The 57063-nt window shown below is 69.1% G+C and carries 51 protein-coding genes and 3 pseudogenes; 27 read left to right on the forward strand and 27 right to left on the reverse strand.

The genetic code is table 11. The features are described 5' to 3' along the window. Positions 1 to 134: 134 nt before the first annotated feature. Positions 135 to 1184: a cyclase family protein gene (locus ACFVT5_RS42145; protein WP_389899481.1), complete on the reverse strand. Its 1050-nt coding sequence runs from the start codon at positions 1182 to 1184 to the stop codon at positions 135 to 137. 179 nt (positions 1185 to 1363) lie between these two features. Here ACFVT5_RS42145 and ACFVT5_RS42150 point away from each other — a divergent pair, with 179 nt between their 5' ends. Further along, complete coding sequence (locus tag ACFVT5_RS42150) at positions 1364 to 1762, forward strand: nuclear transport factor 2 family protein (RefSeq protein WP_389899482.1); 399 nt, start codon at positions 1364 to 1366, stop codon at positions 1760 to 1762. Between the two features lie 72 nt (positions 1763 to 1834). Continuing rightward, complete coding sequence (locus tag ACFVT5_RS42155) at positions 1835 to 2245, forward strand: nuclear transport factor 2 family protein (RefSeq protein ID WP_389899484.1); 411 nt, start codon at positions 1835 to 1837, stop codon at positions 2243 to 2245. Positions 2246 to 2331: 86 nt separating this feature from the next. Here the strand turns inward: ACFVT5_RS42155 and ACFVT5_RS42160 are convergent, their stop codons facing one another. Then, complete coding sequence (locus ACFVT5_RS42160) at positions 2332 to 4011, reverse strand: flavin-containing monooxygenase (RefSeq protein ID WP_389899485.1); 1680 nt, start codon at positions 4009 to 4011, stop codon at positions 2332 to 2334. A gap of 310 nt (positions 4012 to 4321) precedes the next feature. Between ACFVT5_RS42160 and ACFVT5_RS42165 the strand changes: the two genes are divergently transcribed. The 5 genes from ACFVT5_RS42165 (at position 4322) to ACFVT5_RS42185 (ending at position 8285) form a co-directional block, all read left to right on the forward strand. Continuing rightward, on the forward strand, positions 4322 to 4774 hold the full coding sequence (locus ACFVT5_RS42165; RefSeq protein ID WP_389899487.1) for a carboxymuconolactone decarboxylase family protein: 453 nt from the start codon (positions 4322 to 4324) through the stop codon (positions 4772 to 4774). 119 nt (positions 4775 to 4893) lie between these two features. Continuing rightward, positions 4894 to 5634: an SDR family NAD(P)-dependent oxidoreductase gene (locus ACFVT5_RS42170; RefSeq protein WP_389899489.1), complete on the forward strand. Its 741-nt coding sequence runs from the start codon at positions 4894 to 4896 to the stop codon at positions 5632 to 5634. Between the two features lie 106 nt (positions 5635 to 5740). Beyond that, positions 5741 to 7015, forward strand: a complete 1275-nt coding sequence (locus ACFVT5_RS42175; RefSeq protein ID WP_389899490.1) for an NAD(P)/FAD-dependent oxidoreductase — start codon at positions 5741 to 5743, stop codon at positions 7013 to 7015. An 18-nt stretch (positions 7016 to 7033) separates the two neighbouring features. Further along, on the forward strand, positions 7034 to 7228 hold the full coding sequence (locus ACFVT5_RS42180) for a ferredoxin (protein WP_389899491.1): 195 nt from the start codon (positions 7034 to 7036) through the stop codon (positions 7226 to 7228). Positions 7229 to 7346: 118 nt separating this feature from the next. After that, positions 7347 to 8285 (forward strand): SDR family NAD(P)-dependent oxidoreductase, encoded by a 939-nt coding sequence (locus ACFVT5_RS42185; protein ID WP_389899492.1) that lies wholly within the window; start codon positions 7347 to 7349, stop codon positions 8283 to 8285. Positions 8286 to 8399: 114 nt separating this feature from the next. Here the strand turns inward: ACFVT5_RS42185 and ACFVT5_RS42190 are convergent, their stop codons facing one another. Continuing rightward, on the reverse strand, positions 8400 to 9641 hold the full coding sequence (locus ACFVT5_RS42190; protein WP_389899493.1) for a cytochrome P450: 1242 nt from the start codon (positions 9639 to 9641) through the stop codon (positions 8400 to 8402). A gap of 331 nt (positions 9642 to 9972) precedes the next feature. Here ACFVT5_RS42190 and ACFVT5_RS42195 point away from each other — a divergent pair, with 331 nt between their 5' ends. The 4 genes from ACFVT5_RS42195 (at position 9973) to ACFVT5_RS42210 (ending at position 15855) form a co-directional block, all read left to right on the forward strand. Beyond that, positions 9973 to 11427, forward strand: coding sequence for an MFS transporter (locus ACFVT5_RS42195; protein WP_389899495.1), 1455 nt, complete (start codon positions 9973 to 9975; stop codon positions 11425 to 11427). Between the two features lie 243 nt (positions 11428 to 11670). Further along, a complete protein-coding gene (locus ACFVT5_RS42200) occupies positions 11671 to 13887 on the forward strand; it encodes an MMPL family transporter (protein ID WP_389899496.1) in 2217 nt (738 codons plus the stop codon). Between the two features lie 97 nt (positions 13888 to 13984). After that, positions 13985 to 15163: a sensor histidine kinase gene (locus ACFVT5_RS42205; RefSeq protein WP_389899497.1), complete on the forward strand. Its 1179-nt coding sequence runs from the start codon at positions 13985 to 13987 to the stop codon at positions 15161 to 15163. Between the two features lie 8 nt (positions 15164 to 15171). Beyond that, positions 15172 to 15855 (forward strand): response regulator, encoded by a 684-nt coding sequence (locus ACFVT5_RS42210; RefSeq protein WP_389899498.1) that lies wholly within the window; start codon positions 15172 to 15174, stop codon positions 15853 to 15855. A gap of 135 nt (positions 15856 to 15990) precedes the next feature. Here the strand turns inward: ACFVT5_RS42210 and ACFVT5_RS42215 are convergent, their stop codons facing one another. Then, positions 15991 to 16587 (reverse strand): hypothetical protein, encoded by a 597-nt coding sequence (locus ACFVT5_RS42215; RefSeq protein ID WP_389899500.1) that lies wholly within the window; start codon positions 16585 to 16587, stop codon positions 15991 to 15993. A gap of 163 nt (positions 16588 to 16750) precedes the next feature. Here ACFVT5_RS42215 and ACFVT5_RS42220 point away from each other — a divergent pair, with 163 nt between their 5' ends. After that, positions 16751 to 17428 (forward strand): SMI1/KNR4 family protein, encoded by a 678-nt coding sequence (locus tag ACFVT5_RS42220; RefSeq protein WP_389899502.1) that lies wholly within the window; start codon positions 16751 to 16753, stop codon positions 17426 to 17428. 315 nt (positions 17429 to 17743) lie between these two features. Here ACFVT5_RS42220 and ACFVT5_RS42225 read toward each other — a convergent pair whose 3' ends face one another. After that, complete coding sequence (locus tag ACFVT5_RS42225; RefSeq protein ID WP_389899503.1) at positions 17744 to 18196, reverse strand: winged helix-turn-helix transcriptional regulator; 453 nt, start codon at positions 18194 to 18196, stop codon at positions 17744 to 17746. A 103-nt stretch (positions 18197 to 18299) separates the two neighbouring features. On the opposite strand from ACFVT5_RS42225, the gene ACFVT5_RS42230 reads away from it, so the two are divergent. Next, a complete protein-coding gene (locus tag ACFVT5_RS42230; protein ID WP_389899505.1) occupies positions 18300 to 19580 on the forward strand; it encodes an MFS transporter in 1281 nt (426 codons plus the stop codon). Here ACFVT5_RS42230 and ACFVT5_RS42235 read toward each other — a convergent pair. The 4 genes from ACFVT5_RS42235 to ACFVT5_RS42250 all read right to left on the reverse strand — a co-directional run bounded on the left by ACFVT5_RS42235 (position 19550) and on the right by ACFVT5_RS42250 (position 23670). Further along, on the reverse strand, positions 19550 to 20272 hold the full coding sequence (locus ACFVT5_RS42235; RefSeq protein WP_389899506.1) for a VOC family protein: 723 nt from the start codon (positions 20270 to 20272) through the stop codon (positions 19550 to 19552). The two genes, ACFVT5_RS42230 and ACFVT5_RS42235, sit on opposite strands and share 31 nt — an antisense overlap. Before the next feature lie 134 nt (positions 20273 to 20406). Continuing rightward, a complete protein-coding gene (locus tag ACFVT5_RS42240; RefSeq protein ID WP_389899507.1) occupies positions 20407 to 21024 on the reverse strand; it encodes a TOPRIM nucleotidyl transferase/hydrolase domain-containing protein in 618 nt (205 codons plus the stop codon). Positions 21025 to 21081: 57 nt separating this feature from the next. Next, positions 21082 to 22476, reverse strand: coding sequence for a Mucin-2 (locus ACFVT5_RS42245; RefSeq protein WP_389899508.1), 1395 nt, complete (start codon positions 22474 to 22476; stop codon positions 21082 to 21084). Positions 22477 to 22668: 192 nt separating this feature from the next. Continuing rightward, the gene (locus ACFVT5_RS42250; protein WP_389899509.1) at positions 22669 to 23670 is read right to left on the reverse strand and encodes a LacI family DNA-binding transcriptional regulator; all 1002 of its coding nucleotides are present in this window, start codon (positions 23668 to 23670) and stop codon (positions 22669 to 22671) included. A 319-nt stretch (positions 23671 to 23989) separates the two neighbouring features. On the opposite strand from ACFVT5_RS42250, the gene ACFVT5_RS42255 reads away from it, so the two are divergent. From ACFVT5_RS42255 to ACFVT5_RS42275, 5 genes are all read left to right on the forward strand, one after another. Next, positions 23990 to 25318 (forward strand): ABC transporter substrate-binding protein, encoded by a 1329-nt coding sequence (locus ACFVT5_RS42255; protein ID WP_389899510.1) that lies wholly within the window; start codon positions 23990 to 23992, stop codon positions 25316 to 25318. Positions 25319 to 25325: 7 nt separating this feature from the next. After that, on the forward strand, positions 25326 to 26279 hold the full coding sequence (locus tag ACFVT5_RS42260; protein ID WP_389899512.1) for a carbohydrate ABC transporter permease: 954 nt from the start codon (positions 25326 to 25328) through the stop codon (positions 26277 to 26279). 65 nt (positions 26280 to 26344) lie between these two features. After that, positions 26345 to 27151, forward strand: a complete 807-nt coding sequence (locus ACFVT5_RS42265; protein ID WP_389899554.1) for a carbohydrate ABC transporter permease — start codon at positions 26345 to 26347, stop codon at positions 27149 to 27151. 53 nt (positions 27152 to 27204) lie between these two features. Next, a complete protein-coding gene (locus tag ACFVT5_RS42270; protein WP_389899514.1) occupies positions 27205 to 29955 on the forward strand; it encodes an alpha-mannosidase in 2751 nt (916 codons plus the stop codon). Between the two features lie 57 nt (positions 29956 to 30012). After that, on the forward strand, positions 30013 to 32994 hold the full coding sequence (locus ACFVT5_RS42275; RefSeq protein WP_389899516.1) for a glycoside hydrolase family 2 TIM barrel-domain containing protein: 2982 nt from the start codon (positions 30013 to 30015) through the stop codon (positions 32992 to 32994). Positions 32995 to 33105: 111 nt separating this feature from the next. Here the strand turns inward: ACFVT5_RS42275 and ACFVT5_RS42280 are convergent, their stop codons facing one another. Then, a complete protein-coding gene (locus tag ACFVT5_RS42280; protein WP_389899518.1) occupies positions 33106 to 35289 on the reverse strand; it encodes a glycoside hydrolase family 6 protein in 2184 nt (727 codons plus the stop codon). 421 nt (positions 35290 to 35710) lie between these two features. Further along, positions 35711 to 36448, reverse strand: a complete 738-nt coding sequence (locus ACFVT5_RS42285; RefSeq protein ID WP_389899520.1) for an oxygenase MpaB family protein — start codon at positions 36446 to 36448, stop codon at positions 35711 to 35713. 381 nt (positions 36449 to 36829) lie between these two features. Here ACFVT5_RS42285 and ACFVT5_RS42290 point away from each other — a divergent pair, with 381 nt between their 5' ends. Next, positions 36830 to 38203 (forward strand): sensor histidine kinase, encoded by a 1374-nt coding sequence (locus tag ACFVT5_RS42290; protein ID WP_389899522.1) that lies wholly within the window; start codon positions 36830 to 36832, stop codon positions 38201 to 38203. Here the strand turns inward: ACFVT5_RS42290 and ACFVT5_RS42295 are convergent. The 3 genes from ACFVT5_RS42295 to ACFVT5_RS42305 all read right to left on the reverse strand — a co-directional run bounded on the left by ACFVT5_RS42295 (position 38200) and on the right by ACFVT5_RS42305 (position 40753). After that, a complete protein-coding gene (locus tag ACFVT5_RS42295) occupies positions 38200 to 38763 on the reverse strand; it encodes a dihydrofolate reductase family protein (protein ID WP_389899523.1) in 564 nt (187 codons plus the stop codon). The two genes, ACFVT5_RS42290 and ACFVT5_RS42295, sit on opposite strands and share 4 nt — an antisense overlap. Positions 38764 to 38906: 143 nt before the next feature. Then, on the reverse strand, positions 38907 to 40091 hold the full coding sequence (locus tag ACFVT5_RS42300) for a sensor histidine kinase (RefSeq protein ID WP_389899524.1): 1185 nt from the start codon (positions 40089 to 40091) through the stop codon (positions 38907 to 38909). Further along, positions 40088 to 40753 carry a response regulator transcription factor gene (locus ACFVT5_RS42305; RefSeq protein WP_389899526.1) on the reverse strand — a complete coding sequence of 222 codons (666 nt, stop codon included), beginning with the start codon at positions 40751 to 40753 and terminating at the stop codon, positions 40088 to 40090. Before ACFVT5_RS42305 ends, ACFVT5_RS42300 begins: the two co-directional genes overlap by 4 nt. A gap of 127 nt (positions 40754 to 40880) precedes the next feature. On the opposite strand from ACFVT5_RS42305, the gene ACFVT5_RS42310 reads away from it, so the two are divergent. From ACFVT5_RS42310 to ACFVT5_RS42330, 5 genes are all read left to right on the forward strand, one after another. Beyond that, positions 40881 to 41444 (forward strand): hypothetical protein, encoded by a 564-nt coding sequence (locus ACFVT5_RS42310; protein ID WP_389899528.1) that lies wholly within the window; start codon positions 40881 to 40883, stop codon positions 41442 to 41444. Then, positions 41441 to 42490, forward strand: a complete 1050-nt coding sequence (locus tag ACFVT5_RS42315; protein ID WP_389899529.1) for a peptidoglycan-binding protein — start codon at positions 41441 to 41443, stop codon at positions 42488 to 42490. The genes ACFVT5_RS42310 and ACFVT5_RS42315 overlap by 4 nt, the downstream gene beginning before the upstream one ends. Then, a complete protein-coding gene (locus ACFVT5_RS42320) occupies positions 42487 to 43341 on the forward strand; it encodes an ABC transporter ATP-binding protein (RefSeq protein WP_389899530.1) in 855 nt (284 codons plus the stop codon). Before ACFVT5_RS42315 ends, ACFVT5_RS42320 begins: the two co-directional genes overlap by 4 nt. Beyond that, positions 43341 to 44555, forward strand: a complete 1215-nt coding sequence (locus ACFVT5_RS42325) for an ABC transporter permease (RefSeq protein WP_389899532.1) — start codon at positions 43341 to 43343, stop codon at positions 44553 to 44555. The genes ACFVT5_RS42320 and ACFVT5_RS42325 overlap by 1 nt, the downstream gene beginning before the upstream one ends. Before the next feature lie 149 nt (positions 44556 to 44704). After that, complete coding sequence (locus ACFVT5_RS42330; protein ID WP_389899533.1) at positions 44705 to 45088, forward strand: VOC family protein; 384 nt, start codon at positions 44705 to 44707, stop codon at positions 45086 to 45088. Between the two features lie 184 nt (positions 45089 to 45272). On the opposite strand, the gene ACFVT5_RS42335 is transcribed toward ACFVT5_RS42330, so the two are convergent. The 3 genes and pseudogenes from ACFVT5_RS42335 to ACFVT5_RS42345 all read right to left on the reverse strand — a co-directional run. Further along, positions 45273 to 45494, reverse strand: coding sequence for a hypothetical protein (locus ACFVT5_RS42335; protein ID WP_389899535.1), 222 nt, complete (start codon positions 45492 to 45494; stop codon positions 45273 to 45275). A 623-nt stretch (positions 45495 to 46117) separates the two neighbouring features. Next, entirely contained in the window at positions 46118 to 46579 is a 462-nt protein-coding gene (locus ACFVT5_RS42340) for a pyridoxamine 5'-phosphate oxidase family protein (protein WP_389899536.1), read from the reverse strand. A 246-nt stretch (positions 46580 to 46825) separates the two neighbouring features. Then, positions 46826 to 47308 (reverse strand): annotated as a pseudogene (locus tag ACFVT5_RS42345) (IS701 family transposase); the annotation flags it as partial. Between ACFVT5_RS42345 and ACFVT5_RS42350 the strand changes: the two are divergent. Continuing rightward, a pseudogene (locus tag ACFVT5_RS42350) lies at positions 47279 to 47500 on the forward strand (ATP-binding protein); the annotation flags it as partial. The pseudogenes ACFVT5_RS42345 and ACFVT5_RS42350 overlap by 30 nt on opposite strands. On the opposite strand, the gene ACFVT5_RS42355 reads toward ACFVT5_RS42350, so the two are convergent. Next, positions 47484 to 47870 (reverse strand): hypothetical protein, encoded by a 387-nt coding sequence (locus tag ACFVT5_RS42355; protein ID WP_389899537.1) that lies wholly within the window; start codon positions 47868 to 47870, stop codon positions 47484 to 47486. The pseudogene ACFVT5_RS42350 and the gene ACFVT5_RS42355 sit on opposite strands and share 17 nt — an antisense overlap. A gap of 617 nt (positions 47871 to 48487) precedes the next feature. On the opposite strand from ACFVT5_RS42355, the gene ACFVT5_RS42360 reads away from it, so the two are divergent. Beyond that, entirely contained in the window at positions 48488 to 48784 is a 297-nt protein-coding gene (locus ACFVT5_RS42360; RefSeq protein WP_389899539.1) for a small secreted hydrophilic protein, read from the forward strand. Beyond that, a pseudogene (locus ACFVT5_RS42365) lies at positions 48726 to 49787 on the forward strand (histidine kinase dimerization/phospho-acceptor domain-containing protein); the annotation flags it as partial. The gene ACFVT5_RS42360 and the pseudogene ACFVT5_RS42365, both read left to right, overlap by 59 nt. A gap of 55 nt (positions 49788 to 49842) precedes the next feature. Here ACFVT5_RS42365 and ACFVT5_RS42370 read toward each other — a convergent pair. The 9 genes from ACFVT5_RS42370 to ACFVT5_RS42410 form a co-directional block, all read right to left on the reverse strand. Continuing rightward, complete coding sequence (locus ACFVT5_RS42370; RefSeq protein ID WP_389899555.1) at positions 49843 to 50376, reverse strand: DUF4232 domain-containing protein; 534 nt, start codon at positions 50374 to 50376, stop codon at positions 49843 to 49845. Positions 50377 to 50643: 267 nt separating this feature from the next. Continuing rightward, positions 50644 to 51546, reverse strand: a complete 903-nt coding sequence (locus tag ACFVT5_RS42375) for a MauE/DoxX family redox-associated membrane protein (RefSeq protein WP_389899540.1) — start codon at positions 51544 to 51546, stop codon at positions 50644 to 50646. Between the two features lie 31 nt (positions 51547 to 51577). Next, a complete protein-coding gene (locus tag ACFVT5_RS42380; RefSeq protein WP_389899541.1) occupies positions 51578 to 52195 on the reverse strand; it encodes a cell wall protein in 618 nt (205 codons plus the stop codon). A gap of 14 nt (positions 52196 to 52209) precedes the next feature. Continuing rightward, complete coding sequence (locus ACFVT5_RS42385) at positions 52210 to 52380, reverse strand: hypothetical protein (RefSeq protein ID WP_389899542.1); 171 nt, start codon at positions 52378 to 52380, stop codon at positions 52210 to 52212. A gap of 493 nt (positions 52381 to 52873) precedes the next feature. Next, on the reverse strand, positions 52874 to 53449 hold the full coding sequence (locus ACFVT5_RS42390; RefSeq protein ID WP_389899543.1) for a hypothetical protein: 576 nt from the start codon (positions 53447 to 53449) through the stop codon (positions 52874 to 52876). Beyond that, positions 53446 to 54837, reverse strand: a complete 1392-nt coding sequence (locus ACFVT5_RS42395) for a hypothetical protein (RefSeq protein ID WP_389899544.1) — start codon at positions 54835 to 54837, stop codon at positions 53446 to 53448. The genes ACFVT5_RS42390 and ACFVT5_RS42395 overlap by 4 nt, the downstream gene beginning before the upstream one ends. Further along, positions 54834 to 55643, reverse strand: a complete 810-nt coding sequence (locus tag ACFVT5_RS42400) for an ABC transporter ATP-binding protein (protein WP_389899546.1) — start codon at positions 55641 to 55643, stop codon at positions 54834 to 54836. The genes ACFVT5_RS42395 and ACFVT5_RS42400 overlap by 4 nt, the downstream gene beginning before the upstream one ends. A 95-nt stretch (positions 55644 to 55738) precedes the next feature. Beyond that, positions 55739 to 56563 carry a zf-HC2 domain-containing protein gene (locus ACFVT5_RS42405; RefSeq protein ID WP_389899547.1) on the reverse strand — a complete coding sequence of 275 codons (825 nt, stop codon included), beginning with the start codon at positions 56561 to 56563 and terminating at the stop codon, positions 55739 to 55741. Further along, complete coding sequence (locus ACFVT5_RS42410; protein ID WP_389899556.1) at positions 56560 to 57063, reverse strand: RNA polymerase sigma factor; 504 nt, start codon at positions 57061 to 57063, stop codon at positions 56560 to 56562. Before ACFVT5_RS42410 ends, ACFVT5_RS42405 begins: the two co-directional genes overlap by 4 nt.

Genomic DNA, 57063 nt, shown 5'->3' on the forward strand with positions numbered 1-57063 from the left:
GCTCCCTCAACCCCGAAAGATCATCGTGTCCAACGGCCACGGTCCTCGCAACTCCCACAGATCGCGGGTGTTGCGAGGACCATTAGAACCCAAGGAGTCAAGCTCGTTCCCCGGGGGCCTTCTTGCGCCCTGTGTCAGACGGTCGCGACCGGCGTCAGTGGGCTGCCCTGGGTTCCGGGCAGGTTGAGCGGGGGCGCCGTGAGCAGGAACCGGCTGCGGTTGTGCTCCCGCAGCCAGGCGGCCAACTCGTGCAGGTACCACAACTCGCCGAGCGGAACCCCGAGTTTGAAGAGGCACAGATGGTGGATCGGCAGCAGGGTGTGCCGCTCCTGGACCCTCTCCGAGACGCCCACGCCCTCGACCGCGTAGTTGTCCGCCACCAGCGCCGAGATCTGTGACTCGGCGATCCAGTCGAGGAGCGCCGGGTCGTGTCCGTCGAGGTAGGAGGCCGTGGAGTGGATCGCCACGGGGTCCGGGTTCTTCTCCCAGGCGAGGATCTGGGTGGCGAAGCCGGTGTGCAGGAGGAGCATGTCGCCGGGTTCGACGACGACGTTGTCCGCCGCCATGATCTCCTGAAGGGTCTTCAGGCCGACCGGCTGCCAACTGGTACCCAGGTGATGGGCCAGGTCGACAAGGACGGCCCGGCCCTGAACCCCGTGCTCCGCCATGTGCTCCAGACCGAGGTGGCGGGCGAAACTGAGGCTGCCGCTGCCGTCCTCCTTGGCGTCCTCGCGCGGTCCCACGATGTCGGTGCCTGGGCGGAACCCGTTGTAGTAGACCGGCTCGTCGGCCCCGTCGCCGTCGGCGTCGAACTCGGCGCCCTGGTGGGCGAGTGAGTCCCACTGCGTCGAGTACTGCAGCCAGAGGGTCACCATGTCGTCGGACCACACGTCGATCAGGGGAGGCGCAATGGACTCGCGGGCGATGACGTTGTAGAAGACGTCCTGCTTGTGCTCCAGGTCCTCGGTCGGCCTGAGGATCGGCGGGTACCGCCGCTGGTTGAGCGCCGTCCCGCCGGGATAGTCGAGCGGCAGGCTCAGGCTGAAGCTGATCCCGTGTTCGACCTCGCGCACGCCCTGGAGGACTTTCTCGCGGGTGATCAGGTTGATGCGCCCCAGTTCGTCGTCGTCACCCCAGTCTCCCCACGTCGAGCCGGGCGGACGCTGCTTCCAACGCTTCGTCACGATCACTCCTCCTTCGGCGACAGTCCCCGTCGACAGCCGTCGGCATCCTATTGAGATTGTACCGGTCGGTCAACAAATCTGACATCAACCTCTCCTCACGCCCCCAAGAGAGCAATAGACTGAGCGGTCGAAACATCATGTCAGCTAAGCATCAACCCCATTCGACCTTGGAGAGAAGCATGAGCGGATCCACTCAGGCATGGGTTGCGGCGGGTGTGCGCGCCGCGATCGGCGCGCACACACAGGCGCAAGACGCGGGCCTCACCGACGACGTCGTGGCGCTGTACACCCCCGACGGGGTTCTCCAGGTCCCGGGCATCGACCCCGTCGCAGGGCACGACGCGCTCCGCGACGCCTTCAAGGGGTGGGCGCCGGCGCGACCGCAGCTGCACCTCGTGACCAACACCGTCATCACCTCGTGGACCGAGGACGAGGCGACCGCGGTGAGCGACGTGGCCTTCCTCCAGCGGGGCGAGTCCGGCTGGGGAGTACAGGTCGTCGGACGCTACGACGACACCCTGCGCCGTCACGACACCGCCTGGCGATTCCAGCGCCGCGTCACGACCTACCAGGCGTGAGCACGACGCGTCGGACGAAAGACACGACCTGTCAGGCGTAAGGGCGGACGGCCCCTTTCACATGGGAGAGACATGAGCACATCCATCGAGGCCAGGACCGAGGCGAGCGTCGCAGCGGGCGTCCAGGCCGCCATCGCCGCCTACGCGCACGCGCTGGACGCCGGGCGGAACGACGACATCGCCGAGCTGTTCCAGCCGGAGGGCGTCGCGGAGATCGCGGGCGTGGCCACCTTCGAAGGCCGTGACGCGATACGGGCCGGCTACGCCGCGTTCGCCCCCACCCGGCCACAGTTGCACCTCGTGGCCAACACGGTCATCACCTCATGGACCGAGGACGAGGCGACCGCGGTGAGCAACCTGGCGTTCTTCCAGCGGGACGACTCCGGCTGGGCAGTACAGCTCGTCGGACGCTACGACGACACCCTGCGCCGCCACGACACCACCTGGCTGTTCCAGCGCCGCGTCACCACATTCCTGCCGTAGCGAGCGGGGCGCCGCAGCGAGCAGGACGCCCGTGCCGCCGGAGACAGCGGCACGGGCGTCCTCGCGTCATACGGACGCTTCCCGCGTCATGCGGACGCTTCCGTCGCCTTGGAGAAGGCGAACGCCGCGTAGTCGTTGGCCACGGCGTCGACGATCATCTGCTGGAGCGTCATCCGGCCGGTCGGGTTGAGGAGTTGCTTGACCGGCTTGCCGGGGATGTTCGCCCCGTAGAAGTAGCTGCTCTCCAAGAAGGAGGACCGTGACGAGCTGCCGTCCATCATCTCCGTCCACTGCTGTTCGGCGGCGGAGTCCACCTCGATGACGTCATGGCCGAAGTCGCGCGTGTAGGTGAGCGCGTCCATCACGAAGTCCACCTGGTCGCCGGAGTACCGCGGGTTGTTGCCGAGCGCGCCGTGCGGGCCACCGGGGAAGAAGAAGTTCGGGAAGCCGGCCGTCACCACCCCGAGGTAGGTGCGCGGACCCTGCGCCCAGTACTCCTCCAGCGGGAGACCGTCACGGCCGCGCACGCCGAGTCGGTTGAGCGCGCCGGTCCCGAAGTCGTAGCCGGTCGCCCAAATGATGACGTCGAACTCCTCGACACCGTCGGCCGTTTCGATCCCCGTCTCGGTGATACGGGTGATCGGAGTCTCGTTGAGGTCGACGAGAGAGACGTTCGGCTTGTTGTACGCCTCGTAGTAGCCGGTCCCGAACGGGGGCCGCCGACCGCCGTAGCCGTGGTCCTTGGGGATCAGCTTCTCGGCCGTCTCCGGGTCCTTGACGATGCTGCGGATCTTCCGGGCGATGAACTCGCACCACTCCGCGTTCACGGTGGGGTTCGTCATCATGTCCATGTAGTGCTCGGACAGCTTGGTGAAGCCGGGGCCCTTCCACCTCTCCTCGTAGAACTCCTGGCGCTGCTCGGGAGTGTCGTCGAGGCCGGAACGCATGGCGATGGTGTGGAGGAACCCGCTCGGCGAGGTGTTCAGCGTCTCGCGGATCGACTCGAAGTTCGCCTTCAACTCCGCCTGTTCACCCTGGGTGATGGGCGCGTTGTTGAGCGGTGTGAGCCAGTCGGCCACCTTCTGATAGACCGTCAGATGAGCCACCTGGTCCGCGATCGCCGGAACGATCTGCACACCGCTGGATCCGGTGCCGATCTGGGCGACCCGCTTGCCGGTGAAGTCGACCGGCGTCTTCGGCCAGCGTCCGGTGTGGTGCTGGTCGCCGCGGAAGTCGTCGCGCCCCGGGATGCCGGGGATGAACGGCACCGAGAGAATTCCGGTGGCCGCGACGAGGAAACGCGTGCGGACGTCCGTACCGTCACTCCCCCGCACGGTCCACGTCCCGGACGGTTCGTCGTAGACGGCGGAGGTCACCTTGACGCCGAACCGGATGTCGCGCCGCAGGTCGAACCGGTCGACCACATGGTTGAAGTAGCGCTCGATCTCGGGCTGTCCGGCGAACTGCTCCGACCACTCCCACTCCTCCCACAGGTCCTTGGAGAACAGGTAGCCGTAGGTGTAGCTCTCGGAGTCGAAGCGTGCCTCCGGGTAGCGGTTCCAGTACCACGTGCCGCCTACGCCGGTGCCGGCCTCCAGCAGTCGCGCCGTGAAGCCGGCCTCGCGGGCCCGGTGCAGCTGGTAGATGCCCGTGACCCCCGCGCCCACCACCAGTACGTCGACCTCGTCCTCGGGGTTCGTGCCCGGGGTACGCGCCTGCGGGGCGCGTACCTCTTCCGTGCCGGGCGCCTTCGTCGATTCGCTCATCCGTCCTCCCACGTGCAGTGGCCGCCGCGACTCCGGGCGAACCCGTTTCATAGACCGACCGGTCGCTCTAATATTGAATCGAGAGTAGATGAGGGGATGGGGCCCGATCAATGGCAGCGGACATGGATATGAAGCGCGGCGGTGAAGATGCGTGGCCCTACGCGGCGCGTCCGCCACCTTCCCGAACCCCACCGTGCGCGACTCCCCCGGAATGCCGCGAACGACTTGTCCCGCCGTTACCATTGATTGTACCGACCGGTTGATCTAACTTTCGCTGTATCGCATCTGCGCACGTCATCGGGAGTCACGCATGGGATCGACAGACGCCAGGGAGCCCGTCGGTATCGAGTCCGAACGGGCGCACTCGGCCGTGGCCCCCGCCGGGTCCGCGGCTCACCGGGATCTACGGGACGCGGGCATGAAGGCCATGCGTACGGCGCTGCCCGGGGTGTTCCCCGAGGGCGAGCCCGACCTGCGCGACGGCCGCTTCGCCGACGAACTCGTGGACATCGGCCTGACCAGCGTCTGGGGCGCACTCTGGGCCCGCGAAGGGCTCAGCGGCCGTGATCGCAGTCTGGTCACCCTGGGCATCCTGATCGCCCTGGGCGCCGAGGCCGAACTGAGGACCCACACCCGTATCGCGCTGACGAACGGGCTGACCAGGGACGAGATCGCCGAGGTCATCTACCACGCGGCGGGGTACGCCGGCTTTCCGGCCGCGACGGCGGCTCGCACCGCCGCGCGCGAGGCGCTGGGCGAGTAGACGCAGTAGGCGATCCGCACGTGCCGACACGGCGGCGGCCTCTCTGTGCACCGGCAGACGTTCTGTGCGCAGCACCGGGCCGTCGGCGGCGTCCCGGCACCAGCAGACAAGGAGCGAACATGTCACTTCGGGGAAAGGTCGCCGTCGTCACCGGCGGCGCCCGCGGGATCGGACAGGCGGTCGCGACCGTCCTCGCGGCGCGCGGTGCCGCGGTGTCCGTCTGGGATCTGAACCTTGAGGGCGCCGAGAAGACCGTCGCCATGATCCAGGAGGCGGGCGGTTCGGCGATCGCCGTGGGCGGCGACGCGGCGGACGCCAGCGCTGTGGCGTCGGCAGCGGCGCGGACCCGCGACGCACTCGGACCCGTCACGGTCCTCGTCAACAACGCCGGAATCACCGCCTACCAGGAATTCACGAGCATCACCGAGGCGTCCTGGGACCGCATGATCGGCATCAACCTCAAGGGACCCTTCCTGGTCACCAGGGAGCTGGTGCCCGACATGCTGCGCGCGGGATGGGGGCGGATCGTCAACATCTCCTCGTCGTCGGCGCAGACCGGCGCGCCCTCGATGGCCCACTACGCGGCGTCCAAGGGCGGTGTCATCGGCCTCACCAGGGCGTTGGCGATCGAGTACGCCGACAAGGGCATCACCGTGAACCACGTACCACCGGGCTTCATCGACACTCCGCTGGTGCGGGAAGGCCCCGTCGACGTGGAGGCCGCCGCGGCCACCATGCCGATGAAGCGGGCCGGCCGGCCGGAGGACGTCGCCTACGCGGTGGCGTATCTCGCGTCCGACGAGGCCGGATATGTGACCGGCCAGACGCTCAGCACGAACGGCGGTCGCTACCTGACATGAACCGCGCCGACCATCCGCGCACCCATCGAGCACCGACCTCCACACCGACCTCCGCACCGACCTCTGCACCGATCGATCGAGCAGCCCCGCCGCAACGGAGACCCGCATGACGACCGAGAACGACACCAGGACGGACACCTCCCCCCGAGGTGTCCCCGGGACGGCCCGGACGCGTGTGGTGATCGTGGGCGCGTCGGCGTCCGGCCTCGCCACGGCGGAGGCACTGCGGCGCAAGGGATACGGCGGCCGGATCACGGTGCTCGGCGACGAGCCGCACGCACCCTACGACCGGCCGCCGCTCTCCAAGCAGATCCTCTCCGGTGCGTGGGAGCCGTCGCGCGCCGCACTGCGGACCGAGGAGGTCCTGTCGGCCCTGGACGCCGAGTTCGTCCTCGGCGACCCGGCGGTCGCACTCGATCCGGCCGGACGGACCGTGCGTACGGAGTCCGGGCGTGTCCTGCGGGCGGACTCCGTCGTGATCGCCACGGGGGTACGGGCACGCGTCCTGCCGGTGCCGGACAACCTGTCGGGGGTGCATGTCCTGCGCACACTCGACCACGCGTTGACGCTCCGCGAGGACCTGTTGGGATGCTCCCGGCTGGTGGTCGTGGGCGAAGGTGTCCTCGGCTGCGAGATCGCGGCGACCGCGCGGACCCTGGGCGTGGAGGTGACGCTGGCCGGTCCGTTGGCGGCACCGATGGCGCTCCAGGTCGGCCCGCTGGTGTCGGGACTGCTGGCGGAGCTGCACCGTGAGCGCGGGGTGCGGCTCCGGCTGGGCGAGGGCGTCGTGGGGCTGGTCGGTGAGGACGGGGGGCGGCGCGTCACCGGCGTACGACTGGGCACGGGAGAGGTGCTGCCCGCCGACGTCGTGGTGGTGGCCATCGGCGCCACCCCGGCGACGGAGTGGCTGGCCGGCAGCGGCCTGCGGCTCGACAACGGTGTGGTGTGCGACGCCCGGTGCCGGGCGGCGGAGGGGATCTACGCCGTCGGTGACGTGGCCCGATGGCACCATGAACGGCTCGGCCGCCTGATCCGTCTGGAGAACCGCACCAACGCCACGGAACAGGCTGCCGCGGTCGCCGGTGTCATCTGCGGCGAGGACCGGCCGTATGTTCCGGTGCCGTACTTCTGGACGGACCAGTTCGACGCGAAGCTCCAGGTGCACGGCTTCCTTCCCGCCGATGCGGACGTGGAGGTTGTCGAGGGCGATCTGGCGGCCAGGCGCTTCGTCGCCCGCTATCGCAGTGACGGCAGGGTCACGGGTGTCCTCGGCTGGAACATGCCCAAACAGACCCGGCTGCGCCGTCAGGACGTCGTCGCTGCCTTGGCCGCCCCCGCCCCGGCCCCCGAACCCACTTCCACCTCCGCTTCCCTCCACTGAACGATCAGGAGACATCCCATGAAGGTTGGCGTCGACGAGGACAAGTGTGTCGCGGCCGGACAGTGTGTGGCCGCCGCCGCTGATGTCTTCGACCAGCGTGACGAGGACGGCATCGTCGTCGTCCTGGACGAGAACCCGCCGCCGAGTCTGGCCGACGACGTCCGCAACGCGGCGGCGGTGTGTCCGGCGCTGGCGATCCGTATCGAGGAATGACTGCCCGGCACGGCGCGCCGCACGGCAGTACGTGATGTCACCGTGCGCCATGTCCGTGCGGGTCGACCGTTTCGAGCAGCACCTATGCAGGGCGAGAGCAGCACAAGAGGAGTCACACATGAGCGAGTTCAGCTTCGAAGGGCGGGTCGCGGTCGTCACCGGCGCCGGCCGTGGCATCGGCCGGGCCCATGCCCGCCTGCTGGCGGAGCGAGGAGCGAAGGTCGTCGTCAACGACCTCGGCGGGTCGATGGAGGGCGAAGGCACCGATGTCGGTCCCGCGCGGTCTGTCGTGGACGAGATCGTCGCGGCCGGCGGTGTCGCCGTGGCCGACACCAGCGATGTGTCCACGGAGGCGGGCGGCGAGGCGATGGTCGAAGCGGCGGTCACGCACTTCGGCCGCATCGACATCATCGTGAACAACGCCGGCATCATCCGGTGGGCCGGACTGCCGGACGTCGATCTGGAGAACCTCGAACGCCATCTGGCCGTTCATCTCGTGGGCTCGTTCAACACGACCCGTGCCGCATGGCCGCACTTCGTCGAGCAGGGCTACGGCCGGGTCGTCCTGACGACCTCCAGCGGTCTGTTCGGCATCGACAACAATCTGTCGTACGCCGCGGCGAAGGCGGGCGTGATCGGGCTGGCGCGCAGCGCGAAGCTCGCGGGCGAACCGCATGGGATCAAGGTCAATCTCATCGCACCGGCGGCACACACCCGCATGGCGGGCGGCGACCCGCTGGGCGACAGCGCAGCGCAGTCCGCCGGCCAGCACTTCATGCCGTCGGAGGCGGTGTCGCCGATGGTCGCGTACCTCGCCCATGAGAGCTGCCCGGTCAGCGGAGAGATCTACACGGCGGGGGACGGTCGCTTCGCGCGGCTCTTCATCGGCTCGACCGAGGGATATCTCCACCAGGAGGGACCGGTGACGATCGAGGACGTCGCCGGCCACTGGGACACGATCAATGACGAGAAGGGCTACTACGTGCCCTCCGACCTGATGGCGTGGTCGGGCTCGTTCCTGAAGCACCGGTTCGGCGAGGGCGTGCGACAGCCCTGACGGCCGACTCGGGGGCGCCGGTACACGCCGCTACGCGCAGGTCCGGGGCGACGGTGAGGGGCGGGCGGGACGCATCGGCGCCCCGCCCGCCCCTCGCTGTTCTCGGACCGTCCGCTACCAGGTGACAGGCAGTTCGTAGATTCCGTACGCCTGTGAGTCCTCCTTGAATTTCAGCTCCGAGAATTCGGCGGCGAGCCGCAAGGTGGGCACCCGGCGGAACAACGTGCTGAACACGACATGGAGTTCGATACGGGCCAGCTGTTGCCCGATGCACTGATGCGGGCCCCAACTGAACGCGAGATGGTGCGACGCCTTGCGGGCGAGATCGACCTTCTCGGGATCGGGGAAAGCCAGGGGGTCCCAATTGGCCGCCGGCAGAGCCGCGATGACGCCATCGCCCGCGCGTATGGTCTCGCCGTCGATCTCGATGTCCTCCACCACCGCCCGCCGCGCCAGCAGATGCGGAATGGTGAGGTAACGCAGCAGTTCCTCAACGGCGTTCGCCACGAACTTCGGGTCGTCGGAGTTCTCGCGCAGGGCCGCCAGTTGGTCGGGATTCTCCAGCAGCAGCGCCGTACCGAGCGTGATCATGTTGGCGCTGGTGTCGTGGCCGGCGACCAGGAGGATATGTCCGAGGGGAGCGGCCTCTTCGAGGGTGAGGTCACCGGCCTTGACGTGCGCACCGAGGTCGGAGAGGACGTCCTCGGAAGGATCGTCCATCTTGGCCACGATCAGGTCCGCGATGTAGCGGCGCAGCGCCTTCGTCGTTTCGGCGGCCTGTTCAGGGGTCTTGAACCGCGCGTTGGTGACTCCGGCGTGCTCCTGGAAGAACGCGTGATCCTCGTACGGCACTCCGAGAAGTTCGCAGATCATGAGCGACGGCAGTGGCAGGGACAGGGCCTTGTTCAGTTCCGCCGGGCGGGGGCCCGCGAGCATCGTGTCGATGAGGTCGTCGGTGATCTGCTGGATCACCGGGCGGAGCTTCTCCATCCGGTGCCGGGTGAACGAACTCGTCAACATCCGTCGCCACCGGGCGTGTTCGGCGCCGTCGGTGTTGTTCACCGAGGGCTGGATCTCGGAGGCGTGCGCCTTCATGGCCTCTGTGGTGTGCGGGTATCCCGCCGCGCCGATGTCGGCACTCACGCGTGGGTCGGCGAGGATCTGGCGCTGGGCGGCATGGGTCAGGACGACCCACGGAGTACTGCCGTCCCACGTCCTGGCACGTACGACGGCCTTCCCCGTGTCATGCAGCTCCAGCAGGCCCGGCGGTGGCGCGAACGGGCACGTGCCCGATCGGGGCGACGGATACTCCGGGATCGATGCGGCCGGATCGGTGCCGGCCACCCTCTCGGTCATGGTCGACTCTCCTCTCGTCGTCTGCTCCGATGGAACCACATTTCGACCGAGCGGTACAAGCTTCTATACGGTCAGCAATGCGTTCGGTTCCGCATCGGAAATATCAGCCGAGTGCGACCACGTACCAAAGTGCGTACCTGAGTATTGACCGGTCGGTCTACTTACTGTCACGATCCAACCCGCAACGGGTCCCGTCCGGAGCAGGGGCACGTCCCCACACCGGAAATCCCGGCCGTCGCGGCCCATCCCGGCACGGTTCACCGGCTCTCGCCGGAGGGGCATTCCGAGCAAGGCGATCACTGTCGAACACGCCTACCCGAGAGAGACAAAGATGTCATCTTCTCAAGAAATAAGCGGCAGCGTCCGTCCGGTCCGCCGCATCCCGGTCATCATCGGGATCCTGGTTTTCGCGGACATCGTCAGCGCCTTCGAGTCGACGATGATGTTCAACGCTCTTCCCCGGATCATCGACGCATTCCATACCACCCCCGCCGACGCCAGTTGGGTGCTGACCGCGTTTCTGCTGGTCGCCGCCGCGTCCGCCGCCGTCTGCGGCCGGCTCGGCGATCTCTACGGCCGCCGTAACGTGATCATCGTCCTGCTGCTGATCTCAGCGGTCGGTTCGATCATCAGCGTCTCGACCGGCACGCTCATCGGGGTCATCATCGGCCGGGCGGTCCAGGGAGTGGCCGGCGGCATCCTCCCCTTGTGCTTCGGCGTCGTCCGCGAAGTCCTCCCGCAGAAGCATGTACCGGTGGCGGCAGCCATGATCGCGGGTGCCGCGATGCTCGCCGGTGCGGCGGGCAACATCATCTCCGGCGCCCTGATCGACTCGCTGGACTGGCACTACATCTTCATCGTGGCCGCCGCTGTCGCACTGGTCGCCGCGGCCGGCTGCCTGCTGCTCCCCCGGTCCAAGGCTGCCGCCGCCGGCGCGCGACGCGTCAATTGGTTCGGGAGTGTGTTGTTCGCCCCGGCGATCGCTCTGGTGCTGTTCGGTGTCAACCAGTCCCGGACCTGGAGTTGGAGCGACGGGCGAACGGTCGGCACCATCGTCGTCGGCCTGCTGCTGCTGGCGCTGTGGGCCTGGCGGGAGCTGCGCGCCGAGCACCCCATGATCAACCTTCGGCTCTTCTCCGATCGGAAGCTCACCCTGACCATGCTCGCGACCGCCGTGCTCGCGATCGGCCCCATGGGCGCCACGGGCTTCCTCCTCCAGATCATCATGCAGAGCCCGACCAGCGCGCCCGTCGGTCTCGGGCTGACCGCGACCGACGCGGGGTGGGTCTCGTTCTGCACAGCGATCTTCGGCTTCCTGCTTTCGCCGATCAGCGGCCGGATCTCCGCACGTGCGGGCGCCCGTCACGTTCTGGTCATCGGCAGCGTTTTCGGCATGATCAACGCGATCACCCTCGCCCTGCTCCACGCGACCCTCTTGGGCTTCATCATTTCCACGGTGTTCCTGACGGTCGCGACGTCGTTCATGTTGTCCTCGCTCCCGAACCTGATCATGGAGGTCGTCCCCGCGGCCCACACCAGCGAGGCCACGGGCCTCAATGTGGTCGTCCGTACGGCCTTCTCAGGCGTGGGTACGTCGGTGGCGACGCTGCTCCTCAGCCTGTCCGTGGTGTCCGGCACCCATTTCAGTACCCGCGGCGCGTACATACAGGTGTTCGTCCTCATCGGGGCCTGCTGCTTCGCGGCACTCGTCCTCGCGCTGCTCATCCGCCCGGGTGCGCAAGCGGCCACCGAAGCGCGCCCCGCGGTCCTGGCCACCGACGCCTGATCCCCCAGGTCCCGTACCCCTCCGGCGGGTACGGGACCCGGGCTGTGGCCCACACCCCTCGGCACGGTCCGGGGGCCCGCGTCCTACCGGCGCGGTAGCCCATCTCCTACAGGTGCAGGACGCCGACCGAACGCTCCGCCGACCGCATCAGCAGGCAGTCACGGCAGACACACGACGACGTGGAGGGGGTCCGCGGGCGAGCGTAGAGGCTCACCCAAGATCCGGACCTGGAGACGTATTCACGTGGCTACCTTCCTGTATCGACTCGGCCGTGGCGCCTTCCGCCGGCGCTGGTTCGTGGTGCTGTTGTGGGCCGTGGCGCTGGTCATGGCCGGTTTCGGCGCGGCCAAGGCACCGGCCGCCGACGACAGCAACACGTCTTTCATGCCGGGGATCGAGGCGCAAAAAGCCTACGACCTGATCGGCGAGCGTTTCCCGGGTACCGACGCGAACGGTGCCAACGCCCGGATCGTCTTCGTCGCACCGGACGGCCAGAAGGTGACGGGGGCCGGCGCCCGTACGGTCATCGACGACTTCGTCACCGAGGCGGGCCAGGGTTCGCAGGTCGCGAGTGCGGTCAGCCCGTACAAAGCCGATGCCGTCAGCAAGGACGGGTCGACCGCGTACTCGACGGTGACCTACAAAGTGGCGGCCGGCGACCTGACCGACTCCAGCAAAGACGCTCTGCAACACGCCGTCGACCACGCCCGTGACCAGGGTGTCACCGTCGAGGTGGGCGGCACCGCCCTGGCCGCCCAGCCGGCCGCGGGCGGATCGGCGGAGGCCATCGGGATCGGGATCGCCGCGATCGTCCTGCTCATCACCTTCGGCTCTCTCGCCGCCGCGGGCCTGCCGCTGCTCACCGCTGTCATCGGGGTCGGCATCTCCATGGCGGGAATCATCGCCCTGGGCAGCACCTTCGGCCTGTCGCTGACCACCGGCACGCTGGCCTCCATGCTCGGCCTGGCAGTGGGCATCGACTACGCCCTGTTCGTGGTCTCCCGCTACCGGGAGGAGCGCTCGCGCGGACGTGATCCACGCGAGGCCGCGGGCCTGGCCGTCGGAACGGCCGGTTCCGCGGTGGTGTTCGCCGGCCTTACCGTGATCATCGCGCTGGGCGGTCTGTCCGTCATCGGTGTGCCGATGCTGACCAAGATGGGGTTGTGCGCCGCGGGCGCTGTCGCCGTAGGCGTTCTGGTCGCCCTCACTCTCGTACCCGCCCTGCTCGGCATGTGGCCGAACGCGGTGCTCTCCCGTGGTGTCCGTAAGAACCGGGCCAGGGCGCTGCGCAAACAGCGCAGCGAGAGCAACGGCGGGTCGCGGTGGGCGCGGTTCGTTCAGCGCCGCCCAATCGCTGTGCTCCTGGTGTGCGTCGCCGCTCTCGGCGCGCTGGCCCTGCCCTCCGCCAGTCTCCAGTTGGGCATGCCGGGCGACGAGTCCAAGCCCACCTCCACGACGGAACGCCGTGCCTATGACGCACTCGCAGAGGGTTTCGGTGCCGGGTTCAACGGGCCGCTGACCATCGTCGTCGACGCCAAGAACTCCGACGGCCCGAAGGCCGCCGCCACGGCGATCGCCGAGAGGATCAAGGACACGCCCGGGGTGGTGTCGGTATCGTCGCCCCAGTTCAACCCCACCGGCGACACCGCGCTGTTCTCGGCCGTACCGGCCACTGGCCCGAACAACGAAAGCACCAAGGAACTTGTGCAGACCATCCGGGCGGAGCGCGCCGGACTGGAGGAGAGTGCGGGTGCCACCTTCGAGGTGACCGGCAGCACGGCGATGGACATCGACGTCGCCACCGCATTGCAGAACGCACTCGTCCCCTACCTGATCGTCATCGTCGGTCTCGCTCTGGTACTGCTGCTTGTGGTCTTCCGGTCCGTCCTCGTTCCCATCAAGGCCGCCCTCGGCTACCTGCTGTCGGTGCTGGCCTCGCTGGGCACGGTCGTGGCCGTCTTCCAATGGGGCTGGGGCGCCCAGTTGCTGGGCGTCGAGCAGACCGGCCCGATCATGAGCCTGATGCCGATCTTCCTGGTGGGCATCGTCTTCGGCCTGGCCATGGACTACGAGGTGTTCCTGGTCGCCCGGATGCGGGAGGCATACGTCCACGGCGACCGACCGGCTCAGGCCGTCGTGGCGGGCTTCCGCCACAACGCACGGGTGGTGGTCGCGGCGGCCGTCATCATGATCGCCGTCTTCTCCGGGTTCATCAGCTCCACCGAGTCCATGATCAAGACGATCGGTTTCGGCCTCGCCATCGCCGTCCTGTTCGACGCGTTCTTCGTCCGCATGACCATCGTGCCGGCGGTGCTGGCACTGCTCGGCGACAAGGCATGGTGGCTGCCGCGATGGCTGGACCGGCTGCTTCCCCGGGTGGACATCGAAGGCTCCGGTCTCACCCCCGCACCAACCGAATCCGCCGACGAGCCGGCGCGCCCGGAACCGGCGCGCACCTGATCACCGGGCCCTCCACCGGGAGCGGTGCCGTCGACGACGGCACCGCTGCCCCGTTTGTCATTATGTTGTCGTCTGTGCCTGTTGTGGAGAGACCGTGATGAGTACGAACTGGTGGGACAGGGCCGCGCGGCGACCGCGCACGGTGGAGTTCACGGCGCTGCTGCTGTTGTTCGGGACCACCGTGGCCGGCTGTTTCGTCACCGGCTGGGTCACTCCGGGACCACTCGCGCTGTGGTCCGCGCTCCTGCTGTCCGCCTTCTGCTGTCTGGCACTGCGCTGGCGTAATCGGCACACCTTGCCCGTGGTCGGGTTCGTCACGGTGCTGACAATGGCCGAGGGGGCCCTCGGCTATCTCCTCACTCCCCTGCTGATGGGCCCGCTGATGGTGGCGCTGTACACGGTGGGCCTGCGTGCCGACCGGGTCACGGCCCGCAACGTCTCCCTGCTCGTCGCCGGATGCGTGGTGGTGACCGCGCTCCTCCTCGATCCCTACAGCCACCCCGTGCTGCTCGGCGTCGTCAACCCGGCCGCCTGGGTGCTGCTGTCGGCTCTCCTCGGCAGCTACGTCGGCGTACGACGTGCCTACGCCGCCGATCGCGCCCGGCAGGCCGAGCGGGCGCGTGCCGAGGAAGCCCGCCACCACGTGGTGCAGGAGCGCATGCGCATCGCCCGTGAACTGCACGACATCGTCGCCCACCACCTCGCCCTCGCCAATGCCCAGGCGAGCACGGCGGCCCACCTCTACCACACGCATCCGCACGAAGCCTTCGAGATGCTCAACACCCTCTCGGCCACCACTGCCGAGGCCCTGCGTGAGCTGAAGGCGACCGTGGGCCTGCTGCGCCAGGAAAGCGAAGCCGACGACGGCCTCGCTCCCGCCCCCGGGCTCGGTCAACTCTCCGACCTGACCTCCGCCTGTGCCGCCGCCGGACTCGACGTCGGCGTCACCGTCAGCGGTCAGCCACAGCCCCTCTCCCCGGGAGCCGACCTCGCGGCGTACCGCATCGTCCAGGAAGCCCTCACCAACGTCACCAAGCACGCGGCCACCCCGCGCGCGGACGTCCGGCTCACCTACCTCGCCGACACACTCAGCCTGACCATCTCCAATGAGACGGCCCCCGGAACTCCGCTCGCCGGCACTCACGGGGCCGACCGTGGTTTCGGGCTGATCGGCATGCGGGAACGGGCACAATCCGCCGGAGGCACCCTCACCGCGGGCCCCCACCCCGGCGGGTTCCAGGTCTCCTGCACTCTCCCCCTGCACCCCACCAGCTAAGGCATCACATGACGATCCGTGTCCTGCTCGCCGACGACCAGGCCCTCCTGCGCACCACATTCCGCATCCTGATCGACACGGACCCCGACATGACGGTCGTCGCCGAGGCCGCCAACGGCCAGGAAGCCATCGACCTTGCCCGCGACCATCACCCCGACGTCATCGTCATGGACATCCGCATGCCGGGCACCGACGGTCTCACCGCGACCTCCCGCATCGCCGCCGACCCCGCGCTCTCCGCCACCCGCATCCTGATCCTCACCACCTTCGAAGACGACGAGAACGTCGCCAACGCCCTGCGCGCGGGCGCCAGCGGCTTCCTGGGCAAGGACGTCAGCGCCGAAGGACTCCTCGCGGGTATCCGGACCGTCGCGATCGGCGACTCACTCCTGTCTCCCTCCGCCACCCGATCCCTGATCAGCCGGTTCCTGTCGATGCCCGACCCGCACAGCCGGCTTGTCCCGACCGAGCGGCTCGCCCTCCTCACCGACCGGGAACGCGAGGTCATGGCGCTGGCCGCGCAGGGCAAGACCAACGACGAGATCGCGGACCACCTGGTCATCAGTCCTCTGACGATCCGCTCCCACATCCACCGCTCGATGACCAAACTCCATGCACGGGACCGGGCCCAACTCGTCGTCATCGCCTACCAGACGGGCCTCGTGAGCGCCCACCCGCCGCGTTCAGCCTGACCACCTTGTGCACGGTTGTCTGTGGCGGTCTGCTCGACGCGGATGTGCCGTGATGACCTGGGCGAGAGTGTGCAGTTGGAGGCCCAGTGCGACGGTGCGGCCTCGCTGCGCGAGCAGTGGCCGCAACCGTTGCCGTCAGAACTTGCCCATATGCTCCGCGGTGCGGTGCCCCAACTGCTGGCTGAACCTCGCGCAGAACCCGGCGGAGAGCGGCGGCCAGCCCCAGAAGTCGAAGGCGAGGGAACCCACCGCGAAACCGGACTCCCACTGCCACTCGGTGACCGGGACCGAGGCACCGCAGGTGGAGCAGGGGGCACTCCCCTCGCCCGTTTCCTTCCAGGCGGCGATGCCGTCCTTGAACGGCCGCCAGACCTCCTCGTCCGCCTCGAACTCCTCGGGATAGTTGATGATCACAGTCCTGGTCCCGCACGCCGGGCAGACGGCGTACTCCGCTTCGTCCTCTCCCTGACCACCGACGTGGTAGTCCCGCCCAACGATGACGGCCACCGGCCCCGGCAGCCAGTCCGGGTCCGACGAGTCGGTAACGGCCCGCGCCCAGTGGGGGCCTGGCACATAGCCCTCGTCCACGGTAAGGCTGTACACCCCCTCGCTGGACAACTCACGTGTGATCAGGCCCTCGTTGACCATCCAGTCGACCATCCGCTCCGCCAGCGGCCCGGTCTCCTCTCCGGTCACCTCGACATCAACGATGCGCTGAAAGAAGTCACCCACCGTCTCCACCTCCTGTCGATCAGTCTCGGAGACACACTCTGCCACCGCCCTCCGACACTCGGCCCGGCATCGGTGAGGGAATCGAGGGCGGGAGGTGCTGCGATCGAGATCAGTTGTCGGTGGCGTGGGCTAATGTCCATGCTCGTCGTCGACAGGAGGTGCCATGGGCAGGCAAACAGGCTGGTCGGGAGTCCGGGAACGTGTGACCGCGGTGGTGCGGGCCGAGCGTCGAGCACACGATGGGGGAGCTTCTCAACACGCGGTCTTCGAGCCTGTCCTGACTGCCGCTCAGATCGCCGAGGTCGAAGCGCAGTTCGGTATCGCGCTCCCCGACGAGTACCGCACATTTCTGACGGAGGTCGGTTCCGGCGGCCCCGGACCGGCACTCGAACTCACGTCGCTGCGCCGAATCAACGGGAAATGGGGATGGGTCTGGGACCACGCCGAAGACCATCCCTGGCTGCTGGATCCGAGCGGGCCGTTCGTCGAGACGGAAGACTGGGCTGACCAGCAGAGAGCGACCCTTCGCGCCGCCGGTCACGAACCCACCACCCCTGACGACGAGGAAGACTATCTGGACGACTACCGCGTGGCCTTCGGCGACGCCGGCGACGACGTCTGGCACCTGGAACGCGGGCGGGGCGCGATCCACATCAGCGACAACGGCTGCGGGATGACCGGATGGCTCATCGTCGTCGGACCGCACCGCGGGGAACTCCGAGACCGGGACTGTGCGACCAACCCGCCCTTCGAGCCGTACGTCGATGTACGTGGAAACCGCCACACCTTCCACACCTGGTACCTCGAATGGCTTGAACAACAGGAGAGGGAGGCTCAGTAAGCAACTTGCCCTGGACACCGCACCGCCGTCGACCACCTCACCGACGGCCCCGGCGTAACGTTGACCTGCATGTTGTGCCGTCCGTCGGTGGACAGTGCGGCGGTGAAGGTGAACATCGGGTTCGGTGACCAGCGCCACGCGGATGCCAGGCCGGACACGGGGGCGGCGCCGGGCAGGGCGGGAAGGACGGTTCCAGGGTTCATGGGGTTGCTCCTGAGCTGGGATGAGTCCCCGGCTGCATGAGGTACGCCGGCCGCCCTCCCTGCTGGGATTCATCGGCGGAGGGATGTGTCGGCGCCGGGTCTCCGGCTCGGTTCACCGGGTGGAGAGCTTGTGGACGGTGGTGTCGTCGGGGTTCAGCCGTCGCCCGTCCGCGGACAGCACTTCCAGTGCGCGGAGGCGATGTCCCTGCCGACGGTCGACCAACTGGGAGTGTGGTTCGCCGGGGGCGAAGAAGTTCTGCTCGCCCCACTGCCGCAGTGCCACGATGACGGGGAAGAGCGCCTCGCCCTTCGGAGTCAGTACGTACTCGCGATAGGCGCTGCCGTCCGTGGCGGGGACAGATTCGAGGACACCACCGGCGACCAGGGTGCGCAGCCGCGCGGTGAGGATGTTCTTCGCCACGCCGAGGCTGCGCTGGAACTCCCCGAAGCGCCGGCTTCCGTCGAAGGCGTCCCGCACGATCAGCAGGGACCACCAGTCGCCGATCGCGTCCACTGACCGGGCGACGGGGCATTCGCTGTCGTCGAACCGCGTCCTGGTCACCATGGCGTCCCTCACTCTCAAGATGGTTGCAACATGCTACCAAACAGGGTTACGGTCACCGTCATCACTGGTAGCAAGATGAAACCAGATCTGGGGAGGGGTGCTGATGCCGGACAACGGTGAGGCTGTGACACGACGGACCGAGGCCCGAAGCGAGGGAGGTTCCGCGTTCGTCCTGTCCCGTGGCGTCGTCATGCTGTTCGCCGTCGCCTGTGGGGCCGCGGTCGCCAATGTCTACTACTCCCAGCCGCTCCTGGTGACCCTGGGCCACGACCTCGCGATGAGCCCGGCGCTTGTCGGCAGCGTGGTCACCCTCACGCATGTCGGATACGGGCTGGGACTCTTCTTCCTCGTGCCGCTGGGTGACGTGGCGGACCGCAGACGGCTCATCGTGGCCCAGTTGCTACTTCTGGTGGTGGCGCTGGCCGTCGTCGCCGCCGCCGACACCGCGGCGATCCTGCTCGCGGGCATGGCCGCGACGGGGCTGCTCGCTGTCGTCACTCAGACGCTGGTGGCCTTCGCGGCATCACTGGCTCCTCCCGCCGAGCGCGGACGGGTCGTCGGTCTGGTCACCAGCGGCGTGGTCATCGGAATCCTGCTCGCCCGCACCGCGTCCGGCCTCATCGCCGATCTCGGGGGCTGGCGCTCCGTCTACCTCGCCTCGGCGTCGCTCACCGCTCTGCTCGCCCTGGTCCTGTACCGAGTGCTGCCGCACCACGGTGACGCTCCAGCGACAACCATGCGCTACGGGCAACTCCTGCGCTCCACAGTCACCCTGTTCGCACGGGAACGACTGGTGCGGCTCCGGGCCCTGTTCGGTCTGCTGATCTTCGCCGCGTTCAGCACCCTGTGGAGCAGCGTCGCACTGCCGCTCAGCGAGGCCCCGTACTTCCTGCCCCACCGCGCGATCGGGGCGCTGGGGCTGATCGGTGTCGCCGGCGCCCTGGCCGCGACCGTGGCGGGCCGCCTGAACGACCGCGGACTCTCGCGGCGGACCACCGGCATCGCCCTGGCCCTGCTCGCCGCCTCGTGGCTGCCCTTGGCCTTCACTCGCAGCTCACTCTGGGCCCTGGCCGCCGGGGTGATCCTTCTCGACCTCGCTGTGCAGGCCGTCCATGTCACCAACCAGACCCTGATCTACGCGCTGCACCCGGACGCGGGCAGCCGCCTGATCGGCGGTTACATGGTCTTCTACTCGATCGGCAGCGCCACCGGCGCCATCGCCGCGACCTCCCTCTACACGGTGGCCGGCTGGGGCGCCGTATGCGCACTGGGTGCCGCGTTCAGCTGCCTCGGACTCGTGCTGTGGGCGTTCACACGACACACCACCCCGGACACCGACGCCGCGACAAGGGCTTACCGGGGGGTCAGCACGCAGAACTCGTGACCGTCGGGGTCGGCCATCGCCACCCGGTCGACGTCTTGTTGGCCGATGTCGATGCGTGTCGCCCCGAGGGAGACGAGCCGGTCGATCTCTGCCTGCTGGTCGCTGCCGGCCGGTGGAGCGAGGTCGAAGTGCAGCCGTTCCTTGCCGGTCTTCGGCATCAGGGGCGGACCACCCCATGTGACCTTCGGACCGCCGTGCGGTGAGCGGATCGCGGTCTCCTGGTCCTGATCCCATACCAGCGGCCAGCCCAGCGCTCGGCTCCAGAAGTACCCGGTCTCCTGCGAACCGTCTCCCGCCAGCGCTCCGATGAATCCGCACTCGGCGAGGAAGCTGTTGCCCGGCTCGGTGACACAGAACTCATTGCCCTCGGGGTCGGCGAGCACCACGTGCCCCTCCTCCGGGCGTTGACCTATGTCGATGTGCCGGGCGCCGAGTTCGAGCGCCCTCTCCACCACCTCCCTCTGGTCGTCGAGGGACGTGCTCGTCAGATCGAAGTGCATGTGGTTCTGGCCTGTCTTCCGCTCCGTGGTCGGGAGGAAGCGCAGCCGGAACCCGGTGTCATCGCTGGGCAGCAGCGTGATGCTGTCGGAGGAGTCCCCGGATGTCTCCCAGCGGAGAAAGTCCGCCCAGAAGCGGGCGAGACGGAGCGGGTCGTGCGCATCGAAGCAGAGCGCGTGCAGGTGAGAAGTCATCCGTAGGTCTCCTGGTAGGGGCAGATGGGTCGTGCTGGAACCTGCCCAGCCGGCGTCGCCCGGTCAACTGATCATGTAACGCCCCGCGCTCGTCCGCTGTCGAGCGCGATCGAGACGGCCGCCCGTCCACGACCTCACAGGCTCGCGAAGAGGCCGTCGAGCGGGGGCGGTGTCCGGTCCGGTGCGAGGGCCTCGACGAGGAGACGCCCGTAGCGGATCTTGCGGCCCTTCTTCGTGCCGAGGAAGCGCCGCAGTTGCTGATGTCGAGGGCGGTCGTGCTGTGCGGGCTGGCGCTGGAAGGTCTGCCAGGCGCGGGAGTCGCCCTCGGCGCGGATGATCTCCTCGACTTCTGCCGTGCCGAGCGCGCGGATGAGTTCGTCCTCCAGGTCCGCGGAGCATACGTAGATGTCCTGGAGCGGTGCCTGCGTCCGCGTCAGGCCGCGCTCGTAGAAGCCCTGTTCGCCCTCGTCACAGAGTCCTGTCAGGCGCAGGCCGAGGCCGGGCGGCCCGAGGAGGCCGGCGTAGCGGCCGACGCTCATCGCCCCGCCCATCGGCACGACACACACTCCCTCGGCGGCCAGATCCCGGCCACGCCGGGCGGCCAGCGCCTCGACGGCCGCGAGATCGCTCAGCCCTTCCAGGAGCACCGCGGTCCGCGCCCCCAGGGTTTCCGCCAGAGCGCGCGCCGGCCCGTCGGGACCACCCGCCGCCCAGTTGGTGACCGCGTCCTGGAACGCCCTCATGTCCGCCATGGGGCGAGTCTGCACGTCCACCGGTGGCACGGCACGGGATTTTCGACGCGCCCGTAGTCATACAGGCACCCCGGCCTCCTCCATGACCACGGCCATCTCACCCGGAGGAAGGGCCGGGTTGCCGCCAGCACTGGAGGCCAGCTCGGGCACCGTGAGGGCCTCCAGGAGCCGAGGGAGTGGGAGGCGCGGGTCGCGGGCCGCCGCCTGGCGCGTCCAGACGACCGGATCGTGGCTGAGCCGCTCGATCAGCTCGGGGTCGGCGGCGGGGTCGCGGACCGCCAACTGCCGGTAGATCCCGTCCGGATGGTCCGCGAAGCGGGCGGCGAGTCCTTCGCGGGGGAAGCGGGGGTGGCCGCTCGCCATCCAGGCGGAGAACGTCCCGCCGAGTCGTGCGTACACGCTCATCAGGACCTCCTCCGGGGTGTCGGGGTGGTACACGGCCAGGTGGGTGCGCACGAGGACGTCCGTGTCCTCGGCGAGAAGCCGCAGGAGACCGGGTGGCAGATGGGGGCTGCGGGCCGCGGCGCGGCGCAGCAGAGGATGGGCGGAGGTCGCGGCCCGATGCAGCACGTCCTTGTCAGCGATGCCGGCCGCCACCCAGTCCACGTCACCCCGTGCGTACGGGTCCACGGTGAAGTCGATCGCGGCGCGTCGGGCTTCACTCAGCTCGGCCCGGAGGGATACGGCGATCCGCACCCCGTCGTCGGGGTCGACGGCGAGACGATCCACGAGGTCGGCCGGAAGGGACGGATTACCGGCGAGTTCGACCAGGTGGACGCAGGCGGCGAGGAACCTCTCGGCGTCGGCGCGGTCGAGACGTCCCCGGCGCAGCGCTTCGGGCAGGGCGACGGGGTCGCGGAGCAGCGCCGCCGTGAGCCGTGCGTCGTCAGGGCACGCGCACAGCGCGGCCGACCGGCGTACCTCAGGGTCGGGGTCGTCGAGGAGCGTCGCACGCCCGTCCGCCGTCACTTCGTCCCAGGCCCTCAGCGCGGCGCGTCGTGCGGCCGGATCGGGATGCCGGACCAGGGAGGCGAGGAAGGAGGGCGCCAAGTGGGGCGAGTCCAACAGGGCGCTTCGTACGGCCGGTTCGGGGTCTTCCAGGAGACGCGCGCACACGGCGTCCGGCAGTGGACGGACCTTCGTCCGGGGGTCGCGGGTCCACTCCGGCCCGTTGGCGACAGCGGCCCGCACCTTGGGCGAGGGGTCGTCCGCGAGCCGGGCCCGCTGCCCGGCATCTGCCTGGCCGCTCATCGCGAACTGGACGCGCGCACCCACAACCGGGTGGGCGAGGACAGCCGCCACCGCCGGCTCCGGCAGCCCCGACCGGTGAAGAACTTGGAAGGGCGGGCCGTCGCCCCCGCCGTCGAAGGCGATCAGCCGCAGCAGCAGCGGTGTGGGAAGGGCCGGGTTGGCGGCGACTCCGTCCAGCGAGGAGGAGTAGAACGCGACCATGTCTCAGCTCCCCGCCCCACGACTCTGCGCGCGCAGGCACTCCGGACGCCCACGCGGTATCGACCGTTCAGGTCACGATGTCGTCATCCTGCCACGGACAAGACGAACAAGACGGACAAGGCTGCCCCTGCATGCGACCAACAACCCGCACCACGTCAGGCAGACATGTCCTCGCCCCAAGGCCCGTATCGCCTACGCCGATTCGCGCAGCCGCAGTTCCGCCCCCACCACCAGTTCGTCGCCGGTGAGCGGACTGCTTCCGGTCAGCAGCCGGGCGGTCTGTTCGACGGCGAGCGCGCCGAGGCCGAGCGTGTCCAGGGACACCGTGGACAGCGGCGGTTCGACCAGCGCTCCGAGCCGGAGGCCGTCGAATCCGATCACCGAGAGATCCCGGGGAACCTCCCGCCCGAGGCGGCGCGCGGCGCGCAACGCCCCGATGCCGATGATGTCGTTGAACGTGAACAGGGCCGTCACGTCGGGGTGGGCGGCGAGCAGTTCGCGGAGCGCGCTCTCGCCGCCCTCGACGCTCTGGTCCGCGCGGCTCACCGCCCCGGCGTCCAGTCCGCAGGCGGACATCGCGCCGACGAACCACTCGTGCCGGACGCTCGGCTCGGACCGGCCCGCGTGATCAAGCATGCCGATGCGTGAGTGCCCCGACTCGACCAGATGCCTGATCGCCGCGTGCACGCCCGCCTCGCCGTCGATCCGGATCGAACTGAACCGCTCGGCGGAGTGCTCTCGGTCGATGAGCACCACGGGGAGTCCTCGGGTCAGCTTGTCGATCTCGTCCTCCGGCAGGCTCAGATAGCCCACCACAGCGTCCACCTGTGAGGCGATCACTTCCAGCGTGCCCCGCTCCTCCTCCATACGGTCTCCGGTGTCGTACACGACGACGTGCCATCCGCGGGCCCGCGCCGCGTCCAGCGCGGCGGCGGCGACCTCCGTGAAGAAGGGATTGAGCAGGTCAGGGATCACCAGCCCGACGCTGATCGTGTCCTGCCGGACGAGGCCCCGGGCGAACCGGCTCGGCCGGTATCCCAGTGCGAGGGCGGTGTCGAGGACGCGCTGTTTGGTGGAGACGCCGATGTCGTCCTTGTCGTTGAGCGCTCGCGACACGGTCTGTCGGGACACTCCGGCGCTCCGGGCCACATCGTCGATCGTCACCCTGCGGGGTCCGGTCCCCGTCGACGCCATCGCTCACCTCCGCGTATGGCCGACGCGTGCGCGTCGGCAGGGGCACCGAGTATGCCCCGGGCCGAAGTTGTGGTGCGCCGGATGTGTCGGCGTCCGACGATCTCAAGAGCGATGTCGAGGGCGATCTCAGGAGCCTTGACACTCGACCGTACAGAAGCGCACACTCCCAATCACTTCACAACATCGTGTTTCGTTATCGCTCCCGTGAGCGCTCACGTTACCGCTCACGGACTCGTATTCCAACCAGGAGGCTCCCCGCCTCAGGTGTCAACGTCGACCCGCCTGGCGTCGTCGCCAGACGTTCTCTGGAACGGAAGATATGAGCAGCACTGTCACGCGCACCCGCCTCGCCGCGGCGGCGGCAAGCATCGCCGTACTCGCCGGGTGTTCGTCGTCCGCGCCGGCCGACAAGGCGTCCGCCGCTTCCTGCGAGCCCGCGAAGGGCAAGGTCACCCTCCAGTACTGGAACGCGGTTCCGGGCATGGACAAGGTGGTCGACCTGTGGAACAAGCAGAATCCGAACATCCAGGTCGAGTCGAAGAACATCTCCAACGACCAGTACGGCACCATCGGCAACGCCCTCAAGGCCGGGAACGCGCCCGATCTCGCCCAGATCGGCTACGACCAGTTGCCCAGCCTGCGCACCCAGAACGCCTTCGTGGACGCCTCGGCCTGCTCGGCGGCCACCGCGGCCAAGTCGAAGTTCGTGCCGTGGACCTGGTCGCAGACCAGCTTCGGGGGCACGGGCGTGTTCGCCCTCCCGCAGGACACCGGCCCGATGGCCCTGTACGTGCGCAGCGACATCTTCAAGAAGTACGGCGTCGCGATCCCCACGACCTGGGACGAGTACGAGGCGGCGGCGCGGAAGCTGAAGAAGGCGGACCCCGGTCTCACCATCACGTTCTTCGACCCGAACAACGCCGAGTGGTTCAACGGCCTCCTCTGGCAGAACAAGGCCGAGATGTACAGCTACGCCGACGACAAGTGGCGCGTCACCGTCGAGTCGGAGCAGAGCAAGAAGGTCGCCGAGTACTGGCAGAAGCTGATCTCCGACAAGCTGGTGCGCACCGACCTCGCCAACACGTCGACGCAGATGTACGCCGCGTACCAGAAGGACCAGATCGCCAGTTACGTCGGCGCCTCCTGGGGCTACAGCATGTTCCGCGACAACCTGCCCAAGCAGGCCGGGAAGTGGACGATCGTACCGATGCCGACATGGGAGCCGGGCGGCGCGTCCGGCGACTGGGGCGGGTCGACCGTCGCGTTCATGAAGGGCAGCAAGCACCTGTACGAGTCGGTGAAGTTCAACACCTGGCTGAACACCGACCCGGAGGCCCTCGCGCTGGAGAACGAACTGGGCGGCCTCTACCCGGCGGCCGAGGCGGGGCTGCGACTCCCCGCGCTCTCCAAGGGCGTGCCGTACTACAACAACGAGAAGATCTTCGACGTCTTCGCGGAGTCCTCCAAAAAGATCGACACCACATTTGTCTGGGGACCCACCCAGAAGACGGTGAACCTCGCATTGCAGGACGCGATGGCCAAGGCGGCGGCCGGCGACGGCACGCTCACCGACGCGCTGTCGGCGGCCCAGGCCGCCGCATTGAAGTCGATGAAGGACCAGGCGATCCCGGCCACGGCGGGCGAGTGACCGCGGGATGACCGACACAGCGACCCGCGCCACCCCCGCGGTGACGTCGTCCGGGGACCGTCGCCACCGTCGTCTCGACGGCGGTGGCCCCCGGGCGGGCACCGTCCTCGCGTTCCTGACCCCGTTCTTCCTCCCGTTCGTGCTGTTCTACCTGGTGCCGGTCGGCTACGCGCTGTGGCAGAGCTTCCGCGTCGTGCGCCGCACCGGCGGGCAGTACGGCACCCTGTACACGACCTTCGGAGGATTCGACCAGTACGAGAAGGTGTTCCAGAACCCCGAGTTCTGGTCCAGCATCGGGCGCATCGGGCTGTTCGGCATCGTGCAGGTGCCGGTGATGCTGTTCGTCGCCCTGATCATGGCGCTGCTCCTTGACACTCCCCTGCTGAGGCTCAAGCCGGTCTTCCGCATCACGGCGTTCATGCCGTACGCGGTGCCGGGCGTGATCGCCGCGATCATGTGGTCGTATCTCTACTCACCTCAACTCAGCCCCGTCGTCGACCTGTTGAACGGGTTCGGACTCGAACCCGACTTCCTCGGCCCAGGTGCGGTGCTGTGGTCGGCGGCGAACGTGTCCACGTGGCTGTGGACCGGCTACAACATGCTGATCATGTTCTCGGCGCTGCAGTCGATCCCCCAGGAGCTCTACGAGGCCGCCAAGCTCGACGGCGCCAACAACTGGACCATCGCGTGGCAGATCAAGGTCCCGATCATCGCCCCGTCGATCGTCCTCACCACCGTGTTCTCGATCATCGGCACCCTTCAGCTCTACGCCGAACCGGCCGTGCTGCGGCAGATCTCCTCGAACATCTCCAGCACGTTCACCCCGAACATGCTCGCGTACGCGGTGGCTTCCGGGAACAACTACCAGCAGGCCGCGGCGATCTCCGTGGTCATCGCCGTCATCACCTTCGTGCTGAGCTTCGGATTCATGCGACTGACGTCTAAGAAGGCCGGACTGTGAGCGCCCCTACCGTGAGCCGCGCCCGTACCGTGAGCCGTGAGAGCCGCGTCAGCCGCACGGCCGCCATGGCCCTGATGCTGCTCCTGGCGATCTACTTCCTGCTGCCGATCTACTTCCTGATCGTCGCGGCCACGAAGCCGCAGGGAGACCTCGCCTCCACCAACGGGCTGACGTTCTCGCACTTCGACCTGTTCGAGAATGTGCGCATCCTGTTCACCCGCAGCGACGGCATCTTCGGCCGGTGGGCCGTGAACACCGTGATCTACGCGGTGCTTGGCGCGGCTGTCGGAACCTTGATCTCCGCGCTGTGCGGCTACGCGCTCGCGAAGTTCCGCTTCCGCGGCCGGGAGTTCTTGTTCTCCGTCGTCCTCGGCGGCGTCCTCGTCCCCACCACCGCGCTCGCGCTCCCGCTGTTCCTGCTGTTCTCGGCGACCGGGATCGTCAACACCTATCTCGCGGTGTTCCTGCCCAGCATCGTCAGCCCGTTCGGCGTATATCTCGCGCGGATCTTCGCCAACGCCGCCGTCCCGCAGGAACTCATCGAGTCGGCGCGGCTGGACGGCGCCGGCGAGTTCCGCACCTTCTTCTCGGTCGCGTTCAAGCTGATGACACCGGCGCTGGTGACGATCTTCCTGTTCCAGTTCGTCGCCATCTGGAACAACTTCTTCCTGCCGATGGTGATGCTGCAGAACGAGTCCCTTTTCCCGATCACGCTGGGCCTGTACCAGTGGAACGGGCAGACCGCGCGTGCCCCGCTCCTGCAACAGTCCGTGATCACCGGATCGCTCGTGTCGATCGTGCCCGTGATCATCGTGTTCATCCTGCTCCAGCGGTTCTGGCGCACCGGACTCGCCGCCGGCTCCCTCAAGTGACCGCCCGTCCCGCCCGTCCCGGTCATCCACAAGAACAGAAGGTCCGTCCCGCCATGCCCGACTCTGCCGTGTTCGTGCCCCATTTCCACTGGGACCGGGAGTGGTACGAGCCTTTCCAGGTGTTCCGGCACCGGCTCGTCGCCGCCCTCGACACCGTGCTGGAGACCGCCGAGTCGAACCCGGACTTCCGGTTCACCGTCGACGGGCAGATGGCCGCGATCGAGGACTATCTGGAGATGCGGCCGGAGCACCGCGATCGTGTCGTGGCCCTGGTCGGCGAGGGCCGGCTCGCCATCGGGCCGTGGCTGATCCTGCTCGATGAGTTCCTCTGCTCCGGTGAGACCATCGTGCGCAATCTCCAGATGGGGTGGGCCGCCGCGGAGAGACTCGGCGGCGCGATGCCCGTCGGGTATCTGCCGGACATGTTCGGCCACATCGCGCAGATGCCGCAGATCCTGGCCCGCGTCGGCATCGAGCACGCGGCGCTGTGGCGCGGGGTGCCCGGCTCCGTCGACGGACATGCCTTCCGCTGGCGTGCGCCCGACGGCTCGGAGGTCCGCACCGAGTTCCTGTTCGACGGATACGACAACGGACTCGACCTCCTGCTCGTGCCGGAACGGATCGGCGGTGCGCTCGGCGAGTACGCGGAGATGACGGCCGAGCGGTGGGGTGGCGATCCGGTACTGGCGATGGCCGGCACCGACCACAGCGCACCCGACCCGCGACTCGCGGCCTGGCTGCGGCGCGCGTCCGGGGAAGGGCGTGCGACCGGGGAGGAGGGGAGTGCCATCGCCATCGCGACCCTCGACGAGTACCTCCGCAAGCATGTGCGTGACGAAGTGTCCGCCGTCGTCACGGGTGAGCTACGCAGCCATGTGCGCGGCAACATCCTCCCGGGCGTGCTCTCCGTGCGGCTCGGGCTCAAGCAGCGGATGGCCGTCGCGGAGCGCACGGTCGACCATGCCGAGCGGATGAACGCCCTGTGGTCCCGGCGCGACGACTCGCCGTTCCTCTCCCTGGCCTGGCACAAGATCATCGAGTCGACCGCGCACGACTCCGTCGTCGGCTCCGGCACCGACGAGACCTGCGACCAGGTCGCCGCGCGGCTCGCGGAAGCCGCGCAGACCGCGCGTGCCGTGCGGGACGCTGCGCTCGCCGGGCCCGCCGCACTGATGCCGAGCGACGGCCACCTGGTCGCCAATCCGCTGCCGTTCGACCGCACGACGCTGGTCGAGGTGGACGTCGTGGCCCCGCCAGGGGGCACCACCCTGGTCGCGACCGCCCCCGACGGCTCTACGGCCCCCGTCCAGCTGATCTCCGAAGCACCGACGGTTCTCAGCGACGAGCGCGTGGACGCCTCGCAACTGGACCGTGTATTGCGCCGTATCCACCGCCGCGAACTCTTCGGCCGTCTGATCGACGACTACGAACTCGTCCCCGGTTCCCTCGTCTTCCACCTCGCCGAGGTTCCGGACGGCGGGCCGTTCGACCTGATGGTCCTGCGCCGCGAGATCGCCGCCGCGGCCGTCGCACGTCCGGGTGAGTGGCGGGTGGTGACGTTGCAGGAAGCCAGGGCCACCGCACTCGTGCCCGTGCGGGTCCCCGCCTCCGGCCTTGCCGCCTTCCGGGTCGAACCGGGCCGTGCGGACACCGTCGCGCCCGTCCCGTACGCACTCGCGACGGCGACGGACCGCACGCTCTCCAACGGCCTGGTCACGGTCTCCGTCGCCGCCGATGGCACCCTGGACATGACCGGCCCCGACGGCACGGTACTGAGGGGCGTCGGCCGCCTCGTCGACGGCGGTGACCGCGGCGACAGCTACAACTACGCTCCACCGGCGCTGGACGTCCTCGTCTCCGAGCCGACGGAGATCTCCGTCGAGCTCCTCGAAACCGGCCCGCTGCGTTCACGGCTGCGTGTCACCCGCGTCTACGAGTGGCCCGCCGCCCTCTGCGCCGACCGCGATGTACGCGGCGACCGGACCGTGCCGACACCGGTGGACACCCTTGTGGAGGTGCGGGCGGGCGAACCGTTCGTGCGTGTCTCCACGTCCTTCCTCAACCAGTCCGCCGACCATCGGCTGCGCTTCCATGTGCCCCTGCCCGAACCGGTGGCCACGTCCGCGTCGGCCGGGCAGTTCGCCGTCACAGAGCGCGGGCTCACCGCCGAGGGCGGCTGGGGCGAGTACCCGCTCCCGACCTTCCCGGCCAGTACGTTCGTGTCGGCAGGCGCCGCCACCGTCCTGCTCGACCACACCGGCGAGTACGAACTCGTCGGCGATGGCCGCGAACTCGCTGTCACCCTGCTGCGCGCGATCGGCTCGATCAGCGTCAACATCCATCCCCTCCGGGACGAACCGGCGGCGAGCGAGATCCCCGTACCCGGTGCGCAGGACCTGGGTATCCGCGTCGAGAACCGATTCGCTGTCGTCCCTTCGGCGAGAGGATGGCAGGGGGCGGGCGCGGTCGCTCTCGCGGAGGAGTTCCGTAACGACGTCCTCGTCACCCGCGGTACCGCAACCGCCGGGTGCCAACTGCCGCCGGACACGGCCGGGTTGAGAGTCGACGGGAAGGACGTCCTCGTCTCAGCCGTCCGCCGCGTCACCGACGACGAGCACGGGTCCGGTATCGAGGTGCGGTTGACCGCGATGCGCGACACCGCGTCGACCGTCCAGGTGACGGGCGCGTTCACGGAGGCCACCACCGTCGATCTGCTGGGCCGCCCGATCTCCCGCACCCAGGCCCCGGGCCGACTCGAACTCGCCCTCGGTCCTTGGGAGATCCGCACCGTGGTGCTCCGGTGACCCGCCTCGACCCGACGCGAGACCCCCGTACCGCTACCAAGAAAGAGTCGTGACCTCTTGCTCACCGCGCACTCCCCCGACATTTCGGACATCGCACCCGGGCGCGGCGCGCTGCGCCCGGCGCGCTCGTGGCTGCACTCCGACGCGCCCTCGCGTTCGCTGAACGGGCCCTGGCGGTTCCGTCTGTCGCCCACGGCGTCGCCGACGGAGGACTTCGCGGCCGAGGATTTCGACGATCAGGGCTGGGACAGCATCCCCGTGCCCTCCCACTGGGTGTTGGAGGGTGACGGAGCCTATGGCCGCCCGATCTACACGAACATCCAGTTCCCCTTCCCGATCGACCCGCCGCACGTCCCGGACGAGAATCCGACCGGCGACCATCGCCGCCACTTCGACGTCCCCGCCGACTGGTTGGACGCCGAGCGTGTCGTGTTGCGCTTCGACGGCGTCGAGTCGCTGTTCCGGGTGTGGGTGAACGGCGTGGAGATCGGCAGCGCCAGCGGCAGTCGGCTCGCCCACGAGTTCGACGTGACGTCCGCCGTACGCCCGGGGGACAACGTCGTCGCCGTGCGGGTCCATCAGTGGTCGGCGGCCAGCTATGTCGAGGACCAGGACCAGTGGTGGCTGCCGGGCATCTTCCGCGATGTCACCCTGATCGCCCGGCCGGTGGGAGGTGTTGAGGACGTCTGGCTCCGGACCGGCTTCGACCACGGGCACGGTCACGTCGAGGCGGAGGTCACCGCCGACGCGACGGCCTTCCCGGTCACCCTGCGCATCCCCGAGCTGGGCGTCGAGCAGGTCTGGGCCACGCCGGCCGACGTGGTCGCCTTCGACATCGCCGACGTGGAACCCTGGTCGGCCGAGCGGCCTCGCCTGTACGACGCCACCGTGTCGACGAGTTCGGAGACCGTCTCCCTCCGGGTGGGTTTCCGCACGGTCGAGATCCGCGGCGACCAGTTCCTGGTCAACGGCCGCCGTGTCGTGTTCCACGGGGTGAATCGCCATGAGGCCCATCCCGAGCGCGGCCGGGTCTTCGACGAGGAACACGCCCGCGAGGACCTGGCCCGCATGAAGCGGTTCAACGTGAACGCGATCCGCACCAGCCACTACCCGCCGCACCCACGCCTGCTCGACCTCGCCGACGAACTCGGATTCTGGGTCGTCCTCGAATGCGACCTGGAGACGCACGGCTTCGGCAAGGTCGACTGGGTCGGCAATCCGAGCGACGACCCGACCTGGCGCGCGGTCTACCTCGACCGCATCGAGCGCACCGTCGAACGGGACAAGAACCATCCCGCCATCGTGATGTGGTCGCTCGGCAACGAGGCGGGCACCGGCGGCAACCTCGCCGCCATGTCGGCATGGGTGCACGCCCGCGACCCCGAACGCCCCGTCCACTACGAAGGCGACTACACCGGCGAGTACACCGACGTCTACTCGCGCATGTACGCGTCCGTCCCGGAGACCGAGCAGATCGGCACCGACGGCTCACGTGCCCCGCTGCTCGGCTGCACTCCCGCGCAGGGCGCCCGGCAGCGCACGAAGCCGTTCCTGCTGTGCGAGTACGCCCATGCGATGGGCAACGGACCGGGGGCACTCGACCAGTACGAGGCGCTGGTGCACGCGTATCCACGGCTGCACGGCGGCTTCGTGTGGGAGTGGCGCGATCACGGCATCCTGGCCACCGCCCCGGACGGGACGCCGTACTACGCGTACGGAGGCGACTTCGGCGAGGTCGTGCACGACGGCAACTTCGTGATGGACGGCATGCTGTTGAGTGACGACGTGCCGACTCCCAGTCTCCACGAGTTCAAGGCCGTCGTGGCACCGGTCCGCTTCGGCTTCGACGGCGACAAGGTCGCGGTCACCAACCTGCGGCATACGGCCGACACGTCCGACCTGCGCTTTCGCTGGCGTGTCGAGCACGACGGGATACCGGTGGACTCCGGGGAGTTGGAGGTCCCGTGCGTCGCGGCGGGCGACTCGGGGTGGGTCCCGCTGCCGCGGATCACGGCGGCGCCGCACGCCGAGACATGGCTGACGATCGACGCGGTCCTGGCGACGCGAACCGCTTGGGCACGCGAGGGGCATGTGGTCGCCACCGCCCAGCTGGACCGCTCGGTTCGCCGTCCCGTTCCCGGTGTCCGGGCCCGGACCGACTGGCGGGCCGGCGACGGAACGTCGGCGCTCGGAATCGCCGAGTTCGCGGGTGGGTCTCTCGTCCGGCTCGCCGGCCGCGCCGTGACGGGCCCTCGGCTGGAACTGTTCCGTGCCCCCACCGACAACGACGAAGGCGCGTCGCAGGAGGTCGGTGAGGACGACGACGGTATCGCCGGGGTCTCCCACGCCGAACTGTGGCGTCGCGACGGCCTCCACCGACTGACCACCCGACGCATGTCCGTGGAGCACGCGGTGGACGCGCTGCGCACGATTGACAGGGTCTCCCCCGCCGGCTCGCACCTGTCGGTGATGGTGGAGTCCGTCTGGTCGCTCGAAGACGGCGAACTCGAACTGCGGGTGGAGATCGAGCCTTCGCGTGGCTGGCGGACCGTGTGGCCGCGGATCGGGATTCGTTTCGAGCTGCCCGACGGCTCGGCTCCCGTCGACGGCGCCGAGTGGTTCGGCCTCGGACCGTTCGAGTCCTACCCCGACAGTCTGCGCGCGGCACGCACCGGCCGGTTCTCCGCCACGATCGGCGACCTCTCGGCCGGCTATGCGCGACCCCAGGAGACCGGCCACCGCTCCGCACTGCGCCGACTGGCGCTGACGAGTGGCGACACCGAAGTGCTGCGCGTGGTGGCCCTGCCCGACACGCAGGGACGCCGACCCGGCTTCACACTCAGCCGCCACACCCCGCAGGAGATCGCGCGAGCCGAACACCCCTATGAGCTGCCGGATTCGACGACGAGTCACCTGATCGTCGATGCCGCCCAGCACGGGCTCGGCTCCCGGGCCTGCGGTCCTGATGTGTGGCCCGAGTTCGCGCTCCGCCCCGAGTCCCGCACGATCAGGCTGCGCTTCGCCGACGGGGGTCTGTAAGCACGGGCGGCGCCGGGGCCACCGGTGCGGGAAATCCTCCCGTACCGGCGGCCCCGGCTCTTTCCGCGAGGCGGCGCACCCGCATTCCCGCGCCGCCCTCCCCCAGTGGCGTCAGGGGGCGGTGCCCCAGGCCAGGACGCCGTCCACGTACACACCGATCTTCGTGGCGTCCGCGTACGTGGTGCCGGTGCCTCGGCTGTAGTCGTCGCTCTCGTCGAAGTTCGACCAGTCCGACTTGGCAAGGCGCAACTGCATCTCGCCGGTGGAGGCGCCTGCGGCGACGCTGCCGCTGCCGAAACCGACCTCCAGGTAGTGGCTCGCACCCGCCGCGCCGCCACCGGACTTCACCCCGAGCTTCACTACGGAGCAGCCGACGACGGCGTAGTCGCACCACGTCCCGAACGTGCTCGCTCCGGCCTCCGGTGTGAACCAGTACCGCACCGTCACCTTCGAGAGATCCACGGCCGAGCTGCCGGTGTTGAGCAGTTGCAGACCCATCCGGATCTGGTTGTCGGTGGCGGAGGAGTCGTTGTTCTTGTACTGGACCTTCAGCGAGCCGGTGCCCGTGCCGCCGCCCGCCGTGGTGGTCGCGGTCACCGCCGTCGAGAGGGCCGAGGTGTTTCCGGCGGCGTCCCGCGCCCGCACCCGGTAGCTGTACCCGGTGGACGCCTCAAGTCCGGTGTCGGTGAAGGATGTTGATGTGCTCGTACCGACCTGGACACCGTTCCGGAAGATGTCGTAGCCGCTCACTCCGGTGTCATCGGTGGACGCCGTCCAGGAGAGGGACACTGTGGAGCGGGACGTGCCGGTCACCGTCAGCCCGGTCGGCACGGTCGGTGCCTGGGTGTCGACGGGGCCGCTGCCGTTCAGCGGTGGGTAGGCGTTCTTGACCAGTTCCCGGAACTGCGCGGAGAACCAGTGACCGGCGAGCGGCGAGTTCGGCAGCGCGCCCGTCAGGTTGTTGCCGTTGCGCCCGTTGCCCGTGTACGTCGGGTCACACATGCGGTCGAAGCCCTTGCCCTCGTCATTGGCGATCGGCTGGCTGTTGCCGTCCGACTCGCCGGGCGGCTTCGCCCACACATAGGCGTCGATGCCGCTCGCGGGCGCGCTCACCGGACGTTCGCCGATCCCCGCGCCGCTCTGGTTGCACCAGTTGCCCGCGTGGATACGACGGTCGACCCGGGAACCCTCCACGTACGCGTCCACGCTCGTGGTCGGACCGGAGCCGGTGGGCCGCGCCGTGCCGCCCCAGCCGTTGCGGGCGGTGTCGATGAGCATGCCGATGTTCGCGTTGAAGCCGCCCCGGCTGACCAGCAGGGAACGCAGCGCCTGCGCGTAGGAGAGTTCGTCTACGTAGTAGTTCCAGTCGACCCACTTGGACTGGCGCACGGTGGTGCCGTTCACCGTGTCCGTGACCTTGAAGTAGGGCTCCTTGAGTGCCGAGTAGTTGGCGGTGTTGACGATGAAGCCGTGCACGTCGGCGACGGTCGCGCCCTCCGAGGTGGCGGCCTTCTTGAACTCGTCGACCGCCGGGGCCATGTTGGAGTCCCAGCCGAGCCAGCCGTGGTGGGCGGCGTCGATGTAGTTGTACACGTTCGGTATGGCGGCCAGGGTGTGCAGCGCGTAGCCGACGCCCTTCTCGTAGTTGCCGAGCGACTTCATCTGTACGCAGGCGTCGGTGGACCCGGCGGTGCCGCCCGCGTTGGTGACGATGTTGGGCAGCGAGTCCGGCTCGATGAGCGTGACGATCCGCAAGGACGCGTATGCGGGGTCGTCCAGGATGTCGGCGATCGGGTCGATGTACTCGTTCTTGTACCGGTCGATCTCGGTCGGGCCGAGTTCGCCGTTGGAGGCGAGGGCGGAGCAGTCACGTCCCGGCAGGTCGTAGATGACCACCTGGAACAGGTTCGCGCCCTGGACGAGCGCCGCGTCCAGATGTGCGCGCAAGCCTCTCGCGCCGCTGGTGCCCTGGATGGCGGCGATGCGGTCCATCCACACGAAGGTCGGCTTGTCGGAGATGGCGCTGCCACCCGGCTCGGCGGCGGCCTTCGCGGACCAGTCCGCGTTCACGTAGGGGGTGGCTCCGGCGTAGGGGTTGTCGAGCCGGGTCGCGGCGGACGCCTGTCCCGGCAGCGCGGCGACGGCCAGCGCGGCCACGGTGGCGAGGGCGGCCCCGAGTGCGACGGTCCTTCGACGCAGCCCGGTTCGGAGTCCGGGTGTGGGTCCGGACCTGAGTCTTCCGAGTCTGCGTCGTCCGAATCCGCGCCCGGACAGACTGCGTTGACATGGGTTCATGCGGCTCTGTGCTCCTCTTCTCGTACGTCCCGGAGGGGCGGCCCTCCGGGATGGGGTGGAGGGTGTGCGCAGTGCGGGTCGAGCGGATGGTGCGTCGGTTGTAGCGATGACACCGATGCGTGGGAGCGCTCCCACAAATTGCTCTTCAATCGTGAACCTGTCAAGACATTGGGCGGCAAGGTGCCGGAGTACGGGTGCCTGCGCGGCCGGAAATCGCCCTTGGACGACCGTGAACAGGAGCTGGCCCACCGCCGTGTGCGGGCGTCGAGGGCGAGTTCGGCCCGCTTGCCCCGGCGCCCTACTCGGCGTTGCGCCACAGGCCGACGGGTTCTCCTACATCGGCTTCGAGATCGGGGGCGCAGCACATCGGGCTCGTGCCGGGCTTGGCCGGCGCAGGCCGGCAAGGGGCACACCGGACCGTTCAGCCGCTGGCCGTGCCACGACCCCGCCTCGCCATGAGACGCAAGGCCGCACCCGTCGTCCAGCGGACAGGAGCGGGCGGGGCAGGGATACCCAGGGCCTCGCGGAGCCGGGCGTCGAAAAGGGTGGCGGAGGCGGTTCGGACGGCGGGAGCGGCCCACGGCGGGAAACGGGCCGTCAGAACCGTGCGGGTGGCCTCCAGAAGGGCTCTGCCCTCAGCGCTCGGGGCCATATGGCGGCGCTCGTAGTCGTCCATCCAGCGGGCCAGTCGGACGTACGAGCCCGGTACGGACCCGATACCCATACGGTCCGCCAGAGCGGCGTAGAAGGCGTGGGCGGAGACCTTCTCGCGCGCGGTGGTACGGCGGGCACCGTAGCGGTCGGTCCAGCGCATCGGAGTGACGCAAAAGGCACCCAGGACATACACGAACTCGTCGTTGCCCACCGGCAGCCGGGCATGGAGACGATTCAGCGCCGACACTCCCTCGCGGCCGGCGGTGCTGTCCAGACCGTGCTCCACCAGTGTGTACATGAGCGCACCGGTCGCTTTGGCACGCACCAGCGGACGGTCCATCAGCTTGCCCGTCCCCGCCAGAACGCGGGCGATGGTGGGGATCCCGAAGACCCGGTAGAAGCCCAGATTCAGCCCCAGCTTCAGGTCACGGGGACAGTCCTCCAACGCCAGGTGCCGGTACGCCAGATGGGAGAGGTCGGAGTCGGGTCGGTGAGCCACGTACATGACCGCATTATCGAACGCTGCCCCCTGACCACACCGACCAGGGCCCGGACACCCGACCCCCCACGACACACCCCCGCCACGAACACCGCCAAGCGTGAGGAGGATGTCAGCCGTGCTCCAGGACTTCGACCAAGGCTTCCGAGACGAAGATCTGTTGCCTTCACCAGGCTCTCATCTTGGCGTTGGATACTTCCGGCGTGAGCGCAGGGGGGAACACAACGGGAACCGCGGGGGCATCGTTGGAGGCGGTTGCGAGACGTCAGGGGCCACTACTCAGGAGCAGCGATCCATGGTCACAGTGTGCGAGGGCGGGGACCGTTGACGACTCAACTCCGGCGGTTGACTCTGCGGGCCAGGCTCGGACTGCTTGCCGCGGTCGCCGTGGCCGTCGCGGTCAGCGTTGCCGCTGTGACCGCCTGGTTGGTCACCCGCCAGCAACTGATGCAGCAGCTTGACTCGAACCTGCGCAGCGTGCAGGCTTCGCCGGGGTACGTGCAGCAGCTACTGCGCACGTGCGGGATCGAGCAGCCCGAACCGGACCAGACGACTGACACACCGACTCCCTACACGGTTCAGGTCGTTACCGTGGACGGCACCGTCTGCGCGGCCCCCGGCAGCACACCGATCGAGGTCGTCGACAGTGACATCGCCGTGGCCCAGGGCATGCGGGACGACACGCTGCACGACGCCAAGTCCGAGGATGGGCAGGCGATGCGCGTCGCGACATCGCGCCCTGACCTTCCACCGGGGTTGGGTGGGGCCTATGCCGTTTCCATCGCGCAGCCGATGAGCGGTGTGAGTGACCCCCTGAACAGCCTCGCGCTGCTCCTCCTCGGCGTTGCGGGTCTCGGAGTCATCGGCGCGGCCACCGCCGGACTCGGCATCGCGCGGGCCGGTCTCCGCCCGGTCGAGCGACTCACCAGCACTGTTGAGCACATCGCTCGGACTGAAGATCTCTCGGTGCGTATCCCGGCTGACGGGGATGACGAGATCGCTCGGCTCTCCAGGTCCTTCAACGCCATGGCCGAGGCCCTGGCCTCCTCCCGAGACCGGCAGCAACAACTGATCGCCGATGCGGGGCACGAACTGCGCACCCCGCTGACATCGCTGCGCACCAACATCGAACTCCTCATCCGGAGCGAGCAGAGTGGCCGCCAGCTGCCGCCCTCCGCCCGCAGTGATCTTCTGACGTCCATCGGGGCGCAGATCGGGGAACTGGCCAGCCTCATCAAGGACCTTCAGGAACTCTCCCGCCCCGACGGTGTCCCCGGGAGCCTTGCGTTCCAGCCTGTTGGCCTGCATGAGGTGGCCGAGCGGGCCCTGGAACGCGCCAAGCGCCGGGGCACGGAACTGCGGTTCGCCTCCGAACTGGACCCCTGGTACGTGCTGTCCGACCCCGCAGCGCTGGAGCGCGCCGTGGTGAACCTGCTCGACAACGCTGTGAAGTTCTCGCCCGCCGGGGGAACCGTGAGCCTGAGACTCGCTGGCGGCCGGCTCAGTGTCCGGGACCAGGGGCCGGGTGTCCCCCCGGACGAACTGCCTCACGTTTTTGACCGGTTCTGGCGCTCACCCGCGGCCCGCAGCCTGCCCGGAAGCGGCCTGGGCCTCGCCATCGTCGCGCAGACCGTGCACCGGTCGGGCGGGACCGTGACGTTGCGGCCCGCCGAGGACAGGGGCACGGAAGCGGTGGTCAGAATCCCCGGAGCACCCTCGCCACCACCGAGTTCACCATCACCGGGCGGACGATCCGGCTAGCGCGCCACGCGGTAGCGGAGGTGGACGACTCTCGAACCGAAGGTGCGGGTCTCGACGAGTTCGAGATCCACCCGGCGCTCGCGCTGGGGAAGGAACGGCGTGCCACCGCCCACCAGCACCGAGTAGACCCTGGCCCGGTACTCGTCGATCAGACCCAGCACGGCGGCCTCGGCGGCGAGAGCCGCGCCGCCGATCGCGATGTCGCCATCGCCCGGCTCGGCTCGCAACCGCGCGATCTCCTCCGCCAGGCCGCCGGAGGCCAGGCGGGCATTGCCCTGCACCGCCGACAGCGTGGTGGAGAACACCACCTTGGGGAGTCGCTTCCAGATCGCGGCCCACTCAAGCTGGGAGTCGTCGAGCGATGGATCCTGGTCGGCGGTCTCCCAGTACAACATCGTCTCGTACAGCCGTCGTCCCAGCAGGTGGACGCCGACCTCTCGAATCTCGTCGATCCAGGAACGAAAGACCTCCTCGCCGGGCGCCGTCCAGTCGAAGTCGCCGTCCGGCCCGACGATGTAGCCGTCGAGTGAGACGCTCATCGAATAGGTCACGCTGCGCATCAGAAGTCCTCCTCGGTAACGGGTTCGACAGTAGGACCGCCGGACGCCGCAGAACTCATCGTGACTCGCGGGATCCCCTGGGCCGGAGTCACCTCACGAGATCAACTGCACCAGTCTGGCCCCGGCCCTGCCCGCCTCACGCATCAGTCCCCGGATCTCCGTGTGGGCGGGAAGGTCATCCGGACCGTCAGTCCGCCGGCCGGGTTCGCGCTCGCTCGTGTGTCCGCGTCGTGGGCCCGTGCGATCGACGCGACGATCGAGAGGCCCAGGCCCGCGCTGTCTCCCCGGCCGTGGCGGCGTTCCGCCGCGCGGCGGAACGGTTCGAAGAGGAGCGGTATGTCCGCGGACGGCACCACGGGCCCGGTGTTGTCGACTTCGACGGCGTCCGGGCCGACGCGTACGCGGACGGTGCCTCCGGGGTGGTTGTAACGGATGCCGTTGGAGATGAGGTTGTACACGGCGTGTTCGAGGAGGACGGGGTCGCCCTCGACGGAGAGCGGTTCCGCCGCCATGTCCAGGGTGACCGAGCGTCGGGCCGCCTCCTCCCGTAGACCTTCCGTACATTCGCCCGCGATCTCGTGCAGTGCGACGCGTTCACGGCGCGAGAGTTCCCGGTCGGAGACCGCGAGCAGGAGAAGGCCCTCGATGAGCCGCTCGCTCCCCTCGGCGTTCTGGACCAGCTTGCGCCGCATACGGGCGACCTTCTCCGGTGGCGGGTTGTTCGCCAGACCGATCTCGGCAGCAGCACGTTGGACGGCGACGGCGGTGCGCAGTTCGTGCGCGGCGTTGGCCGCGAACCGTTGCCGTGCCGCGACCAGATGCTCGATGCGGTCGAGCATCTGGTCGAAGGTGTCGGCGAGTTCCTTGAGTTCGCCGGGCGGCGACCGGAGCGCGAGCCGCTCGTGCAGGTTCGCCTCCGAGAGCTGCCGGGCCCTGGCGGTGATGGCGCCGACGGGATGGAGCACCCGGCCGGCCATCCACCAGGCCAGCGCGGCGAAGACGACGGCGAACGCGGCCAGGGACAGGCCGGAGACGGTGAGCAAGCGGCTCAGTGCCGCGTCCCCGGCGACATGGCTGACCGTCTCGGCGACCTGGGATTCGGCATCGGCGAGCCTGCCCACCGTCGTCAGCGGCATCATCGGGGTCGCCGGTCCGGTCGGTGCGTCCGCTCGGGACTCATCCGTGAGCGTGACCCCGGCGACCGCGCGATCGATCTGGGAGTCGAGGCTCTGCTTGAGCAGGACGTACACAAGGCCGGTCAGCAGGACGCCGGCGAGCACAAGGAGTCCGGTGAAGAGGACCGTCAGCCGGGCCCTTTCGCTGTTCATCCGCTCACTCGGACGCGATAACCGCAGCCGGGGACCGTTTCGACCAGGGCTGGGTCACCGAGCTTGGCCCGGAGCTTGGAGAGGGTGACACGGACCGCGTTCGTGCGGTAGCTGGTGTCCTCTTCCCAGACCTGCTCGATCAGGTCGTCGCCGCTGACGACCGCGCCGTCGGCACGCATCAGCGTCTCCAGGACGGCGAACTCCTTGCGGGACAGGGTGAGGAAGCGGCCCTCCCTGGTGACCTGGCGCCGGGCGGTGTCCAGGACCAGTCCGGCCCGTTCGATGACCGGGGGCAGCGCGGGCCGGGCACGGCGTCCGAGGGCGAGGACGCGCGCCAGCAGTTCGTCGTACGCGAACGGCTTGGTGAGGTAGTCGTCCGCGCCCAGGCCGAGGCCGTCCACCCGGTCCCGTACGGCGCCGGCTGCGGTGAGCATCAGGATGCGGGTGAGCAGTCGCTGCCGCACGACGCTGCGGCACACCTCGTCGCCGTGCAGCCCCGGCAGGTCGCGGTCGAGAATGAGGACGTCGTACGCCCCGAGCCGCAGCTTCTCCAACGCGGTCAGGCCGTCGTACGCCACGTCCACGGCGATGGCGTCATGTCGCAGACCTTCCGCGACCGTATCGGCAAGGAATTCCTCGTCTTCCACCAGCAGTACACGCATGGGCACCTCTATACCGGGCGGACGGTTTCGTTGTTGTAAACGGAATTGCTGAGAGAAACGAAAGGCGGGTTCACGGCACGCTCACGGCGTTCGCATTCACCGCACCACCGACGTCGAGGAGATCTCCGTGCAGAAGCAGAACTCGTCCCTGAAGGGCGCCTTCCGGAGTGCTCCACCCCAGCCGTCCGCAGGGAAGCGCCCCGGCCGGACGTATCGCCACCTCGTCGCCGCGGCGTCCTGCGTGGCCGTGCTGGCGCTGTTCGGCACGGCGTGCTCGGACGGCGGGGGCGTGAAGGACTCCGGGTCGTCGAACAGCGCGAAGACCGGGGCCGACGAGGGCCTGGAGTACCGGAAGTGTCTGCGCGACAACGGTCTGGACATGCCGGAGCCGGTCGACGGTGGGGCCGAAGAACCCGGAATCCCGGTCGGCGGTGACGGCAACAGCAAGGCGACGGTGGAGAAGGCACTCAACGCGTGCAAGGACAAGGTTCCCGCCGGTGACACCGGCAGCCAGGAGTCGCAGGCCGACAAGGACAAGCAACTGAAGTACCGCAAGTGCATGCGCGACCACGGCCAGGACATGCCGGAACCCAAGGAGGGCGAGGCGCAGGGGCTGCCGCAGCCGAAGAGCGATGCGGAGGCCCAGGAGTTCCAGAAGGCGAGCAAGGCGTGTGAAGGCGAACTGCGGTGAAGCGCAGGTACGTCATCCTGGGCGTGCTGGCCGTGGTGGGCGGCTCCACCACGTTCGCCGCCCTGACTCTTCCCGATGACAGCGGCACACCGCGGGATTCCGGACTGCCGCCGGCCACGGCCGTCGTCGAACGCGAGAACCTCAGCGAGAGTGTGGTGGCCGACGGGACCATCGGTTACGCGGGCCGGCGGACGTTCAGCGCGACTGTTGCAGGCACCGTGACCTGGACAGCGAAGGCCGGCTCAATGGTACGCCGGAACGGCGGGTTGTACGCGGTCGACGGCAAGAAGGTCCGGCTGATGTACGGCTCCGAACCGATGTACCGGATGCTCAAGGTCGGCATCGAGGGCGAGGACGTACGGCAGTTGGAGGAGAACCTCGCCGCTCTCGGCTACACGGGCTTCACCGTCGACACCACGTACTCGGACCTCACCGCCCGCGCCGTGAAGCGCTGGCAGAAGGCGAACGGCGACAAGCAGACGGGCACCCTGGACCCGAAGGACATCGCCTTCGCGTCCGGTGCCGTCCGGATCGAGAGCGCCGGCAGAACCGTCGGCGACCTGACGGCGCCCGGTGAGGCCGTACTGACCACGACCGGTTCCAGGCGCGTCATCACCGTGAAACTCGACGTCGGGGAGAGTGCGTCCGTCAAGAAGGGGGACCGCGTGACCGTCACCCTGCCGGACGGCAGTTCCGCACCCGGCGAGATCAGCGCTGTCGGCACCCAGGCCAAGCAAGGCAGCGACCCTAACGATCCATCACCCAAGATCACTGTCAAGGTCTCCCTGGACAAAGCGGACAGGACCGGTGCTCTGGACCAGGCACCTGTCACCGTGCGCTTCACCGGCGAGACACGCAAAAGCGTCCTCACCGTACCCGTCGAGGCACTGCTCGCCCTGCCGGACAAGGGCTTCGGGCTCCAGGTCGTGGAGCACGGCAAGACCCGTGAAGTACCGGTCAGGCTCGGCCTCTTCGCCCAGGGCCGGGTGGAGGTCAGGGGCGACGCGGTGCGCGCCGGCATGAACGTGGGGGTGCCGAAGATATGACGCGTGTCGTCGACCTCAAGAGGGTCACCAAGGAGTACGCGGGTGGCGTCATGGCGCTGCGCGGCGTGGACCTGAGCATCGAGAGGGGCGAACTGGTCGGCATCGTCGGGCCGTCCGGCTCCGGAAAGTCCACCCTGCTGCACATCATCGGCACCCTGGACCGACCCACCTCCGGGTCGGTCTCGATCGCCGGGTTCGACGTGGCGGCCCTGTCCGACGGCGAACTCTCCGCGCTGCGCGCACGCCACGTGGGATTCGTCTTCCAGGCGTTCCACCTGGTACCGGGTTTCAGCGCACAGGACAACGTGGCCGAAGGACTGCTCTACTCCGGCCTGCCGCGTGCCGAACGGCGCAGGCGGGCCGCCGAGGCACTGGAACGTGTCGGTCTCGCCGACCGCAGAGAACACCGGCCGCACGAGTTGTCCGGGGGGCAGAAGCAGCGGGTCGCCATCGCGCGTGCCGTCGTCGGCGAACCCGAACTGCTGCTGGCGGACGAGCCGACAGGCGCGCTGGACTCCGCGTCGGGCGACTCGGTGATGACGCTGCTGCATGACCTCAGCGCGACAGGGGCGACCATCGCGGTCATCACGCACGACCTTGAGGTCGCCGCGCGACTGCCCAGGCAAGTGCGGATGCGCGACGGGGAGGTGGTCCAGGACGTGATGAGTGATGTGAGGGATGGCGGCGTGGGGAAGGGCGCACGGAACGGCGGTGCCGGGACCGGTCTGCGGGACAGCGGGGAATCAGGCGTACCGGGCAACGCACCGCCCGACGTTGAGCATGGCGCACCGCCTGACGTGAGGCATGGCACATCGCCCGGCCTGTCCGACAGCGCCTGGACCGGCGCCTGATGGCCCGCCGCAAGCTCACACCCACCCGACTCAAACCCGCCCGGCTCAGCCCGCGCGACGTCCTCCACGTCGGCTCCGGCGGCATGCGCAGCCGCCCGCTACGCGTTGTCCTGTCCGCGCTGGGCATCGCCATCGGCGTCGCCACCATGATCGCGGTGGTCGGTATCTCCGCGTCGAGCAAAGAGCAGTTGTTGCAGCGGCTCGACCGACTGGGCACGAACATGCTGGTGGCGGAACCGGGCGAGTCGATGTTCGCCGGGGAGAGCGTCAAGCTGCCCAAGCACGCCGTCGGCATGGTCAGCCGTATCGACGGGGTGGAGCAGGCGGGCGCGACCGGAACCGTCGAAGAGTCCGTACGACGTAACGAGAAGGTTCCCGAGAACGAGACCGGCGGCATCAGCGTCCAGGCTGCTTCCGAAGGGCTGTTGAAGGTCGTACGCGGCGAGGTCGGCAGCGGCGGGTGGCTCAACAAGGCCAACGGGCGCTATCCGGCCGTCGTACTCGGCCATGTCTCCGCGGCGCGCCTCGGGATCGGCGCGGCGGGGCAGCAAGTCTGGCTGGGCGACCGCTATTTCACGGTCGTCGGCATACTCGAACCGCTGCCCCTGGCTCCCGAACTCGAACGCGCCGCTTTGGTCGGCTGGGAGGCAGCCGAGCGGTTCCTCGGCTTTGACGGCCATCCGACCGCGGTGTACGAGCGCTCGACCCGCGACTCCGTCAGGGACGTCCGTAGCCTGCTCGCTCCCAGCCTCGACCCTCAGAACCCGCAGAACATCAAGGTCACTGACCCGTCCGCCAAACTGCAGGCGAAAGCCGCGATGGAGGGGGCGTTCAGCAGCCTGCTCCTCGGGCTCGGCGGCATCGCGCTGCTCGTCGGCGGAGTCGGCGTCGCCAACACCATGATCATTTCGGTCCTTGAGAGACGGTTCGAGATCGGCCTGCGACGTTCGCTCGGCGCGGCACGGGGCCAGATCCGCATCCAGTTCATCACGGAGTCGCTGCTGCTGTCCGGCCTCGGCGGCCTGGCCGGCGTCCTGCTGGGCGCTGCGGCAACGGGGATCTTCGCACGCGTCGACGGCCTGCCGTGGGTGGTTCCGCTGTGGGCCGTCGGAGGCGGTTTCGCAACGACACTGGTCATCGGCACGGTCGCGGGGCTCTATCCTGCGGTACGCGCGGCCCGCCTCTCGCCGACGCTGGCGCTGCACGCGGCGTAGCACCGGAATCGCCGTCGGGGCGGTACTGGTCGTCGATGAACACGGGCAGTACCTGGATACGAAGGTGCTGCCAGGTGCCTGGGCTGTGTGCGCGGAGAATGAGATCAACCCAGTGGCGTTCGGTGTGAAGATCAGGAAGGCTCGCGCACATGGTTTCGGTATTGCAGAACGTGGCGATTGACTGTGCGGATGCCTATGAGCTTGCTCGGTTCTGGAGCAGGGTGACCGGCCGTCCGCTGCATCCGGAGGACGGACCGGGCGCCCGGGAGACTCAGGTGATGCTGGCGGAGGGCCCGGTGCTGTACTTCAACCAGGTGCCCGAGGGTAAGACCGTCAAGAACCGGATCCATCTGTGTTTGCGCCCTGAGACCTCGCGCGATGAGGAGGTGGACCGGCTCATGGGTCTCGGTGCCGCCTTTGTTGCCGATCACCGGAATCCCGATGGTTCAGGTTGGGCGATCCTCGCGGATCCCGAGGGTAACGAATTCTGCGTTCTGCGCAGTGAGTCCGACCGAGCCGCCATGAATCCCTGACCCTCACTCGCCGTCTTGTCCGGTTTCGTATGAGAGCTGGACACAGCCCTCGTTTGCGTGGCGCTCGCGGTAGTCGGTCCTGTCGAACGTCGACGGGCAGCGACCGCGAGCGCCGAGCGCGGTCGGCTCCCCCGAACTGTTGCTGCGTGGCCGACTCCCGGCGCGAAGTGGCTACGCGAAGTGGCTATACGGCGGGCTCCTTCAGGACCTCGATCAAGCTGGTCGCGCTGTCGTCGACATGGCCGGCCGCTGTGCCTCGCCGGAAAATCTCCGGCACCGCCGATGGCAACGAAGTGTCGGGCATGTCCGAGCTGAGATTGACGAGGACCCGGCCGGACAGTGCCTCGGTGGCCGACTCAAGGACGGCATACATGGCGTGGTGGTCCGTCAGGCTGAGGATGACCACCAGTTCGCTCGCGGCGAGCGTGCCGTGGACCGAGCACCGAGCCGGCGGAATGAGCGGAAGTGGGTGGCGTGGATGGCCTCCGGGGCTCCCGGTCGACCAGCCGACGTCTTGGCCTTGCTCGGGATGGTTCGCGATGATAGGGACAGCCGATTGCCGGCGGCCACCGGTGCGCAAGGCCAGTTGCCCGGTGCCCGGTGCGTGGTGTGCGGTTCGGCGAGGCCCAAGCCCGCTGCACCTCGCTGATCATCGCCGCCCTCACCCGGCTCCGGCTCATCCGTCGAGCCGCCGCCGACCTACATCGCCCGCCGGGAGAAACCCGCCGAGCCCGGCCGCTTCATTCCCGCACGGGTCTGCTCCGGGATCCGGCACCTCCGCCCGCATCTCGCCTGCCCGGACGGCCGGTATCGTGTCACGATGGCGAATTCTTCGCTCCGGGCCCGGGGGCTTGCGAGGTGGTAGGAGCCGGTGCCGGTTTCGATGATCGTGCCGTTGAGGGTGAGCCGGTCGATACGGCCGCACAGAGGCGAGGGTCCGTGAGGGTCTTTCTCCCACCCCCGAAGGGCTCGCTGGCACTCCAGCTGTAGATCGTGATCCGAGAGAGGTGCGTCGGCGAGGGACAGTCGTTACTCCAGCCACATCCCGTCGCGCATGATGACTCTCCCGCGTAGTTCTGGCTCGCCACGCCAAGCGCGCACAGTCCTCGGGGTTACGCGTACATACAGAAAGGAACCCTCTTCCGCGCGTGGATCCCACCCGAACTTGTCGGCGAACGCTTCCGCCGCGCCTACGGGCACCTCCTGGTCCGGGAAGCACTCCGCCTCACCCTGGAGGAGCACCACGTCGAAGGTGTCCGGTAGCGACAGGCGCACGCGCGGCTCTTCGCGGACGTTTCGCGCAGTCACGGAAGTGGCGCTGGTGCACATCCACACTGCTCGCCCGTCCCACAGGAACCACAGCGGCACCTGGTGCGGCCCGTGATCAGGGTGAGCCGTCGACACCCACACATCCCGCTCGCTAACAAGCCGCTCCAGAGCGTCGCGCATTCGCTCCGCCGTCCGGCGGCGAACGATTCCCGTGGTCTCCATGAGGACCGACCCTAGCCAGCAGGCGCGAAGCGCGCCTGAGGCGCAGGACCTACGCCCAGCGACCGATGAACCCTCAGCTTTCGGCTCGGGCGACCAACTTCGGTGCTCGGAGTGGCCGGCGAAAGTACTGAGTCACACTTGTCTCCGGTGATGGCTGGCTCGTGATCGCACCTGGTTGCAGGTCAGCGGGATCAGGTCGCCCGGCGTGGGGCGGTGTCCGTATTTGGCGGCGCGGACGAGGGCGAGGAAGGCGAGTTCACCGGTGGTGCCGTTGCGACGGACCAGGAGCTGGTGGTGGCCCAGTGCCACCTCGACGAGGTCGATGACGGCCCGGTCGTAGAACCGCTGTCCCTCGCGCCGCGTCCGGCCGACGGCTTCTGCCCGGCCCTCTTCGGCACCTTCTTCACCAGCACGTCAGCGCGGAACGTGCCTGCGCCGGTGGCCATTTGGGCTGAGCAGGCCACCGCGAGAACATAGCCGATGCTGCGGTTTGCCAGCGCGGATCGCAGTTTCGGGTTGCCGCCCGCCGTAGACCTCGTCACCCGTGACCCGGCCGACGCGGTGTCCAGTGTCCAGGAACCGTTCGGTCTCACCCGGGCCGGTTCCGGCTTGGCGCTGGACCCCGACGGTGTGGGTGCCCTCCTTCAGGTCACCGGTCTCGTCGACGACCAGCACAGCGGCCTCGTCGTGGAGGTGCTCGAAAAGGGGTCGATCATCCTGACCTCGAACAAGACCTTCAGCGAACAGGGCCAGGTATTCGGCGACGGAGTCCTCGCCACGGCCATCCTTGACCAGCTCCTGCACCACTGCGATGTGGTCTCCATCAACGGTCCCAGTTACCGGCTGAAGAACCGGTTCGCTGCCAACGAGCCCGATACGGATGTCGCCTGCCCAGGAGGAGCCGTCACCGGATCACCGTAATTTCCGGCAAAGGCTGGTCCCAGCCTCCTACTTCCACATCGAGGACCCGGCGGGCCAACCGCCGGGCCTGGTTCCAGCCCTCATCGCTGGACAGAGCGTCCTCGGTCCAGCGATCAGCATTACCCTCGCCACTCATCTCGCTGAAGACAGTGTCGATCTCGCGCAGGCCAGGCAGGACTTGGTGATCGAGGTGCCCCGCTTCCGCCAGCCTCTCCGCCATGCGGCAAGCGTGATCGAAGTCCAGGGTGATCTCGTCCGCGCTCACACCATGATTCACCAGCCAGGAAACCTGGACCGAAGCGTCAGCAGCCACCACCAACAGCGAGTCGATCAGCAGACGTCGACGGAACAACGGACCAGGATTCTCCACTCCACGATCGTCGCACGCACTGCCATCTGAGTGAGGGCAGGACGACACTCAGGTGAGCACCTATATCCGTATCTCGTTGAGCGCACCTTCTCAAGTACGCCGACAGTCAGCCCCTGCTGCGCGGCGAACGCGGCGGGCAGCAGCTGTATACGGCGCGGCCCGCCACGAGTTGGCACTGCCGCGGTGTCGGGCAGGAGCGTTGCCGAGCCCGCCCCGGCTCCCCAAATCGGGCCAGCCTTGGACGACGGTCCACCCAGGCACCCTCCCCAGGCCGACGCCCCTCACCGCACATCTCGTGACAGCTACCTGCCGGGAGCAATCCTGACGCCCACGCGAGAAGCAGTTGGGCCGCCGCCGCGTCAGTGGGCCATGGGATGCTGCCCGGCGACAGGTAACACGATCAGCAGGGGTCAGCGTGCTGCAGCCAGCCGTGGGAGGGGCGTGCTTCAGTGCTGCGGTCCAGGACAGCGGCCTCGTCGGCACCCCGTGGGATGCGACCTCGCGGGACCTCACGTACGCCAGTGGGCGAGCCCCGGGACCTCTCGCGACGGCTTCATGAAGAGTTTCTCATCCGGGGCTCATCTGGACCGGTGGGTGCGCTTCGCAGCATCGGTGGCATGGTCTTCTCCCACCGTATGGCGGCCCTGGCCGCCGTCGTCGTGATCCCGCTCGGGATCGCCGCCACCAGCTTCGCCCTCTCCGACCGGCCGGATTCCCCGAAGGTGCCCGCCAAGGTGGAGCTGGACAGCGGCTCCCCCAGCGCCAGTCCCGACTCCCCGACCCCGAGCGACGAGGTCGTCCCGCCGCCCCCGGCGACCGACGTACCACCCACCACCAGCCCCACCGGCGGAGACGATGACGACGACCGAGGCGGATCGGCCGGGGACGACGACGGCCCCGGCGGCGACGGCTGAGCGGCGGGGCCGGACGCGGATCTCCGCCCGCGTCCGCATCCTGCTGTGGCTGCTCCTGGTGATGACGATGGCGTTCGGCTCGGTCGCGACCACCGTGCGTACGATCCTGCTGCGCGACACGGACCAGCGCATAGGCGATCTGCTCGCCCAGGAGGCCATCGAGTTCACCCAGTTCGAAGAGCAGGGCATAGACCCGAAGACCAAAGGGCCGTTCACCGACCCGACCCAGCTACTGCGGGTGTTCCTTCAGCGCCAGCACGCCGACGAGGAGCTGATCGGCCTGATGGCCGGCCGGGGCGGCGACCTCGCGAAGATCATCCAGCCGCGCCGGATCCCGGCGCTGGTGCCGCTGCACGAGGACACCGACGCCCGCCGCCGGATCTTCGACTCCCCGGACACCACCGGCACCCTGGAGCGCCCCGCGGGCGAGATCCGCTGGGCCAAGGTGGCGATCGCCCCCTACGACGGCGACCCGGAAGCCGCCTTCGTCGTCGCGTTCCACCCGCGGCGCGAACAGGAGCGCGCCGACGAGGTGTTCCGCGTGCTGCTCGCCATCCCCGGCGTCGCCCTGCTGATGACCACCGGCATCGGGTGGGTCGTCGCCGGGCGGATACTGCTGCCCGTCCGGCTGGTGCGGGCCGCCGCCGCACGGCTCACCGAGCAGGACCTCACCCGGCGCATCCCCGTGCACGGACGCGACGACATAGCCGCTCTCGCCGCGACGTTCAACGCCATGCTGGACCGGCTGGAGCGGGCCTTCGCCGCCCAGCGCGAGTTCGTGGACGACGCCGGGCACGAACTGCGCACCCCGATCACGATCGTGCGCGGCCACCTCGAAGTGATGGGCGACGACCCGGCGGACCGCGAGGAAACCCTCCGCCTGGTCACCGACGAACTCGACCGGATGACCCGGATCGTGGAGGACCTGCTGCTCCTCGCCAACGCCGAACGCCCCGACTTCGTCACCCCCGAGCCGGTCCAACTCGGCGAACTCACCGCCGACGCCCCGCACCCGGACCGACGACATAGGCGTACCGCACCTTGGCCCTGGAAGGAGATCAGGCGCCGGGCCGTACCGGACCGATGAGGGTGCCGGTGGCCACCTTGAGCCTGCCATCGGCGAACGACGTGCCAGGGATCTGCCCGCGCGGAGCCCGGAGCGTGAACGATGCCTCGTCCGCGCGGATACCGCGGCGGTTGCTCGGTACCTGGATGTCGAAGTGCACCGGGTGGCCCGGACCGAAGGTCACCACGGTCCCCTGCCTGCCGTAGCGGCCGGCCGTGACCTCACTGTCCGAGCCGTGATGCGAGAACCGCACGTTGGTGGGCGAACCGGCCAGCTTGCACGGCTCGTATCCGCGCGGCGCGGTCAGGGTGACGCGGTAGTGACGGTGCCCCGCGCTGTGGGCCCCCTCGGTGATCTTTGCCGTGTGGTTGGCCGGACGGCAGGCGGAGGGGGCAACACTCCTGCCCGTGGCCGACGAAGTTACCGACGAAGTTACGGGCGAAGCCTGAGCGACTGCCGCACCAGCAGTGCCCGCCAGCACAGTGGCGGCGAGGGTGACGGCAATCTTCTGGTTGGTACGCACTATGAACGCTCCTTGCCTTGCTCAATGGCCCCGCCGGTACTCACCGTCGGCACCACGGTCACCACCATCCCTGCCCGTACACCTTTGCGGGAAATGTCCCAGAATGGGCACAGCCGAGTCGCCGACATGTGAGGGTGAGCGCGGTCCAGCCTTCCGCGTACGGAACCTGGTCAGACATGGGACGAGTCCGGGAGCGCACGCGACGCCCCCGGACCCATTCCCTGACCGCTCCCCTCCCCCGCTCCCTCCACTACCGCTCCGCAGGCTGCCTCAGCCCACCAACGGCAGCGCCTTCCGCGACGGCACCGCGCTCAGCAGCTCCGCTCCCACCGGCTCCCCGCTGTCCGCGTCAAGGAAACTGACGCGGACGACGGGGTCACCGGGGGTGTCACGGCTGGACGTGGCGTCGAGTGCGAACACCACGGAGACCGGCCGGGCCGGCTCCGCCGTCTCGTACACACCCGAGAACAGGAGAATGCGCCAGCCGTCCTCCTCCCAGTGGTCCAGCAGGGCCGAGCGGACCACGGGTGAAGCGGCTTGCCAGGCAAGGGAGTTCTCCAGCAGTTCGACGCTCGCGGCGACCGGCACCCGGTCCCCCTCCCCGGTGCCGAAGAGCGGATGCCCGAAGACACGCAGCCTCGTCCGCCTCAGCGGCAGCAGCCACCACCGGTCAAGATCGGCCGAGAGCACGGTCAGTACGACCGCGGCGGCGGCCAGGAATCCGAGCGACCCGGCGGGCCGCCCGGAGACCGTGGACCACCAACTGCCGTGCGCCACGGCCGCCGTCGCACCGCCCACCAGCACCACTGCGGCGCGTGCGAACGCGCGCCAGGTGATCGGTGCGTCCTCGTTCGCCGAGCAGCCGCACGAGGACTCCGGGGCGAGCGCCCTCCCGTAGCCGAGATAGCCGAGGAAACCGGCGCCGAGGACGGCGGCGGCCACCCCGGGCACAGGGTTCCCCGGTACGGCCAACAACCCTGCGGCGATGAGCAGTTCCGCGGCGCCGGTGCCGCGTAGCACCAGCGCCGCTCGCTCACTGCTGCTCATCATGCGGGCCAGTGCCGTCTTCGGCGCCTGGAGCACGGTGGTGCGGCTGAACAGCTTGACCGCGCCGGTCCAGCCCAAAAGACCGGCAAGGACCAGCGGGGCGAGGCCCGTTGTCAGTGAGAGCATCTGTCCGTCTTCCTCCTCGGTCCCGCCGCTGTCAGTGCCCGACCGAGATACGGACGACGTCCACGGAGTTGTCGGACGGCCGCCAGGCCCCGAGGACCTGGGCACTCTGCCCGATACGCAGCTGGGACAGGTCGGACGTGAGCGCGCGGCCCGCGTACGAGGCGTTCGTGGTGTCCGCGAGGACGTTGCCGACGACTTCGTGCTGGCCGTGGGCGAGGTGGAGCCGGTTCTTCGCGATGCCGCGGATCTGGGTGTCGAGGTTCACGATGTTCACCCACACCGCGTCGGCGGCGATGGTGCCATCGGGCATCGGCACGCCGCGGGCGTAGAGCCCGTCACCGATCTCGATCTCCGCGGCGGTGGTGGCGCGGACCTTCCACACACTGGTGGCGTTGGTCATCTGGACCCGCGCGTGGTCACCGTAGGAACCGGCGACCTCCAGGACACTGCCGGTGATGCCGGTGATCCGGCCCTCAACGAAGGAGGACTTCGCGATCGCGGGGTCGAGTGACGGCTCGGCCGCGAAGGCGGCGTCGGCGTCGATGCCGCCGAGCGCGGTCGCGCCGACGATCGTGGCGCCGCTGAGGGCGGCGGTGGTGAGGAAGCGACGGCGGCCCAGGCCGCGGTGGTCGTCCTGACGAGAGGTCATGTCCGCGTCCCTTCTCACTCGTAGATGTAGACCGGCAGCTTGCCGGAGCTGAGGTTGCCGATGGCCGAGAAGGCGGCCGGGGTCAGATCCAGGACGCGGTTGGTGCGGCAGGCGCCGTTGCAGCAGGCTGCCTCGCCGCACCATTCCTTCGTACGCGGTCCGCAGTCGGTGATCGTGATGCACACCGTCGCACCGGAACACTGGTGTCTGACGTTCATCACCGCGCCGCAGCCGCGTCTGGGGATGCTCTCGCCGCACAGGTCGGGCCGGGTGATGTTCCAGCATGCCTGTGACGCGTTGGGCCAGGCGCCGTGATTGGCGCTCGACCGGCAGTTGCCGCAGGCGCCGCCGCCCGCGCTGCCGCACGGACCCCACGCGGATCCGCAACAGAACCAACTCGTTTCACCAGCCCACAGGCTGGTCGATCCGCAAGCCATCGTGCCGCCTCTCTCAGTTCAGTATTGACGAGGTCATGTCAACTACAGGAGAAGGTCGTGCGCTCGAAGCAATCCCATGATGCTGCTGTCTACGCGCGTTGGCTAGAGGGCACCGTGAGAGCCCGTCAGGTGACCACCGATCGGTCAGCCACCGTCCAGCACACACGTCTCCCCCCGCAAGCGCCGGCTGCCGACGAGCCGCCTCCCGCCGAACCGGACCTGACGGATTCCGCCGTCGCCGTCAACGTCTCGGGCCCCCGACTGCGTACACCACCGTGCCAATGACGGCCAGGGCGGCGGCCGTCCAGGTGCCGGCCGTCGTGCCGGGCGGTAGCAGCATCCAGGTCAGCACCTGCGTCGCCGTCTCCGGCGATGGCGGGACGACGAGGGAGGACGACAGCCACGCGAACGGCGGGATCCACGCGTACTGCCCCCCGCACCAGGCCGCCCCGATGGCGGCGAGTCCCATCAGCCCCGCACTGTTGCGTACGACGAAGGCGGGCGAGGTCGGCTGTCCGCCGAGGGTCTGTACCGCCAGCAGCACCGCGCCGATGAGCACGCCGCTGAGCAGCACGTGTGCCGCCCTGCGGGGCATCCAGCGGATGGCGGCCGTCCGGTCCAACGCGAGGTCCTGCCCGCCGAGTCCGACCGAGACCGACATCACCCCGGTGGCGATGACGAGCGCGGACAACCGCGGATCCGCCAGTCCCCCGCCGCCCATCCGGGCGAGTACCCCCACGGCCACCGCACTGATCACCACCACGACGAGCGAGGCGGGCACATGCCGCGAACGCGCGTACAGCGTCAGCCATTTCACCGGGACGCACCGTCGGACAGTACGGCGAGCGGGTCGCCCGAGCAGGAGACCGCGGCGGCGTGCAGGGCACTGATCCGCCGCTGCTGCTCCGGCCGTGGCAGCGCGGTGAGCTTCTTCCACACCGGGCGGGCCTCGTCGGCCTGGTCGCTCGCGGCGTGCACGGTCCCGTCGAGAGGTCGTGGGTCCTCCCCGAGGACCCACGCCGTCGCGATACTCTGTGCGACGGTCTCCTCCAGCGTGCCGCTCTCGGTGTCGCTGCGGGCGTAGCACAACGGGACCATGCCCTGGCCGACCAGAGCCCGGGTCAGCCGCTCGCCCCGGGCATCGCCGATCACCCTGTCGTCGAAGTCGATGAGCACGGTGTCGCGCGACCGTTCCGGCGTGGAGAGGATCGCGCGCAGGACGGTGGTCTCGCGGATGGCGACGGGCGCCTGATCGCCCAGCGCGCCGCGCAGCAGACGCAGCGCTTCCCTGCCGGGACCGGCCACGTCGTCGAGCCGAGCCCGCTGAAGCGTCGTCACGCACACCGGCCCGTCGCACACACGGGCCGCCGCGGCGCGGTCGATGACGTACGTGTCGCGGGGCTCGGACGGGAGCAGGAGCAGGGCGAGTACCCCGCCCGCCAGAAGCGGGGTGAGGGCGAGCAGTCGGGCGCGCGGACCTGCGGCGACCAGCAGCGCGAGGCCCGTCGCGGCCATGCCGAGCAGCCAGAGTGTCTGGCCGAGGTGCACGGGGACGGAGAGCGTGAGGAGCGTTTCGCGTACGTCAGCCACCGAAGGCGACAGCAGCGAGACACGGTTCGGCGCGGCGGAGGTCGGCACCACGTCGTCCAAGGTCTGGGTCTGCCGCAGGAACTGGTTGAACAGGAGGGCGCACACGACCAGCGCGGGCGGCGTGAGGACGGAGGGCAGGGCCCGCGCGACCCCCATGCCCAGGACGGCCCCCGAGCCGAGCGCGAGCGCGCCCACCAGCGAGATCGGCAGCCAGCCGAGGTGGGTGTACGAGGCGTCGCCGGCGAGCACCCGTACCGTGCCCAGCAGGACGAGGAGCGCGAAGGCCGAGGCCACTGTGCAGGCCACCGTGCCCGCCAGGGTGGCCGCGCGGTGCCGTGCGGGTCGCGGGGTGCTGGTGAGCAGTTCGGACATCTTCGAGCGGTGGTCGCGCAGCCCTTGGAGTGCCCCGAATCCCACGGCGAGCGGCCACAGGAAGAACAGCAGGCACCGGGTCCACAGGGCCATGGAGGTCCACTGGGCCGTCCACAGCACGGTGCCCGTCCACCACGGTCCGGGGATGAGATGCAGGTACGCGACCGCGGTCGCCAGCACGACGGCGCCGGCCCACAGGGCCACGGACCGCCTCAGCTCGATGCGCAGGATACGGAGGTTCACCAGGCGCCCTTCGTCTGTACGGGGTCCAGGAGCAGTGCCGAGTAGCCGCGCTCCAGGGGGCTGTCGCCCACGTGTTCCGGGCCGCCCGCCGCGGCCAGTTCGTCCGGGGTGCCCTGGAAGACCAGCCGGCCATCGGCGAAGAGCACCACGTCGGTGCAGGCGGCGGCCACGTCCTCCACCAGATGGGTCGAGACGACCACGCAGGCGTCCGTCCCCAACTCCTGGAGCAGGTCGCGAAAGCGCAGTCGCTGCGCCGGATCCAGACCGACCGTCGGCTCGTCGAGGAGCAGGATCGACGGGTCGTTGACGATGGCCTGGGCGATGCCGGCCCGCCGCACCATGCCGCCCGACAGGTTCTTCATCCGCTCGTCGGCGCGGTCGGCCAGACCGACCCGCTCCACGGCACGCTGCACCGCCGCGGGGATGTCCGCCGTGGGTACCTCCTTCAGCCATGCCATGTACTCGACGAACTCGCGTACGGTGAAGCGCTTGTAGTAGCCGAACTCCTGCGGCAGGTAGCCGATCCGGCGGCGCATCGTACGGTGCTCGCCCAGTCCGCGCGCGGACTGCCCGAGCAGTTCCAGCTCGCCTCCGGCGGGGCGCAGCACGGTGGCCAGTGCGCGGATGAGGGTGGTCTTGCCCGCCCCGTTGGGACCGAGCAGACCGTGTACGCCGGTGCCCAGCGACAGGTCGAGCCCGTCGACGGCCATCCGGTTCCTGCCGACCCTGACCTTCAGTCCGGTTGCCCGGATCTCCCAGGCGTAGGCCGTGGGGGCGATGTCGGCCCTGCTCACTGCGCGCGTCATGCGCTTCCTCGTCTCTCTGAAGTTCTGCCGGGAGTTCTCTCGGGAGTTCTCTCGGAGGCTCTTTCCGAGGCTCATTCGGGGGTTCTTTCGCGGGTTCAACGGTGGGCTCCCAGCACGGTGTACGCGCCCCTGCGGGCGATCACGACGCCGACGCCGAGCGCGAGGATCAGTCCCCAGACCGGCAGGCCGTCCGTCCGCAGGGCGAAGGGCGTACCACTGGTGGCGAGGGCCGGCGCCACCACCACCGCCGCCCATACGGCCACCAGGGCGACGGCGGCGCGCGTCACGCCGATCACCCCGCCGAGCGCCAGGGCCATCGAGGTGAACGCCAGGCAGGGCAGCAGCCACTGGGCGGCCGTCACCCCCGTCACCCAACCCCCCGCCAGCAGCGCGGGGATCACCACGGCGAGCACGGAGGCGGTGCGCCGCAGCACCAGTTGCAGCCCAGCCCTCGGCGTGGAGGCCGTCAGCTCGTACGCCGGGTCCAGGCCGCGCGACCACGAGGCCGCCACGCCGCACACCGGCAGGACGGGGGCGAGCAGCAGCATCAGGGACACCTGACCGGAGCCGGGTCCCACCAGGTCAAGGAGGAGTGCGAGCAGCGTCACGGCCAGGACCATGGCCAGCCACGGCGTCATGGCGGGCGTCGTCCACGCCGACAGCCGCGCCCGGTGCCTGCGCGGCGGCGACGGGACGGCCGCGGCCAGTTGGGGTCCGAGATCGGACCAGACGGCGTCGGTCAGCCCCACCACGGCGGGCGCCTCTGCCGTGACGGCGGCCGACAGCCGGTCACGGCAGACCCGGCACCCTTCCAGATGGGCCTCCAGGGCCCATACCTCGTCCGCGACGAGGTCCGTGTCGCCGCGCGCGTATCCGTGAATGAGCCCTGCCGACGCGTGTGATGCGTGTTGCGCGGTCATGTCAGTGCCTCCCGCATCGCGATCCGGGCCCGGCGGGCGCGGGTCTTGACCGTTCCCTCGGGCAGTCCGAGCAGTACGGCGGTCTCCCGGACGGACAGTCCGTCGAGCACCATGGCCTGCAGTACGTCCCTGAGTTCGGGCGCGAGGCGTCGCAACGCGTCCCCGACGTCACCGCCGACGGTGCCGACCAATGCCTCCTCCTCGGCCGCGGGCGTCACGGGGTGCGCGGCGGCGGCCGGCGGCGGCTCGGCGTGGTGGGCCCTGCGCCGGAACGCGTCGACGAGGCGGCGGGCCGCGATCGTCCACAGCCAGCCGACGGCGGTTCCTCCGGTCCTGCTCCCGGCGAAGGAGCCGGCCGCCCGCCACACCGCCAGATACGTCTCCTGCATGACCTCGGCGACGATCTGCTGATCGGCACAGCGACGGCCCAGCCGCACCGCCAGCCACGGCGACGTACGCCGGTACAGCTCCTCGAAGGCGGCCCGGTCGCCCCGGGCCAC

The organism is Streptomyces sp. NPDC058001 (genome assembly GCF_042886315.1).
Lineage (GTDB): Bacteria > Actinomycetota > Actinomycetes > Streptomycetales > Streptomycetaceae > Streptomyces.

Coding starts and splice junctions, on each gene's coding strand:
- ACFVT5_RS42240 (WP_389899507.1), bottom strand. CDS start 21,024: ATGGCGGACATGAGGGCGTTCCAGGACGCGGTCACCAACTGGGCGGCG.
- ACFVT5_RS42230 (WP_389899505.1), top strand. CDS start 18,300: ATGCCGGACAACGGTGAGGCTGTGACACGACGGACCGAGGCCCGAAGC.
- ACFVT5_RS42360 (WP_389899539.1), top strand. CDS start 48,488: ATGGTCTTCTCCCACCGTATGGCGGCCCTGGCCGCCGTCGTCGTGATC.
- ACFVT5_RS42245 (WP_389899508.1), bottom strand. CDS start 22,476: ATGGTCGCGTTCTACTCCTCCTCGCTGGACGGAGTCGCCGCCAACCCG.
- ACFVT5_RS42220 (WP_389899502.1), top strand. CDS start 16,751: ATGGGCAGGCAAACAGGCTGGTCGGGAGTCCGGGAACGTGTGACCGCG.
- ACFVT5_RS42150 (WP_389899482.1), top strand. CDS start 1,364: ATGAGCGGATCCACTCAGGCATGGGTTGCGGCGGGTGTGCGCGCCGCG.
- ACFVT5_RS42295 (WP_389899523.1), bottom strand. CDS start 38,763: ATGCGCAGCGTGACCTATTCGATGAGCGTCTCACTCGACGGCTACATC.
- ACFVT5_RS42160 (WP_389899485.1), bottom strand. CDS start 4,011: ATGAGCGAATCGACGAAGGCGCCCGGCACGGAAGAGGTACGCGCCCCG.
- ACFVT5_RS42165 (WP_389899487.1), top strand. CDS start 4,322: ATGGGATCGACAGACGCCAGGGAGCCCGTCGGTATCGAGTCCGAACGG.
- ACFVT5_RS42265 (WP_389899554.1), top strand. CDS start 26,345: ATGGCCCTGATGCTGCTCCTGGCGATCTACTTCCTGCTGCCGATCTAC.
- ACFVT5_RS42235 (WP_389899506.1), bottom strand. CDS start 20,272: ATGACTTCTCACCTGCACGCGCTCTGCTTCGATGCGCACGACCCGCTC.
- ACFVT5_RS42195 (WP_389899495.1), top strand. CDS start 9,973: ATGTCATCTTCTCAAGAAATAAGCGGCAGCGTCCGTCCGGTCCGCCGC.
- ACFVT5_RS42300 (WP_389899524.1), bottom strand. CDS start 40,091: ATGAACAGCGAAAGGGCCCGGCTGACGGTCCTCTTCACCGGACTCCTT.
- ACFVT5_RS42250 (WP_389899509.1), bottom strand. CDS start 23,670: ATGGCGTCGACGGGGACCGGACCCCGCAGGGTGACGATCGACGATGTG.
- ACFVT5_RS42325 (WP_389899532.1), top strand. CDS start 43,341: ATGGCCCGCCGCAAGCTCACACCCACCCGACTCAAACCCGCCCGGCTC.
- ACFVT5_RS42380 (WP_389899541.1), bottom strand. CDS start 52,195: ATGACCTCTCGTCAGGACGACCACCGCGGCCTGGGCCGCCGTCGCTTC.
- ACFVT5_RS42260 (WP_389899512.1), top strand. CDS start 25,326: ATGACCGACACAGCGACCCGCGCCACCCCCGCGGTGACGTCGTCCGGG.
- ACFVT5_RS42255 (WP_389899510.1), top strand. CDS start 23,990: ATGAGCAGCACTGTCACGCGCACCCGCCTCGCCGCGGCGGCGGCAAGC.
- ACFVT5_RS42330 (WP_389899533.1), top strand. CDS start 44,705: ATGGTTTCGGTATTGCAGAACGTGGCGATTGACTGTGCGGATGCCTAT.
- ACFVT5_RS42400 (WP_389899546.1), bottom strand. CDS start 55,643: ATGACGCGCGCAGTGAGCAGGGCCGACATCGCCCCCACGGCCTACGCC.
- ACFVT5_RS42225 (WP_389899503.1), bottom strand. CDS start 18,196: ATGGTGACCAGGACGCGGTTCGACGACAGCGAATGCCCCGTCGCCCGG.
- ACFVT5_RS42305 (WP_389899526.1), bottom strand. CDS start 40,753: ATGCGTGTACTGCTGGTGGAAGACGAGGAATTCCTTGCCGATACGGTC.
- ACFVT5_RS42185 (WP_389899492.1), top strand. CDS start 7,347: ATGAGCGAGTTCAGCTTCGAAGGGCGGGTCGCGGTCGTCACCGGCGCC.
- ACFVT5_RS42175 (WP_389899490.1), top strand. CDS start 5,741: ATGACGACCGAGAACGACACCAGGACGGACACCTCCCCCCGAGGTGTC.
- ACFVT5_RS42340 (WP_389899536.1), bottom strand. CDS start 46,579: ATGGAGACCACGGGAATCGTTCGCCGCCGGACGGCGGAGCGAATGCGC.
- ACFVT5_RS42180 (WP_389899491.1), top strand. CDS start 7,034: ATGAAGGTTGGCGTCGACGAGGACAAGTGTGTCGCGGCCGGACAGTGT.
- ACFVT5_RS42280 (WP_389899518.1), bottom strand. CDS start 35,289: ATGAACCCATGTCAACGCAGTCTGTCCGGGCGCGGATTCGGACGACGC.
- ACFVT5_RS42375 (WP_389899540.1), bottom strand. CDS start 51,546: ATGCTCTCACTGACAACGGGCCTCGCCCCGCTGGTCCTTGCCGGTCTT.
- ACFVT5_RS42270 (WP_389899514.1), top strand. CDS start 27,205: ATGCCCGACTCTGCCGTGTTCGTGCCCCATTTCCACTGGGACCGGGAG.
- ACFVT5_RS42170 (WP_389899489.1), top strand. CDS start 4,894: ATGTCACTTCGGGGAAAGGTCGCCGTCGTCACCGGCGGCGCCCGCGGG.
- ACFVT5_RS42205 (WP_389899497.1), top strand. CDS start 13,985: ATGAGTACGAACTGGTGGGACAGGGCCGCGCGGCGACCGCGCACGGTG.
- ACFVT5_RS42210 (WP_389899498.1), top strand. CDS start 15,172: ATGACGATCCGTGTCCTGCTCGCCGACGACCAGGCCCTCCTGCGCACC.
- ACFVT5_RS42155 (WP_389899484.1), top strand. CDS start 1,835: ATGAGCACATCCATCGAGGCCAGGACCGAGGCGAGCGTCGCAGCGGGC.
- ACFVT5_RS42285 (WP_389899520.1), bottom strand. CDS start 36,448: ATGTACGTGGCTCACCGACCCGACTCCGACCTCTCCCATCTGGCGTAC.
- ACFVT5_RS42405 (WP_389899547.1), bottom strand. CDS start 56,563: ATGACCGCGCAACACGCATCACACGCGTCGGCAGGGCTCATTCACGGA.
- ACFVT5_RS42190 (WP_389899493.1), bottom strand. CDS start 9,641: ATGACCGAGAGGGTGGCCGGCACCGATCCGGCCGCATCGATCCCGGAG.
- ACFVT5_RS42320 (WP_389899530.1), top strand. CDS start 42,487: ATGACGCGTGTCGTCGACCTCAAGAGGGTCACCAAGGAGTACGCGGGT.